We start from the raw sequence: 55,707 nt of genomic DNA, 5'->3' as shown, positions 1-55,707 counted from the left end.
TCGTACTCCGGGAGGTTCTTCCTCATCTTCTTCACGAACTCGCGGATCTGGTCCACCGCGCCGGGCGGCAGGTCCTGGGCGAGTCCGCCGGGCCGGATGTACGCGTGGTTCATGCGCAGGCCCGTGACCAGCTCGTAGATGTCGAGAATCATTTCACGATCACGGAATCCGTAGATCATGATCGTGGTGGCGCCCAGCTCCATGCCGCCGGTGGCGATGCACACCAGGTGGGAGGACAGCCGGTTCAGCTCCATCAGGAGCACCCGGATGATCTTGGCGCGCTCGGTGATCTGGTCCTCGATGCCGAGGAGCTTCTCGACGGCGAGGCAGTAGGCGGTCTCGTTGAAGAAGGACGTCAGGTAGTCCATGCGCGTCACGAACGTGGTGCCCTGCGTCCACGTGCGGTACTCGAGGTTCTTCTCGATGCCGGTGTGGAGGTAGCCGATGCCGCAGCGGGCCTCGGTGACCGTCTCGCCCTCGATCTCCAGGATCAGGCGGAGCACCCCGTGGGTGGACGGGTGCTGGGGACCCATGTTGACGACGATGCGCTCGTCGTCGGCGCGGGCCGCGGACTGGACGACCTCGTCCCAGTCGCCACCGGTGACCGTGTAGACGGTGCCCTCGGTGGTCTCGCGCGCGGACGCGGCCGACGCGGCGGATGCTGACTGCGTGCTCACGAGTACGACCTCCGCTGGTCCGGAGCCGGGATCTGGGCGCCCTTGTACTCGACGGGGATGCCGCCGAGGGGGTAGTCCTTGCGCTGCGGGTGGCCCTGCCAGTCGTCCGGCATCATGATCCGCGTCAGGGCCGGGTGACCGTCGAAGACGATGCCGAAGAAGTCGTAGGTCTCGCGCTCGTGCCAGTCGTTCGTCGGGTAGACGGGGACCAGCGACGGGATGCGCGGATCGCTGTCGGGCGCGCTGACTTCGAGGCGGATCAGCCGGTTGTGGGTGATCGAGCGCAGGTGGTAGACGGCGTGCAGCTCGCGGCCCTTGTCGTGCGGGTAGTGGACGCCGCTGACGCCGGTGCACAGCTCGAAACGCAGGGCCGGGTCGTCGCGCAGGGTGCGGGCGACTCGGACCAGGTGCTCGCGTTCGATGTGGAAGGTCAGCTCGCCGCGGTCGACGACCGTCTTCTCGATGGCGTTCCCCGGCAGGAGTCCCTGCTCCTCCAGGGCGCCCTCCAGCTCGTCGGCGACCTCGTCGAACCAGCCGCCGTAGGGGCGGGTGGCCGGTCCCGGGAGTCGGACCGAGCGGACCAGGCCGCCGTAGCCTGAGGTGTCGCCGCCGTTGTCGGCGCCGAACATGCCGCGCTGCACGCGGATCTCCTCGCCGCCCTGGCCGCGCTGGCCGGGGAGGTTGGAGGCGGAGAGGTCCTTCTCGGGGTTGACCCCGTTCGCGGAGCCGTTCACCCCGTTCGCGGGGCCGTTCGCCCCGTGGTTCCCCTGGGTGCCGTTCGCGTCGCTCACCGCAGCAGCCCCTTCATCTCGATCGTGGGCAGGGCCTTGAGCGCCGCCTCCTCCGCCTCGCGGGCCGCCTCCTCGGCGTTCACGCCGAGCTTGGAGGACTGGATCTTCTGGTGGAGCTTGAGGATCGCGTCCATCAGCATCTCGGGGCGGGGCGGGCAGCCCGGCAGGTAGATGTCGACCGGGACGATGTGGTCGACGCCCTGGACGATCGCGTAGTTGTTGAACATGCCGCCGGAGGAGGCGCAGACGCCCATGGAGATCACCCACTTGGGGCTGGGCATCTGGTCGTAGACCTGCCTCAGGACGGGCGCCATCTTCTGGCTGACCCGGCCGGCGACGATCATCAGGTCCGCCTGGCGCGGTGAGCCGCGGAAGACCTCCATGCCGAAGCGGGCCAGGTCGTAGCGGCCGGCGCCCGTGGTCATCATCTCGATGGCACAGCAGGCGAGGCCGAAGGTGGCCGGGAAGACGGACGCCTTGCGCACCCAGCCCGCGGCCTGCTCGACGGTGGTCAGCAGGAAGCCGCTCGGCAGCTTTTCTTCGAGTCCCATGTCGTTAAAGGCCCCTCAGTCCCATTCCAGGCCGCCGCGCCGCCATACGTACGCGTACGCGACGAAGACGGTGAGCACGAAGAGCAGCATCTCCACGAGCCCGAAGATCCCCAGGGAGTCGAAGGTGACGGCCCAGGGGTAGAGGAAGACGATCTCGATGTCGAAGACGATGAAGAGCATCGCCGTCAGGTAGTACTTGATGGGGAAGCGCCCGCCGCCGGCCGGCGTGGGGGTCGGCTCGATGCCGCACTCGTAGGCTTCGAGTTTCGCGCGGTTGTACCGCTTCGGACCGATCAGCGTGGCCATGACCACGGAGAAGATCGCAAAGCCTGCCCCGAGGGCTCCCAGTACGAGGATGGGCGCATACGCGTTCACCGCTCCTCGCTCCTCTCAGTCGGCACTGACTGCTGGCGGTTGCACTGGGCTCACATCCGCCTCACCGGTCCCACGAACCCCGCTGGCCCCGGCGAAGATCGCGAACATGTGAAGCAGGTCACAAGCCCAACTGCCTCGCATCTTATGCCTGCCGCTCTGTGATCTGCGACACGGGGTATTGCACAAGCTTTGTGATCTCCACCACCTGACGAAGGATCATGAAGTCGGATGATGAGTGATCTTCATACCCGAAGCGTTCAGTTGATCACCAGAAGTGACAATCTCGCACGTCGTCGCAGGCCGGAGGGTGCGTCTCCATATCAAGAGACTTCCGATGCATGCAAATTGGCGATGGACGCGATGGCCTGATAGTGGGACGCGTTCACACCTCGGAGGGAGGCCGGGGCGGGATGTGGACGGCGTTCGGGCGCGTGCACGCGTTCACGAGCCGGGCGGGCGTCGGACGCCGCCGTTCCGGTAATCGTTCCGTGACGTCCGCCACATTCATGAGAGGCGTCTGAGAACCGGGCTTGGCCAACGAACCCAACCAGTGGTAAGCGGGGGGCAATTCGGACTTAATGATCAAAGACCGTGATCAAGGGCTTGATCACGGGCGTCCACAATGTCCGTTACGGCGTCAATAAAGAGCGACACGCCCGGGTTTCCAGGTCTCGATTGAACAACTGTGGCGCAGCACACGTTTCTTGAAGATATGAAGGAGCCCCTGGTACCGGTTGTTCCCATGTCCCACACCGCTCACATACGCAGCCACCGGAAGCCCCGCCGCAGCGCGTCGACCCTCGCGATGCGGGCCGGAGTTGCCGGTGGCGTCCTCGGCACCCTGGCAGTCGCCGGGGCGTCCGGCTCGGCGAACGCTGCCGAGCCGGTGACGCAGACCCTCGAACTGCCCACCCTGACGGCCGACCTGGCCGCCCAGGCGGCCCAGTCCGCGGACGCCACCGAGCAGGCCGCGGCGAACTACCAGCTGCAGGCCGAGCGTGACGCGGCTGCCGCGAAGGCCGCGAAGCAGGCCAAGGCGGACCTCGCCGACGCCAAGAAGAAGGCGGCGGAGGCCAAGAAGAAGGCCCAGGAGGACGCCCGCAAGGAGGCCGCCGCCCGCGCCTCCCGCACCGCGGAGCGGACCACGCTCTCCGCCACGGCGGACGCCGGCTCCACCGCCACGTCCACCACCACTACCACCAGCACCAGCACCAGCACCAGCACGTCCCCGGCCACCGGTTCGGCCGCGGCCGTCATCAGCTTCGTCAAGGCGCAGGTCGGCAAGGCGTACGTCTCCGGCGCCACCGGCCCCTCCGCCTACGACTGCTCCGGCCTGGTGCAGACGGCCTTCAAGCAGGTCGGCATCAGCCTGCCGCGCGTCTCCCAGGACCAGTCGACGGCCGGCACCCAGGTCTCGCTGAGCAACCTCCAGCCGGGCGACATCCTGTACTGGGGCAGCGCGGGTTCCGCGTACCACGTCGCGGTGTACGTCGGCGACGGCATGTTCGTGGGCGCGCAGAACCCCTCCACCGGTGTCGTGGAGCGCCCGCTGTCGTACGACCCGCCCACCGGTGCCGTGCGGGTGCTCTGAGCGCACTCGGCACCTCTCGCACGCGTAGGGCCGCAGCCACTCGGGGGCAGCGGCCCTTGCGGCGTCCCCGCAGCGCCGCGCGCCGTCTCGGGAACGCCGCGCGCCGCGCCTGACGCGCCCCGCCTCGTCCCCGCCCCGCCTCGTCCCTGACGCGCTCCGCTCGGGCCGCCGTCCGGTGGTCCGCCGCCGAGGGCGCCGGACTGGCGGCACATCAGGCCAGGTGGATCTGCGGCTGTTCGCGTACGACTGCCCCGATGAAGGCGGAGTCCGACATGTCGGGCACATCGTCAATCCGGTGCTCCGAACGCCCACGACCGGGTGACGGCTGCCGGACGAGGGCGAGGGGTGCCTGCCGGTGCCGGGTTCCGCGGCAGACGGCGGACCGGCGGGACGCGGTGTGCGCCCGCCGGGCCGCCAACGCCGCGGCTCAGCGCCCGGTCACGCCTTCGGGGCCACCTTGCTCAGGCCGTTGATGATGCGGTCCATCGCGTCCCCGCCCGTGGGGTCGGTGAGGTTCGCCAGCAGCTTCAGGGTGAACTTCATCAGCAGCGGGTGGGTCAGACCGCGCTGGGCGGCGATCTGCATGACCTTCGGGTTGCCGATGAGCTTCACGAAGGCGCGGCCGAGCGTGTAGTAGCCGCCGTAGGTGTCCTTGAGGACGCGCGGGTAGCGCTGGAGGGCGATCTCGCGCTGGGCGGGCGTCGCGCGCGCGTGGGCCTGCACGATGACGTCGGCGGCGATCTGGCCGGACTCCATGGCGTAGGCGATGCCCTCGCCGTTGAAGGGGTTCACCAGGCCGCCGGCGTCGCCGACGAGCAGCAGCCCGCGCGTGTAGTGCGGCTGGCGGTTGAAGGCCATGGGCAGGGCGGCGCCGCGGATCGGGCCGGTCATGTTCTCCGGGGTGTAGCCCCAGTCCTCCGGCATGGAGGCGCACCACGCCTTGAGGATCTCGCGCCAGTCCAGCTCCTTGAAGGAGGCGGAGGTGTTGAGCACGCCGAGGCCCACGTTCGACGTGCCGTCGCCCATGCCGAAGATCCAGCCGTAGCCGGGCAGCAGGCGGTCCTGGGGGCCGCGGCGGTCCCACAGTTCCAGCCAGGACTCCAGGTAGTCGTCGTCGTGGCGGGGCGAGGTGAAGTAGGTGCGCACGGCCACGCCCATCGGGCGGTCCTCGCGGCGGTGCAGGCCCATCGCCAGGGAGAGGCGGGTGGAGTTGCCGTCGGCGGCGACGACGAGCGGCGCGTGGAAGGTGACCTCGCGCTTCTCCTCGCCGAGCTTGGCGGTGACGCCGGTGATGCGGCCGGTGCGGTCGTCGAGGACCGGGCCGCTGACGTTGCAGCGCTCGTACAGCCGGGCGCCGGCCTTCTGGGCGTTGCGGGCGAGCTGCTCGTCGAAGTCGTCGCGCTTGCGGACCAGGCCGTAGTTCGGATAGGCGGCGAGGTCGGGCCAGTCGAGCTGGAGGCGGGAGCCGCCGCCGATGATGCGCAGGCCCTTGTTGCGCAGCCAGCCGGCCTCCTCGGAGATGTCGATGCCCATGGCGACGAGCTGCTTGACCGCGCGCGGGGTGAGGCCGTCGCCGCACACCTTCTCGCGGGGGAACTCGGTCTTCTCCAGGAGCAGGACGTCGAGACCGGCCTTGGCGAGGTGGTACGCGGTCGTGGAGCCGGCTGGCCCCGCGCCCACGACGATCACATCGGCGGTGTGGTCGGAGAGGGGCTCGGTCACGGCGGGATCTCCCCAAGGTTTCGAAATCTGAGTGCCGACCGGCACTGGACATGGGCAGTCTATTCAGCGGACTTGATCGACCGGCTGAAGGGCTGCCCTGTGAAGCGACCTCTCCCCGCGGTACGGCTGCGCGTCCCCACGCACGAGGACGCGGTCGCCTGGCACCGGGTCTTCGCCGACCCGGAGGTGATGGAGTTCCACGGCGGCAGGCCGGCGGGGCTGTCGGTGTACGAGGAACTGACCGCGCGCCAGCGGCGGCACGACGCGGAGCACGGCTTCTGCCTGTGGACCCTGCTGGACGAGTCCGGCGAGGTCATGGGCTTCACCGGCGCGCAGCCGTGGCGCCCGGACTGGGGCCCGGTCGGCGCGATCGAGATCGGCTGGCGGCTCGGGCGGGCGCACTGGGGCAAGGGGTACGCCACCGCGGCGGCGCGGGAGACGCTGCGGCGGGTGCGGGAGGCCGGGGTGCCGGAGGTGGTGGCGATGGTCCGGCAGGGCAACGAGCGGTCGATCGCGGTGACCCGGCGGCTCGGCATGGAGCGGGCGGAGACCTACCCGCACCCGACGCTGGACGAGCCGGCCCTGTGCTTCCGGCTCCGCTTCCGTCACTCAGAGTAGTAATCTGTCACGGAAAGGTACCGGCGCCTTCCGGGCGGACCGGGTGAGCGTTACCCTTCCAGTACCGCTGGGGGTGACATCTGTGCGTATAACACCCAAAACACCCGAAGTGCGCGTCCCTCGTCTGGTCGGTCTCATGGCCGTGGACGCGCGCGAGACGGCCAGGGCGCGGGGTCTGCTCCTCAACGCGCCGGACCGCCCGGAGTTCCACCGCACCGTGGTCGACTACGTCGTACGCCAGTACCCGCAGCCCGGCGCCGAGGTGCCGCCGGACTCGATGGTCTACGTGTGGTTCGACTTCGGTGAGGGAGAGGGCGGCGGAGGCGTGCGGGAACCGCGCGTTCCGCGGCCACCGACGGGCGGACTGCGACGGGAGCTGGAACAGCCGGGCGACCCGTACGCGGTAGCCGGGTTCGGCTCCTCCTGAGACTCCCCGCCTCCCGGAAGCCCGCTACTCCTTGAAGCCCCGGTGCAGCGCGACCACCCCGCCGGTGAGGTCGCGCCACGCCACCTTGGACCAGCCCGCCCCGCGCAGCCGTTCGGCGAGCGCGGGCTGGTCGGGCCAGGCGCGGATGGACTCGGCGAGGTAGACGTACGCGTCCGGGCTGGAGGAGACCGCGCGCGCGACCGACGGCAGCGCCCGCATCAGGTACTCGGTGTAGACGGTGCGGAACGGCGCCCACGTCGGATGGGAGAACTCGCAGATCACCACGCGTCCGCCGGGCCGGGTGACCCGGTGCATCTCGCGCAGCGCCGCGTCCGTGTCCTGGACGTTGCGCAGCCCGAAGGAGATCGTCACCGCGTCGAAGGTGTCGTCCTTGAAGGGCAGCCTCGTCGCGTCGCCCGCCGTGAACGGCAGCCAGGTGTGCTTCTTCTTGCCGACCTGGAGCATGCCGAGGGAGAAGTCGCAGGGGACGACGTACGCGCCGGTCCGCGCGAAGGGCAGCGAGGAGGTGGCCGTGCCGGCGGCGAGGTCCAGGACCTTCTGCGCGGGGCGCGCGTCGACCGCCTTCGCCACCTCCTTGCGCCAGCGCCGGTCCTGGCCGAGCGACAACACGTCGTTCGTCAGGTCGTACCGTTCCGCCACGTCGTCGAACATCGAGGCGACTTCGTGTGGCTGCTTGTTCAGGGAAGCGCGGGTCACCCGCCCATTCTTGCAGCCCGCCCTCCCGGCAGGAGCGTCGGCTTCTTGCGGGCCGCCACGTCCTCCACCCACCCGCACGCCAGCACGAAGAAGGCGATCAGCACCCAGCCGACACCGAACAGGAACCACTGGCTGTCCAGCGGCAGGTAGGTCTCGAAGGCCGGTACGTTCCAGAGCCGGTCGATCAGCGGGACGGCCAGCACCAGCGCGATCTCGTGCCAGAGGTAGATCGTCACCGCGCGGGCGTTGAACACGGTGACCGCGCGGTCCAGGCGCCGGAACCGGGTCAGCCCGGCGAGGTCGATCCGCAGGCGCGCCTTCGCCCACATCAGCAGCGTCACGAAGCCGGCCGACCAGAAGGCCTGCGCGAGGGGGTTCTCGTCCAGGTCGTACGTCCCGAACTCGGCCTGGTGCCCGAAGGCGTACCAGGCGCCGTAGCCGAGGGCCGCGAGCGACAGGACGGCCACCGGGACCGGCTTGGCCCGCTGGAGCACACCGTCGCGGTGGGCGAAGCCCAGCAGCCAGCAGAAGAGGTACGTCGACAGGTCCCACAGGGCGCTGCCCAGCCGGTTGTCCGGGCCCGCCCAGCAGAAGTCCAGCACCAGGACCGGCGCCAGGGACAGCAGCAGGACGGGGACCGGGGCGAGCCGGAAGACCCGCAGCAGCAGCGGGGAGAGCAGCACGAACCAGAGGTAGGTGCGCAGGTACCAGAGGATCTCCCAGGCCTGCTCGCCCCACGCGCTGCCCGGCGGGTCGCCGAGCGGGACGACCCAGAAGACGATCTGCCGGCCCGGCATCCAGCCGTGGACCAGCATCGCGAGCACCACGAAGAAGCCCCAGAACCAGAACGGGGGCAGCAGCCGTCTGAGCCGGCTCCCGAGGACCTTGGGGGCCGGGCGTTCCAGGGACTTCGCCATCAGGGTCCCGGCCAGGGCGAACATGACGCCCATGGAGGGGAACACCAGGCCGCACCAGGCCCACCCGAAGGTGTGGTAGGTCACCACCCGGATCAGCGCCAGGGCCCTGAGCGTGTCGAAGTAGCGGTCGCGCCCGGCGGGGCCGGGTCCGGACGGCCGTACGGCGGGAACGGCCGCGGTCCTGCTGTGCGCTCCCATCTCAGCCCGCCTCCGCCGGTGTGCCGACCTCGCCCGTCCGCTTCAGCTTCTGCCAGCGCAGGCGGCCGCCGGTGAGCGCGGTGACGCAGGAGTGGATGAGGACGAGGTACATCATCTGGCGGTAGGCCAGTTGTTGCAGGGGCATCATCAGCAGGTAGCGGTACTTCTCGCGGTCGAGGCGGAAGGCGTAGGCCGCGCACAGGAGCTGGACGCCGAGGACCGCCAGCCAGGCGAGCAGGGCCGCCCGGAAGTCGACGAAGATCATCGAGTAGACGGTGAAGACGTCGATGAGCGGGGCGAAGAGCGGCGTGACCACCTGGAAGATCACCACCAGGGGCATGCCGACCCGGCCGAAGCGGCCCGAGGGCCCCCGGTCCGTCAGGGACTTGCGGTGCTTCCACAGGGCCTGCATGGTGCCGTACGACCAGCGGTAGCGCTGGGACCAGAGCTGCTTGAGCGAGCCGGGCGCCTCCGTCCAGGCCCGGGCGTGCTCCTGGTAGACGACCCGCCAGCCCGCGCGGTGCATGGCGATGGTGATGTCGGTGTCCTCGGCGAGGGTGTCCTCGCTCATGCCGCCGGCCGCCAGCACGGCGTCCCGGCGGAACGCGCCGATCGCGCCCGGGATGGTGGGCATGCAGCGCAGCAGGTCGTACATGCGCCGGTCGAGGTTGAAGCCCATCACGTACTCGATGTGCTGCCAGGCCCCGATCACGGTGGTGCGGTTGCCGACCTTGGCGTTGCCGGCGACCGCGCCGACGGACGGGTCGGCGAACGGCTGCACCAGTTGCCGCACGGTGTCCGGTTCGAAGACCGTGTCGCCGTCCATCATGACGACGATGTCGTACGACGCGTTGCGCACGCCGTTGTTCAGCGCGGCCGGTTTGCCGGCGTTCTCCTGGCGGATCACCCGGACGTTCGTCATGCCGAGCGACTCGGCCGCGTCGCGCGCGATCCGCGAGGTGCCGTCGGTCGAGCCGTCGTCCACCACGATGATCTCGATCGGGTGGGTGCTGCGCGCCAGCGACCGGAGGGTGTTGGCGATGCACTCCTTCTCGTTGTACGCCGGGACGACCACGCTCACCGGACCGGTGACCGCGGGACCCCAGCCGAACCGGCGTCTGTTGCGCTGCCGGTGGTGGCGGCGGGCGAGGACCAGCATCATCCCGAAGCGGCCCAGCACGGCCACCCCGACGATCGCCAGCCCGACCGACAGCGTGGGCACGGTCCACTCGGCGACGGCCACGGCCGCGATGAGGGCCTTGCCCTCGTAGAGGGTCGGTCCGGTGGCCCGGTGGTGGGCGGCCTGGAGGCGGAGGCCGGCCGGCGTGCCGCCGGCCGCCGTCTGCCGGTCCGCCGCGCGCGGGCGCTCCATGACCCCGCTGATGGTGGTGAAGGTGTAGCCCTTCGCCTTCATCTTCTCGATGTACTCCGGCAGCGCCGCGATCGTCTGCGAGCGTTCGCCGCCCGCGTCGTGGAAGAGCACCGAGGCGCCCCGGGTGCCCTTCGGGGTGGCCCACTTCACGATGTCGGAGACGCCCGGCCGCTTCCAGTCGTCGCTGTCGGTGTCCACGAAGACGCTGGTGTAGCCGTCCTTGCCGAGCCTCTCGTAGACGGGCCAGCTGTAGTCGTCGATGGCGTCCGTCTCGGAGGAGTACGGCGCCCGGAACAGGGTCGTGGTGATGCCGGCCGCACCGGCGAGGGCGAGCTGTGTCTGCTCCATCTCGCGGTCGACGCGGGACGCGGACTGGTACGACAGGTCGACGTGCGTGAAGGTGTGCACGCCGACCTCGTTGCCCTGCTCGACCATCGTCCGCACGATGCCCGGGTAGCGCGACACCATCGAGCCCACCAGGAAGAACGTGCCGGGGACGTCGTACTTGCGCAGGATCTCGAGGACCTGGGGCGTCCAGGTCGGGTTCGGGCCGTCGTCGAAGGTGAGGGCGATGGTCTTGGCGGGGACGGAGACCGTGGTGGCCTGGCCGCCGCGGAAGGTGAGGATCGGGCCGCCGTCGAGGATCGTGTCCGGGACCTCGCTGGAGTCGGCTCCGCTGCGCACGCGCTGGTCGCCGCCGACCTCGGCGCGCAGGTACCCGTCGAGCAGCATCACGCAGGTCAGCGCGAGCAGGAGCAGGAGGGCGAGGATGACGCGGGGGCGTTGCAGCGCCGCGGCCCGGCCTGCCGCGCGCTCGATGCGGGTGGGCGCGCGCCTGCGGCGCCGGGAGGACGTCGGAGTGGTCATGACTGCCGCTGCGCTCCGCTCAGTTGGCGCCCGCGGACGCGGATGCGGAGGCGGACGGGGTCGTGGACGCGGTGGGTGAGGCCGTCGGCCGGACGGTGTCCGGCAGGTCCGCCTGGCGGCCGATGCCGCCCTCGGGCCGTATCCCGCCGGGTGCCCGGCCGTCTTCGGCACGCGCGCCGAAGGGCAGCAGGGACGACGGGTTCAGCGAGGTGCCCCAGCCCATGAACGCGGCGGCGAGCACGCCCGCGTAGGCGAGGCAGACGGCGCCGAGGAACAGGCCGAGGCGGCGCAGCACCTTCGACCGGCGTCCGGTGGTGTCAACGAACACGGGTCCCTCGGTGGACCCGTTGCCATGTGTGCGGCGACGACCGCGCCCGGCGGCGCAAGTTTCGATGGCGGGTTCGGATTGCATTCCCCGGATATTAGAGAGGCTTTATGTGTCCTTTTCTCTGGAATTCTTGTGAGCCACCCGAGATCCTTGTGAGCCGCCCATGAAGGCGCCGTGAACCTGTCGGCGGGCTGAGAGAACGCACGGAATGCACACCCCGGTGTGAGAGATTTCCTTCCATGAGGAGTCCACTGAGGCCGATGGCCGGGGCCGGCTGCGCGGTCGCGCTCGCGGTGACGGGTTGTTCCGCCGGGGCCACGAGCGCACCGCACGCCGCCGCCTCCAGCACCGCCGCCGCCCCCACGACCAGCACCGTCTACGCCCCCTACGTCAGCGCCACCGAGGCCGCGGCCACCGACTCCGCCGGGTCCCCGGCGACGTACAACCTCGCCTTCGTGATCTCCGGTGGCAGTGGCTGTACGCCACAGTGGAACGGCACCGAGGCGATCACCGATTCCGCCGTGACGTCCCGGATATCCGCGCTGAGGAAAACCGGCGCCGATGTCCGTGTTTCGTTCGGCGGCGCCTCCGGAAAGGAGTTGGCCGCCGTCTGCGACAGCGTTTCGGAACTCGCCGCCGCGTATGGAAAGGCGCTGGACGCGGCCGGCTCCAGCGCGGCCGACTTCGACATCGAGGGAGACGAACTGACGAACTCCGCCTCCGTCGGCCTGCGTTCGCGGGCGATAGCGCGGCTGCAGGAGGAACGACCGGACCTGAAGGTCTCCTTCACCCTCCCGGTGATGCCCTCGGGGCTCGACGCGGACGGCCTCGCGCTGCTGGAGTCCGCGAACACGTACGACGTCCAGGTCTCCACGGTCGATCTCATGACCATGAACTACGGCGAGTCGTACGACGGTGACATGGGGGACTACGCCGTGACGTCCGCGACGGCCGCGCACGCCCAGCTGAAGAAGGTGTTCGGGCTGTCGGACGCGGCCGCCTGGCGGGGCATGGCGCTGACCTCCATGATCGGCGTCAACGACGTGGCCGGGGAGACGTTCACGCTGTCCGACGCGGACCAGGTGCGGACGTTCGCGGAGCGGAAGGGGCTCGCCTGGGTGTCGATGTGGTCGGCGTTCCGGGACCGGCCGTGTACCAAGGGGCGGTCCGGGCAGGACGACGCGGCCACGGACTGCAGCGGGGTGAGCCAGACGTCCGGTGCCTTCGCGCGCCGCTTCTCCGGCTGAGCGGACCGCCTCTCCGGCCCGGCGGACCGCCGCGGCTGCTCAGCGGCGGCGGAACACCAGCCGTCCCGCCACCACCGTCGCCACGCACGTCCCCGCGCCCCGCTCGGCCAGCTCTTCCTCGTCGCGCACGTCGAAGACGGCGAAGCGGGCGGCGGAACCCTCGCGGCGTTCGGTCGCCGGCATGGGGGGCCGGGCGGAGCCGAACGGGTCCAGGGAGGGCGGGTCGTCGGGGGTGCCCAGCCGTCCCACGGTCCCGAGCCCGGAGCGCCGCACGGCGTCGCGCACCGCGCGGCTGCCGAAGGGCTCGCAGGCCACGGCGACCGTGCCGTGCGCCAGCAGGCGCTGGATGCCCCGCCGGGCGCTCGCGCCCCAGCGGGCGTCGTCCAGGGTGAGCGAGCCGAGCGCGTCCCCGGTCAGCGGCTCGGTGCCGAGCTCGTCGGCCTCGCGTGGGTCCGGGTGGTACGTCCGCTCCAGCAGCTCGTTGCCGTAGGGGTTGACGAACCCGGGCGTGAGGATGCCGGGCCAGGCGCGCACACGCACGCGTGGCTGCGCGGCGGTCAGCTCCTCCAGGGGACCGACCGCCTCGATCCACTCCCCCTTGACGAGGAAGGCGTGCCCCCTGGAGTCGGCGTGGATCGTCAGCACGGCGGCCCTAGTTCGACGCGAGCAGCTTCAGCTCGGGGTGGGCCGTGCCGCCCTCGATGGCCGTGGAGGAGATGTGGGAGACCACGCGGTCGTCCACGGGGTCGTTCGCCGGGTCGTCGTGCACGACCAGGTGCTCGTACGTCGTCGCGCGCTGCGCCGGGACGCGGCCCGCCTTGCGGATCAGGTCGATGATCTCCAGGCGGTTGGAGCGGTGCTTGGCGCCGGCCGAGGAGACCACGTTCTCCTCCAGCATGATCGAGCCGAGGTCGTCCGCGCCGTAGTGCAGGGACAGCTGGCCGACCTCCTTGCCGGTGGTGAGCCACGAGCCCTGGATGTGCTGGACGTTGTCCAGGAAGAGGCGGGCGATGGCGATCATGCGCAGGTACTCGAAGAGCGTGGCCTGGGTGCGGCCCTTCAGGTGGTTGTTCTCGGGCTGGTAGGTGTACGGGATGAACGCGCGGAAGCCGCCCGTGCGGTCCTGCACGTCCCGGATCATCCGCAGGTGCTCGATCCGCTCGGCGTTGGTCTCGCCGGTGCCCATCAGCATGGTGGAGGTGGACTCGACGCCCAGCCGGTGCGCGGTCTCCATGATCTCCAGCCAGCGCTCGCCGCTCTCCTTGAGGGGCGCGATGGCCTTGCGGGGGCGCTCGGGCAGCAGTTCCGCGCCCGCGCCGGCGAAGGAGTCCAGGCCGGCCTCGTGGATGCGGGTGATGGCCTCTTCCACCGAGACCCCGCTGATCCGGGCCATGTGCTCGACCTCGGACGCGCCCAGGGAGTGGATGACGAGCTGCGGGAAGGCCTCCTTGATGGCCCGGAAGTGCTTCTCGTAGTACTCGACGCCGTAGTCCGGGTGGTGGCCGCCCTGGAACATGATCTGGGTGCCGCCGAGCTCCACGGTCTCGGCGCAGCGGCGCAGGATGTCGTCCAGGTCCCGCGTCCAGCCCTTCTCCTTGTCCTTGGGGGCCGCGTAGAAGGCGCAGAACTTGCACGCCGTGACACACACGTTCGTGTAGTTGATGTTCCGCTCGATGATGTACGTGGCGATGTGCTCGATGCCCGCGTACTTGCGGCGGCGCACCGCGTCGGCGGCGGCTCCCAGGGCGTGCAGGGGGGCGTCGCGGTAGAGGACGAGCGCCTCTTCCGGGGTGATCCGCCCACCGGCAGCGGCACGGTCGAGGACAGACGTGAGGTCGGCCTTCTCGGTCACCAGGGTGTCCCTTTCGTCAAGGGTTGTGGACGGACTGAGCCAGCCTACGCCAGCCCCTTCTTCCGCCCGCGCTCAGGCCGCGTACGCGCCGATCAGCACCCCGGTGAGGGCGCCGGCGAGGAGGAACGGGCCGAACGGCACGGCCGTCTTCCGGCCCGCCCGCCGGGCCAGGACGAGCGCGCCGCCGTAGAGCGCGCCGAGCAGGAAGCCCGCGAAGGTGCCGAGCAGCACGGTGGGCCAGCCGTACCAGCCGAGCGCGGCGCCCGCGCCCACGGCCAGCTTCACGTCACCGAAGCCCATGCCGCCCGGGTTGACGCGGTACAGCAGGTAGTAGCCGGCGCCCAGCGCGAGGGCGCCGTAGAGGGCGGTGCGCCAGTGACCGGCGTGTCCAGGGAGCAGGGCGGCGAGGCCGAGCAGGGCGAGGGCGGTGGCGGCGAGCGGGAGGGTCAGCGGGTCGGGCAGCCGCTGCACCCGGAGGTCGACGGCGGCGAGGAGCACGCCGGCGGGCGCGATCAGCAGCCACACCGCCAGCTCCGGCCGGGTGCCGGTGGCGGCGGCGAGGGCGGCGCAGACGAGGGCGGTGGCGGTGGCGAGGAGCGGCGCGGAGGGGGCGTACGGCTGGTACGAGGTGACGGGCACGCGCCCCTCGGCTCCCCCGCGTTCGCCCACGCGCGCGCACGCAGCGCACCGGACCCGGCCCAGCCACCCCCGGACCGGATGGCGGCCGCCGGGGCAGCGGTCGCGCCACGGCTCGCCGGACGGTACGGCGAAGCGGTAGGCGGCGCGGGGCAGCAGGGCCCCGGCCAGCACGCCCCAGAGCAGGGCGCCGAGCACCGGCACCCCCGTGGTCACCCCGCCCACGCTTCCCCCCTCGGTCGCCCCGTCCCGGGTTCCTACCCCGTTCAGGGCTGGAGCAGATCCACCTTCACGTCGGCCGGGAAGCCGGTCGTCGGGCCGACCCGGCGGGCGAACTCGGCGACGGCCTCCAACTGCGGCGCGCCGAAGCTGAAGTCGAGGGTGGTGAAGTACTGCTCCAGGGTGGCCTCGTCGAAGTCCTCCCAGCGGGCGGCCTGTTCGGCGACCTTGTGCACCTCTTCCAGGGAGAGGTCGCGGGAGGCGAGGAAGGCCTCGTGGACCTTGCGGGTGATGAACGGCTCGCGTTCCAGGTAGTCCCGGCGGGCCGCCCACACCGCGAAGACGAACGGCAGGCCGGTCCACTCCTTCCACAGCGCGCCGAGGTCGTGGACCTGGAGGCCGAAGCGGGGGCCGTCGAGGAGGTTGGCGCGCAGGGCGGCGTCGCCGATGAGGACGGCGGCCTCCGCCTCCTGCATCATCAGGCTGAGGTCGGGCGGGCAGGTGTAGTAGTCGGGCTGGACGCCGTACCGCTCGGCGAGCAGCAGCTGGGCGAGCCGGACCGAGGTGCGCGAGGTCGAGCCGAGGGCGACCCGGGCGCCGTCGAGCCGGTCCAGCGGGACCTGCGAGACGATCACGCAGGACATCACCGGGCCGTCGCAGCCGACGGCGATGTCGGGGAAGGCGACGAGGTCGTCGGCGTTGCGCAGGAACTCCACCAGGGTGACGGGGCCGATGTCGAGGTCACCGTGCACGAGCCGCTCGCTGAGCTTCTCCGGGGTGTCCTTGGTGAGCTCGAAGTCGAGGAGCGTGCCGGTTCTCGCGAGCCCCCAGTACAGGGGCAGGCAGTTCAGGAACTGGATGTGGCCGACGCGCGGCCGGGTGCGAGAATTGTCCACATCGCGAGACTAGACCCCGTGGAGTACGGCGCCCGGACCGGCCCCACCTCCGAACGGCCTAGCGGACGTTCAAACATCCGGGTGACGTGATCTTGACCCCTATTGCTTTCGGCTGCCCGGATGCTAGGCTTGCCGCAAGTTGCAGTTTGGTTTCCCTTGCAGTACAGAGCCTGCGGAGCATGTAACCGCAGGCTCTCGTCGTTTTCAGACGAATGCAGTCGTGCAGCACCGTTTCGCACTTGCAGGTTCTGGAGGCAGGGCAACCCTTTTGGGCCCAAGGAGGGCTTATGGCTACCGGAACCGTGAAGTGGTTCAACGCCGAAAAGGGCTTTGGCTTCATCGCCCAGGAGGGCGGCGGCCCCGACGTCTTCGTTCACTACTCCGCGATCAACGCCTCCGGCTTCCGCTCCCTCGAGGAGAACCAGCAGGTGAGCTTCGACGTGACGCAGGGCCCGAAGGGCCCGCAGGCGGAGAACGTCACTCCCGTCTGATCACTGCCTGATCGCAGAACCTGAGTGCAGTACCCAAGGAGCCCCGCGCCACCGGCGACGGGGCTCCTGCCTTTCCCCGTTCATTTCGTATTCACGCACGTCACATGTGCTGCATGATCAGCACGAACGTGGTCCCGGCCGCGAGCGCCTCGTACGCATGGGGCACGTCTCCCCGGTACGACATGTAGTCCCCGGGGCCGAGTTCCACGGCCCCGCCGCGCGGACCGGCTTTCACGGCCCCGTCGCTGACCACGATGTGCTCGACGGTCCCCGGGGTGTGGGGCTCTGAATCCCGTACGGTCCCGGGCTCCAGCCACACGTGATAAATGTCCCGGCGCGCCCCCGGCGGGCTCGCCGACAGCAGCGCGGCCACATAGCTGGACCGCTCCGAGCCGACCGTGGGCCCCTCGCCGGCCCGGATCACCTGGACGCTGGGCGCCGGTGACTCCACCAGGGCGCTGAACGGCACCCCGAGCGCCACCGCGAGCGCCCAGATGGTCTCCATGCTCGGGTTCCCGCTCGCGGCCTCCAGCTGGGACAGCGTGGACTTGGCGATTCCGGCCCGCTTGGCCAGCTCGGACAGGGACAGGCCGGCACGGCCGCGCTCCCGCTTCAGGGACGCGGCGATCCACTCCAGGGGGAGCCGGGCGGGCACCTCGGACATGTGCGTTCGCTCCATCGGTACGATCGTTCGCCTTGACGGACAGGGCGCTCACTGTCCATCGTAGAGAACATGCGTTCGCCACACCGAACACCGCCCCCGCCCGACGCGGACCGTTCCCTCCTCCGCGACAGCTCACTCGTCTGGCTGGCCAGCGGCATCGTCGGCGTCTCCTTCGGCGCCGTCTCCGTCGCCGGCGGACTGCCCCTGTGGGTGCCGGTGCTGATGTCGCTGGTGGTCTACGCGGGATCGGCCCAGTTCAGCGCGGTGGGCGTGCTGCTCGCCGGGGGCGGGCCCGTCGCCGCCGTGGCCACCGGGCTGCTGCTCAACACCCGGACCGCGGCCTTCAGCCTTGCCGTGGCCGAGATCATCGGCACCAACCGCGCGACCCGTTTCCTGGGCGCCCATCTGGTCACCGACGAGACGGTCGCCTTCGCCCTCGCCCAGTCCGACCCGGTACGGCAGCGGCGGGCGTTCTGGATCTCCGGGCTCGGCCTGTTCGCCGTGTGGAACATCGGCGTCCTGGCCGGCGGGCTCGCGGGCGGCGCCCTCGGCGACACCGCCCGCTACGGCCTGGACGCCGCGTTCCCCGCCGTCCTCGTCGCCCTGGTCCTGCCCGCCCTCCGCGCGGACGCGGCGGTACGGCGGTGTGCCCTGCTCGGCGCCGCCCTGGCCCTGGCGGCCACGCCCGCCGTCCCGGCCGGGGTCCCGGTCCTGCTGGCCCTGGCGGGACTGCTCCTGCACCGCCGCCCGGCCGACCGGGGAGCCGCCGCGTGAACACCACGCTCGTCGTGATCCTCGCCCTGGCCGCCGGCACGTACGCCTTCCGGCTGGTCGGCCCGGCCCTGCACGGCCGGGTCACCGTCCCGCCCCGCGTCCAGGAACTGGCCACGGCGGGCGCGGTGGTCCTCCTGGTCGCCCTGCTGGCCACGGGCGCCCTGACCGAGTCCGGCGGCTTCGCGGGCTGGGCCCGCCCCGCCGGCGTGCTGGCCGGCGCCGCACTGGCCTGGCGCCGGGCACCGTTCGTCGTGGTGGTGCTGGGGGCGGCCGTGACGACGGCGGTGTTGCGGGGGGTGGGGGTGAGCTAGGCGGCGTGCCGCCAGATGGTCAGGTCGCCGGTGAGGAAGGCGATGTCGGGCATCGCGGTGGACTTCGTCTGGATCACGTACAGCCCGATGTCGCCCTCGTCGTCCTTCAGGCAGAACTCGGTACCGGTCGCCGCGCCGGCCAGCGTCCAGCTGTGCTTGGTGGCGTGCCTGAGGAAGAGACGGCACTCGTCGAGGGTGGTGCCGTGTCCGCCGTACATCTGCAGGAACACCACGCTGTCGCTCTTCAGTTCGCAGCCGATCGTCCGGCAGTCGAAGCGGATGTCACCCTTGCGGTCCCTCCGCTGGGGCTGTTGGTCCTTGAGGCTCAGCGAGGTCTTCGCGTCCAGCCACAGCCCGGAGAACCCCTCCGGCCGCGCGACCCGGGGCGAGGCCGAGGACCCGACGTCCCCGGCGCCCGGGGCGGACGCGTCCGAGGGACGGGACGGGGAATCCGGCGCGGAGCCCGGCGCGGACGCCGACGACGAGGACCGTGCGGCCGGCGCCGTCGCCGACGTCCGGGAACCCGCCGTGTCCCGCCCGTCGGACCGGCCGTTCGCGTCCATGACCGACCATGCCAGGAGCGCCGCCAGCAGCGCGCCGCCCGCCACCCCCGCGACCGAGATCAGCGCGGCGCGCCGCCGGCGGCGGGCCTTCCGCTGCTCCGGCGTCGGCTGCGGCCAGCCGGCCGACGCGGTCGGCTGCTGCTGGGCGTACGCCCGGGTCGGCTCCGGTACGGGTGCCGGAACCGCGCCTTCCGGCCCGGTGATCTCCCGCCACACGGCCGGTCCCCCACCCGCGTCGGCGTCCGCGCCCAGCCGCTGCCGGCACCACTCCACGACCTCCGCCGCGGTGGCCCGCTCCGCCGGATCGGCGGCCAGGCACCGCGCGAACAGCGGACGCAGCGGCTCGGGCAGCAGATCGAGGCCGGGTTCCTCGTGCACGATCCGGTACAGCACGTTCACGGCCGGACCGTCCCCGTACAGCGGCCTGCCCAGCGCCGCGAACGCGGCCGTCTGCCCGAGCGCGAAGACGTCGGTCGCCGCCGTCACCTCGCCCCCGGACGCCTGCTCCGGAGCCATGAACGAGGGCGTGCCGATCGTGCCGCCCGTCGCCGTGTACGAGGTCCCGTCGGCCGCCAGCGCGATACCGAAGTCGATCACCCGGGGCCCGTCGGCGGCCAGCAGCACGTTCGACGGCTTCAGGTCCCGGTGCACGATGCCCTCGGCGTGAATGGCCTCCAGCGCCTCGGCCACCCCCGCCATCAGCCACAGCACGGCCGCCACCGGCAACGGCCCGCGCCGGGCCACGGCCTCCGTCAGGGACGGCCCCGGCACGTACAGCGTGGCCAGCCACGGCGGGACGCCGTCGGCATCGGCGTCGATCAGCTCGGCGGTGTACGCCCCCTTCACCCGCCGAGCCGCCTTGACCTCCCTGCCGAACCGCCGCCGGAAATCCGGATCGTCCGCCAGTTCCGGCCGTACGACCTTCAGCGCGACGGGCCGCCCGCCCTGCGTGTGGGACAGGTAGACCCGGCCCATACCGCCCGCGCCCAGCCGCGCGGCGAGACGGTAACCCGCCACCACGGGTGGGTCGTCCGCCTGGAGCGGCTGGAACACATCCGTCGACTGGTTCACCGGCCCGTACCCCCCAGTAAATGCGTTGGCCAACGACAGCAGCCTAAGCGGGGTGTCGGTGCGGGCCGCTACGGTCCCTGCCCATGACCGACACCCGCGCCTTCTACGACACCATCGCCGAGGACTACGCCGGCCACTTCCGCGATCCCCTCGCCGAACGGCCCCTGGAACGCGCGCTCCTCGGCGCGTACGCCGAACAGGTCGGCCCCCACGGCACGGTGGCCGACCTCGGCTGCGGCCCCGGCGACGTCACCGCCCACCTCGACGGTCTGGGCCTGTCCGTCTTCGGCGTCGACCTCTCGGACGCCATGATCGTCATCGCCCGCCGCCGGTATCCCGCCCTGCGGTTCGAGCAGGGCTCGATGCGGGAACTCTCTTCGGCCGACGGTTCGCTGGCCGGGGTCGTGTCCTGGTACTCCAGCATCCACACCCCCGTGGACGAACTCCCCGACCTGTTCACCGAGTTCCACCGCGTGCTGGCGCCTGGCGGACGGCTCCTCCTCGCCTTCCAGGTGGGCGACGTACCGCTCCGCCTCGAACGCCCCTTCGGCCATGACGTGACCCTGGACTACCACCGGCGCCGCCCCGAGCAGATGGCGGACCTGCTCACCGGCGCCGGCTTCACCGTCCGCTCCACCACCGTGCGGGGGCCCGAGGTGACGCGCGGCGAATCACCCGTCCCGCAGGCGTTCCTTCTCGCCCAGAAGGAAGGCTGACCAGGCGGAGGGGGTGACGGTGAGGTGGGCGGCGAGGGGTTGCTTCGAGTCGCGGATGTGGATGGCGGTGGGATGGGCGGCGACTTCCAGGCACTGGCCGCCTTCGCCGTCGCTGTAACTGGACTTACGCCAGCTGTAGGCGAGTTCGACGCATTCGCCGCCCCCGCCGCTGCTGTAGCTGCTCTTGAACCAGCTGAGTTCGTCACTGCTCATAGCCGTCCCCGCAGTTTCTCAATCAGGTCCAGCGACTCGCTGGGACGCAGGGCCTGCGCTCTCAAGAGCCCATAACGTTCGGCCAAGACGCCCACTTCTTCCGCGTCGCTGATGAGCCGTGGATACGTGTGGATCTCCACGTACGCTACCTGCTCTCCTTTGCGGACCGTCAGTAGGTTGAACGGCCCGTCCATGCTGGGCTGTTCGGCGCGGTCCATCGGCATGACCTGAAGCTCGACGGTACGCAAACGGCCGATCCTCAGCAGGTTCTGGAGCTGCTGCGCATGCACCTCCGGGCCACCCAACGGGCGTAGCAGCACGCTCTCGTCGAGTACGAAGCTGAAGGTGGCGGACGGCCAGACGTCGAACTTCTGCTGTCGAGCCATCCGATCCGCCACCCGCTTCGCAATCGCCTGCTCGCTCAGCAAGGGCCGCCACTGCGCGAACACGGCCTCGGCGTACGCCTCCGTCTGGAGTAGACCCGGTACCAGCAGGTTGCTGTAGACGTGCAGGGCGGAAGCCTGCTCTTCCAGCGCCGCATAACCCCGGTACCACTCGGGATGCCGTGTCCGCGCCCTGGTCATCGCCTCCTCCACCTCCGGGATGACCGCGATGAACACGCCGTTGGCGCCCAGGATCTCGTCGGCCCGCCGCAGGAACTCCGGCCTCGGCGTACGCACCCCTCGCTCCATCGCGGAGATCTGGTCCGGGCCGTACCCCACCAACTGGCCGAACTCCCGCTGGTTCAGCCCCGCCCGCTCCCGCATCAGCTTCAGCTGCTTGCCCAGGACGGCGAACACCCCGGCCGACCCGTTCTCCTCCGCCGGCGTCTCCGGCCTGCGCCCGCTCTCCTCCGTCACGTGCCCCTCCGACTGACCCGTACTCCCACGAACCGCACCCGTACGACTACGGACAGTCGCCGGGTCTCCCCTGGTCAGCGTAGGGAGAAGTGACCACGCTCGGTGATGTGAACGTAGAAATCTCCACCCCCACAACCGAACTCGTCCAACGGCTCAGCGCAACGCCGCGAGGCGCCCGGCTGGCGCGGCGGCTCACCGGTACCGCGCTCGCCACCTGGGGGTATCCCCATGACGGCGACCTCAGCCACACCGCCCAGCTCGTCGTGGCCGAACTCGCCGCCAACGCCGTCACCCACGGTCTCGTACCGGGCCGGGACTTCGAACTGCGGCTCGCGCTGCGCCCCGCCGAGGACACCTTGCGTATCGAGGTGAGCGACGCCCGGGGCGACCGCGCCCTCCGCTTCCTCGACGGGGGGCTGGAGGACGAGAACGGCCGGGGTCTCGTGATCGTGCAGGTGCTGGCCACACTCTGGGGCGTGTCCGAGCGGGACGTCGGCAAGACGGTCTGGGTGGAGCTGGCGCTCAGCGCAGAGCGGCGACCGTGTCCGCGAAGGCCCGGGCCGGCGGACTGAGCGCGTCCCAGCGGCGGACCGCCCAGCCGACGGGGAGGGGGCGCAGGCCGGGCAGCGGGACCAGGCGCAGCGGGCCGTCGCCGGGGACCGGCAGCCCCGGCACGGCCGGTACGACCGCCCTTCCGATCCCCAGCTCGGCGAGCAGCAGGGCCGTGTCCCAGTCGGCCACGCTCGGCTCGTAGGCGAACCGGACGCCCCGCTCGGCGCACGCCGCTTCCAGGTGGGCGGCGGACGTGGAGTTCGGCGGGAGCCGGATGACCCGGGCGCCGGACAGCTCGGCCGGGTCCAGGTGCGGGCGGCCGGCCAGCGGGTCGTCCGCCCGGACCGCGAGGAGCCACGGCAGCTCCACGAACGTCCGCTGCTCGATGCCCCGGACCGGCGGGCCGATGGTGATCCAGGCGAGGTCCAGCGTGCCGTCGGCGAGGGCGTCGAAGCTGCCCCGGCCCGAACTGACCGTGCGGAACTCCAGGTTGACCGTGGGGTGCCGGCGGCGGAACGTGACGACCGCGTCGGACATGAAGTGCCGGACGGTCGTCGCGCCGGTGGCCACGCGGACGTACCCGCTGTGGCCGTCGACCAGGTCGCGCAGCTGTCGTACGGCGACGTCCAGGGCGTTGATGCCCTCGCCCGCGGCGGCCTCCAGTATCCGGCCGGCCCGCGTCGGCACGACCCCGCGCGGCTGGCGTTCCAGCAGGGCCACGCCGGTCTCCCGCTCCAGCCGCTTGACGTGCTGGCTGACGGCGGACTGGGTGCGGCCGAGGTCACGGGCGACCGAGCTGAGGCTGCCCGCACGGCACACGGCGACGAACACGCGGAGGTCTTCGAGGGTCACAAGGCCCAAGCTAACACTGGGGTTTGATGAGGAAACCCAAGGATTGACTGGGCTCGGCACGGCGCGCGAGGATCGTGCGCGGGCCGCGACCGACCCAGGCGGCAACCCGCTCCCCGCCCCGCCGAGTCCGGAGGAGGCGGGACCAGCGAGGAGCGGGTGCCGACCGTCGCCGGTGCGGTGACGTGACCGTCCCGGCGCCGGTCCCCTCAGCGCTCGTACAGCCCCTCCACCTCCGCCGCGAAGTCCCGCAGGATCTGGTCCCGGCGCAGCTTCATGGACGGGGTCAGGTGGCCGGCCGACTCGGTGAAGTCCACCGGGAGCACGGCGAAGCGGCGGATGGACTCGGGGCGGGACACCATCCGGTTGGCCTCGTCCAGCGCTCGTTGCAGGACCGCGCGCAGTTCCTCGTCGTCCACCAGGAGTTCCGGCGGCACCGGGTGCTTGCCGATCATCTGGCGCCAGTGCGTGATGCCGTCGCGGTCCAGGGTGATGAGCGCGGCGACGTAGGGGCGGCCGTCGCCCACCAGCATCACCTGGGAGATCAGCGGGTGCTGGCGCAGCCAGTTCTCCAGCGGGGCCGGGGCCACCGACTTGCCGCCCGCCGTGATCAGGAGTTCCTTCTTGCGGCCGGTGATGGTCAGGTAGCCCTCGTCGTCCAGTTCGCCGAGGTCGCCCGTGGGCAGCCAGCCGTCGCGGGTCGCCGGGACCACTCCGCCCGCCTGGGGGTCCCAGTAGCCGCGCAGCACGTGGTCGCCGCCGACCAGGATTTCGCCGTCCGCCGCGATCCTCACCCGTGTGCCCGGCAGCGGCCAGCCGACCGTGCCGAGGCGGGGCTTGAGGGGCGGGGTGACCGTGGAGGCGCCGGTGGTCTCCGTGAGGCCGTAGCCCTCGAAGATCTCGATGCCGGCGCCGGCGTAGAACGCGGCGAGGCGGCGGCCGAGCGGGGAGCCGCCGCAGATGGCGTACCGGACGCGGCCCCCCATGGCGGCGCGGATGCGGCGGTAGACGAGGGGGTCGTAGAAGGCGCGCTGTGTCTTCAGGGCGCGGCCCGGACCGTTGCCCGCGCCGGTCTGGCGGGCCTCCAGCGCTTCGCCGTACCGCTCGGCCACGGCCGCCGCCCGGTCGAAGACCGACGCCCGGCCGCCGGCCTCCGCCTTGGCGCGCGCCGCGTTGTACACCTTCTCCAGCATGTAGGGGATGGTCAGCAGGCAGGTCGGCTTGAAGGCGTCCAGGTCCGGGAGGAGGTCCCGCGGGGCCAGGCTGGGGGCGTGGCCGAGGCGGACCCGGGCGCGGACGCAGGCGATGGCCACCATGCGGCCGAAGACGTGGGACATGGGGAGGAAGAGCAGGACCGAGGGGTCTTCGCCCTGCGCCTTGAAGACGGGGTGGAGGAGTTCGATCGCGTTGTCGACCTCGGCGAAGAAGTTGCCGTGCGAGAGGGCGCAGCCCTTGGGGCGGCCGGTGGTACCGGAGGTGTAGATGAGCGTGGCGAGCGTGTCGGGGCCGAGCATGCCCCGGCGTACGCCGGTCTCGCCCTCGGGCACGAGTGCGCCCGCTTCGGCGAGCCGTGCCACGTGGTCCTTCTCCATCACCCACAGGTGGCGCAGGTCGGGCAGGTGGGGGAGCTCGGGTCCGATGGCGGCGGCCTGGGCGGCGGTCTCGGTGACGAGGGCGACCGCGCCGGAGTCGTGCAGGATCCAGCGGGTCTGGAAGACGGAGGAGGTCGGGTAGACCGGGACCGTGACCAGGCCGGCCGCCCAGGCGGCGAAGTCGAGCAGGGTCCAGTCGTACGTGGTGCGGGACATGACGGCGATGCGGTCGCCGGGCATCAGCCCCTCGGCGACCAGGCCCTTGGCCACGGCCTGCACCTCGGCGGCGAAGCGCGCGGCCGTCACGTCCGTCCAACTGCCGTCTGACCGCTTGCGGCTGAGGACGACCCGGTCGGGGTCGGTCTCGGCGTTCTCGTACGGGAGGTCGGCGAGGGAGCCGTGGGTGACCGGGGGCGCGAACGGGGGGACCGTCACTTCCCGTACGGCCCCGTCGAGCCGGACCGTCACGGGTTCGACGAGGACCGGGCGGCCGTCGTAGTCGGTGGCGGAGACCGGGGTGCCGGAGGAGGCGGGCGGGGTCGGGTACGGCGTGGACACGGGCGGCTCCTCTGGCGTGCGTGCACCTGCGGTGGGCCTTCGGGGACAGGGCGTTACCGCTGGTTAGGCAGGTGATCGTACGACTCCGCTGTGAGGGGGTTGTGCGGGTCCGGAAATGATCCGGGGCCGGGGATGTGCAGCCTCGGGGGTTATGTGACGGGTGTTCACCTCTGCCCGCCACCCGGTGTCAGGGGCGCTCCAGGATCGCCGTCACCCCCTGGCCGCCCGCCGCGCAGACCGAGATCAGCCCCTTGCCCGGGCCCTCCCGCTCCGCCAGTTGCTTGGCCAGGGTCGCCACGATGCGGGCGCCCGTCGCCGCGAAGGGGTGGCCCGTGGCCAGCGAGGAGCCCGTGGCGTTCAGGCGCGCGCGGTCCACGGGCGGCAGGCCCCGCTTCTCCCAGGCCGCCAGCGTGGCCAGCACCTGGGAGGCGAAGGCCTCGTGGATCTCGACCAGGTCGAAGTCGGCCAGGTCCAGGCCGGTGCGCTCCAGCAGGCGCGGGACCGCGTACGCCGGTGCCATCAGCAGTCCGTCCCCGCCCTCCGTGCCGCCCGTCACGTCCCCGTGGACGAAGTCGACGGCCGCCGTCTCGTACGCGGTCAGGTACGCGAGCGGTTCCAGGCCGCGCGCCTCGGCCCACTCCTCGCTCGCCAGCAGGACGAGGGCGGCGCCGTCCGTGAGGGGCGTGGAGTTGCCGGCCGTCATGGTGGGGTCGGGGTGGTCCGTGCCGAACACCGGCTTCAGGGCGGCCAGTTTCTCCGGGGTGGAGTCCGGGCGGAGGTTCTGGTCCCGTTCCAGGCCCCGGAAGGGGATCACCAGGTCCGCGAAGAAGCCACGCTCGTAGGCGGCGGCGAGGCGCCGGTGGCTGGTGGCCGCCAGTTCGTCCTGGGCCCGGCGGGAGATGCCCCAGGCGCGGGCGGTGACCGCCGCGTGCTCGCCCATCGACAGGCCGGTGCGCGGCTCGGCGTTGCGCGGGACGTCCGGGACGAGGTGCGCGGGGCGGATGCGGGCCAGCGCCTTCAGGCGGGCGGACGCGGACTTCGCCCGGCGGGCCTCCAGGAGGATGCGGCGCAGGCCGTCGTTGACGCCCAGGGGCGCGTCGCTCGCCGTGTCGGCGCCGCCCGCCACCGCCGACTCGGTCTGGCCGAGGGCGATCTTGTTGGCGGCGGCGATGACGGCCTGGAGTCCGGTGCCGCAGGCCTGCTGGACGTCGTAGGCGGGGGTGCGCGGGTCCAGCCGGGAGCCGAGCACGGTTTCGCGGGCCAGGTTGAAGTCCCGGCTGTGCTTGAGGACCGTGCCGGCGACGAACTCGCCGACCGCGCCGGGGCCGTGCAGGCCGTAGCGGTCGGTGAGGCCGTTCAGGGCGGCGGTCAGCATCTCCTGGTTGCTCGCGGTGGCGTAGGGACCGTCGGAGCGGGCGAACGGGACGCGGGTGCCGCCGAGCACCGCGACCCGGCGTGCGCGGGGTGGCTCCAGGGGGCTCATGTCGATCTGCTCCTCACCCGTGACGGTGGTTCACCCGACAGTGGTTCACCTCGACTTACCTTCGGTAACCTTACTTCAAAGTAAGCAATGCCAGCCCTTCGGAACCGAGTCGCGCGGGAGTCGCAGATGGCCGACCGCTACCTCAGCCTCACCGGCACGGCCCCCGGCCGTTTCCTCACCCGGCGCCTGGGCCTGCCCCAGCCGGCCGAGCTGATCCGGTGGTCACCGCAGCGGCCCGCGCTGCCGGGCCCCCTGCTGCACCTGACCGCCGGGAAGTCCGCCCTCGACCTCGCGCCCGTCCTCGGCCGGACCGGCCTCGCCGCCGGCGACCGGGACCCCGCCGCCGTCGTCCTGGACGCCACCGGGGTGCGGGACGTCGGCACGCTCGCCGAGGTGCACGCGGCCCTCCACCCCGTCGTACGGTCCGTCGCCCCCAGCGGCCGGGTGCTGGGGCTGGGCGCCCCCCTCGACCCCGCCGACCACCACCAGTCGGCCGCCCAGCAGGCCCTGGAGGGCTTCACCCTCCCCTACCCTCGGCTGCGCTCGCGCGGGGGCACCCCCACCCTCGGCAAGGAGATCGGGCGCGGCAGGACCGTCAACCTGGTCCGGCTGACGGACGCCGGGGCCGCCGAGTCCACCCTGCGGTTCCTGCTCTCCCCCCGGTCCGCCTACGTCAGCGGCCAGGTGATCGAGGTCGGCGGCACGGAGGTCACCGCCCCGGCCGGCTGGGAGCGGCCGTTCGACGGGCGCACCGCCCTGGTCACGGGAGCCGCGCGCGGGATCGGCGAGGCCGTCGCCGGGACGCTGGCGCGGGACGGCGCCCGGGTCGTCGTCCTGGACGTGCCCGCCGCCGAGGCCGACGCCCGCCGGGTGGCCGAACGGCTCGGCGGCACCGCCCTCGCCCTCGACATCACCGCCGCCGACGCGGGCGAGCGCATCGCCGACGCCCTCCCCGGCGGACTGGACGTCCTCGTCCACAACGCGGGCATCACCCGGGACCGGCGGCTGGCCAACATGCCGGCGGACCGGTGGCGGTCGGTGCTGGAGGTCAACCTGGGCGGCGTGCTGCGCACCACCGACGCGCTGCTCGCCGGCGGCGCCCTCCGCGCCGGCGGGCGGATCGTGGCCACCGCCTCCATCGCCGGGCTCGCGGGCAACGCGGGCCAGACCAACTACGGCGCGAGCAAGGCGGGGATCGCCGGTCTCGTACGGTCCCTGGCGCCGCGCGCGCTCGCCGGGCACGGGGTGACCGTCAACGCGGTGGCGCCCGGGTTCATCGAGACGAGGATGACCGCCGCGATCCCGCTGCTCCTCCGTGAGGCGGGCCGCCGCATGAACTCCCTCGCGCAGGGCGGGCTGCCCGTCGACGTCGCCGAGACCACCGCCTGGCTCGCCCACCCGGCCTCCGGCGCGGTCAACGGCCAGGTCGTCCGCGTCTGCGGCCAGAGCCTGCTGGGGGCGTGATGACCGCCGTCACCCTGACCGCGCCCCCCGCGCTGGCCCCGCTGCTGGCCCGGGGCGCCCTGCGCTCGCCCTTCAAGCGCCCCGCCCCGGACGCGGCCTTCCCGCGCACCCGCCTGGTGCTGCCCGGCGTTCGCGTCGACCTGGCCAGGCTGACCGCGTACGAGCGGGTCTGCGGCTTCCCGACCGGCGAGCCCGACCTCCCGGTCACCTACCCCCACGTCCTCGGCTTCCCGCTGGCCATGCGGCTGATGAGCGGGCGGGACTTCCCGCTGCCGCTGCTGGGGCTGGTGCACACGTCGATCGAGATCACCCAGGCCGCCGCGCCGGCGGCGGACCGCGCGTACGAACTCGGCGTGTGGATCGCCGGACTGGCCGCGCACCGGCGGGGGACGGAGGCGACGGTGGTGACGGAACTGCGGTCGGGCGGGAGCGTGCTGTGGGAGTCCCGGAGCACGTACCTGGCCCGGCACCGCACCGGCGCCGGAACGCCGTCCGAGACGCGCGAGGGCCCCGGTACGCCACGCGGGCCACGGCCGGACGCCGGCACCGCGCTGCCCGCCGCCGCCGAGTGGAGCCTCGCCGGGGACGTGGGACGGCGGTACGGCGCCGCCTCCGGCGACCGCAACCCCATCCACCTGCACCCCCTCACCGCCCGCCTCTTCGGCTTCCCCCGTGCCGTCGCCCACGGCATGTGGACCCTGGCCCGCTGCCTGGCCGCCCACGGCACCCCCGGCGCCACCGAGGTCAGGGCGCGGTTCCGGGCGCCGGTGCTGCTGCCGGGGACGGTGGTGTACGGGGCCGACGGCAGCGGGCGGTTCGAGTTGCGGGCGGCGGCGGACGGGCGGGTGCATGTGGAGGGGGACGTGCGCGGGACGTGAGGGCCGTTGCCGGGTGCGACCGGATGCGGGGGTCGCTCGCGCGGTGCGCCCGGCGCCCCTAGGCCGGCTCGGCCGGCTCGGCCGGCGGTGTCCAGACCTGGCCCCGCATCAGGTTGCCCAGGCCCGCCCAGGCGAAGTTCATCAGGGTGGCCGCCGCCTGGCGGGCCGTCGTCCCCGGGGTGGCGTTGGCCCAGGCGGCGAGAGACTCGGCGGCGCCGACCAGGGCCTCGGCCAGGCCCGCCACCTCGTGTTCGGGCAGGTCGGGATCGCGGTGGGCCTCGCGGGCCGCGACCGCGACCAGCCGGGTCACGAACGCGACGATCTCCGCGCGCATCGCGGCGACCTCGGCCGCGAAGGGCTCGCCGTGCGTACGGGCCTGGAGGTGCAGCACCGACCAGCCGTCGGGGTGCTCGGCGGTGTACGCGAAGAACGCCCGCAGGCCGTCCCAGAGTTGCCGGTCGGCGGGCAGCCCCGGCCGGACGCCCGCGCGCACGGCCTCGGTGAGCGCGGCGGCCTCGCGGCGGATGCACGCGGTGAAGAGGTCTTCCTTCGAGTTCAGGTACAGGTAGACCAACGGCTTGGACACGCCCGCGAGTTCGGCGATCTCGTCCATCGAGGCGGCCATGTACCCGCGCTGCCCGAAGATCCGTACGGCAGCGTCGAGCATCTGCTGCTCCCGCACCGCCCTCGGCATCCGTTTGGTCTTGACGGCACCCATGAGGGCAAGCCTAGGGCCTCTTACGGAAGACCCTGGGGGGACCGGCGGCGTCGTCAGCTGGACGCGGTGGCCCCGTCCTGTGCCCGCGACGCGTCGTCGGCGACGTCCTCCTGGCTGCGGTTGGCGTCCAGGTTGGCCTTCATCCGGTCGACCTTGTGCACGATCTGCACGGAGGCCCGGTCCCGTTCCCTGCGCAGCGCCACCCAGCTGATCGGCGCGGACAGGACCAGGGCGAGCAGCAGGACCCACAGCCCGTTGGACTCGCCGAAGCCGCGCGGGAAGATGCCCGAGTAGACGGCTCCCCAGACGATCAAGAGGCAGCCCGCGAAGATACCGAGGCGCATCAGCGTGTAGCGGAGCATCTCAATCCACTCGTCCGATTCCAAAAGGGGTCATCGTCCAGTGAAGCACGGACGCCGGACGGTCGTGCAGGGGGGTCGGCGTCAGCGGAGCGGCAGCAGCATGACGATGTCGTCGCGGTCGTCGCCGGGCGCCACCCGGATGGCGTCCGGGACGCGGCCGACCTCCTTGTAGCCGCAGGAGCCGTAGAAGCGCTCCAGGCCCAGCCCGCCCCGGCAGGTCAGCCGGACGGCCTCGATGCCCTCCATCCCGCGGGCCGCGTCCGCGGCGGCGGCCAGCAGGTCGCGGCCGTACCCCCGGCCCTGGTGGCGGGGGTGCACCATCACCGTGTACAGCCACAGCCAGTGGGTCATCAGCCGGTGGGTGTTGCGGGTGAGGAAGGCGGTCGCGGCGACCTCGCCGGCCTCGTCGTGGCCGACGAGCAGCCGGGTGCGGCCCTCGGCCATCTGCGCGAAGTGCCGTACCAGCTCCGGGCGTATCTCCTCGCGGTCCGCCGGCGCCACGAAGCCGACGGCGCCGCCCGCGTCGGTGACGTCCGTCCACAGGTCGAGGATGCCGTCGCGCAGGGCGGGGGTGATGGCGGGGTCCAGGGTGAAAGTAAGAGGCACGTCGGCAGTTTACTTATTACTCAAGGGTGCGTGATCACCCGAGGGCGCGTGCGGCCACCTCCAGGTCGGCCACCAGGCCCCGGTACGCCTGCTCGCGGTCGTCCGCGCGCAGCACGGCCGACGGATGCACGGTCGGCACCAGCCGCTCCGGCCGGCCGTGGATCTCCTCCTCCAGCACGGTCCCGCGCACCTGGCTCACCCGGAACGACGGCCCCAGCAGCGCCTTCCCGGCCGTCGCGCCCAGGACCACGATCAGCTCCGGCTCCACCAGCGCCAGCTCCGCCGCCAGCCAGGGACCGCAGGCCGTCATCTCGCGCAGGCTCGGCGCCTTGTGGATACGGCGCTTGCCGGGCTCGGCCCGGGTGAACTTGAAGTGCTTGACCGCGTTGGTGACGTAGGCGTCGCAGGGGTCGATGCCGGCCTCCGCCAGGGCCCGGTCGAGCAGTTTGCCGGCGGGTCCGACGAAGGGCCTGCCCTGCCGGTCCTCCTGATCGCCGGGCTGCTCCCCCACGAGCATCACGCGGGCGCCGGCGTCCCCGGCGCCGAAGACGGTCTGGGTGGCGTCGCGGTGCAGGGGGCAGCCGCGACAGCCCGCGGCGGCTCGGCGCAGAACGTCCAGGCCGGCTCCCCCGGGAACGAAGGGGGCCGCGTCGTACCGGTCTTCGGGTGCCTTCGTGGGCATGCGTCCCGAGTACCCGCCCAGGGGCGCGGGGAACTGTGCGACCAGTCCCCACGCTCCCGCACCCGCACACCTACCCGCCGCGCCTCACACGCGCATAGGCTGCGGCGACTCCCGGCGCGCCGGGTCGGGACCCTCGTACTCGCGGATGATCTCGTACCGCGTGTTCCGCTCCACCGGGCGGAAGCCCGCGTCGCGGATCAGTTCCAGCAGGTCCTCGCGGGTCAGCTTGTTCGGCGTGCCGAAGTTGTCCGCGTCGTGGGTGATCTTGTACTCCACCACCGAGCCGTCCATGTCGTCGGCGCCGTGCTGGAGGGCGAGCTGGGCGGTCTGCACGCCGTGCATGACCCAGAAGACCTTGACGTGCGGGACGTTGTCGAACAGCAGCCGCGACACCGCGAAGGTCTTCAGCGCCTCCGCGCCGGTCGCCATCTGGGTGCGCGCCTGGAGGGTGTTGCGCACCTTGCCGTCCTTCATGTCCACGAAGTCGTGCTGGTAGCGCAGCGGGATGAAGACCTGGAAACCGCCGGTCTCGTCCTGGAGCTCACGCAGGCGCAGGACGTGGTCGACGCGGTGGCGGGGCTCCTCGATGTGGCCGTACAGCATGGTGCACGGGGTCTTCAGGCCCTTCTCGTGCGCCAGGCGGTGGATGCGGGACCAGTCCTCCCAGTGGGTGCGGTGGTCCACGATGTGCTGCCGGACCTCCCAGTCGAAGATCTCGGCCCCACCGCCCGTCAGCGACTCCAGGCCCGCGTCGATCAGCTCGTCCAGGATCTCGGAGGCCGACAGACCGCTGATGGTCTCGAAGTGGTGGATCTCCGTCGCCGTGAAGGCCTTCAGCGAGACGTTCGGCAGCGCCTTCTTCAGCTCGCGCAGCGAACGCGGGTAGTACCGCCACGGCAGGTTCGGGTGCAGGCCGTTGACGATGTGCAGCTCGGTGAGGTTCTCCGACTCCATCGCCTGGGCGAGCTTGACGGCCTCCTCGATGCGCATCGTGTACGCGTCCTTCTCGCCCGGCTTGCGCTGGAACGAGCAGTAGGCGCAGGAGGCCGTGCACACGTTGGTCATGTTGAGGTGCCGGTTGACGTTGAAGTGGACGACGTCACCGTTCTTGCGGGTCCGCACCTCGTGCGCGAGTCCGCCGAGCCAGGCGAGGTCGTCCGACTCGTACAGCGCGATGCCGTCCTCGCGGGTCAGCCGCTCACCGGAACGGACCTTCTCCTCCAGCTCGCGCTTGAGCCCGACGTCCATACCCACACCTTTCCACGACGACTCGACCACGGTATCCCTAGACCTCTTCCGGCAGTTCCCCGACCCGGTTCTCCCACTTGGTGGACAGCACGATCGTGGTACGGGTGCGGGAGACGCCCTTCGTCCCGCTGAGCCGGCGGATGGTCTTCTCCAGGCCGTCCACGTCCGTCGAGCGGACCTTGAGCATGAAGGAGTCGTCACCGGCGATGAACCAGCAGTCCTCGATCTCCGTCAGGTCCCGCAGCCGCTGGGCGACGTCCTCGTGGTCGGCGGCGTCGGAGAGCGAGATGCCGATCAGGGCGGTGACGCCGAGGCCGAGGGAGGCCGCGTCCACCGTGGCGCGGTAGCCGGTGATGACACCGGCCGCCTCCAGCCGGTTGATGCGGTCGGTGACACTGGGGCCCGACAGGCCGACCAGGCGCCCCAGCTCCGCGTACGAGGCCCGGCCGTTCTCCCTCAGGGCCTGGATGAGCTGCCTGTCCACCGCGTCCATGCGATCGAAGCCTTCCGGTGAATGTTCCTGGAGTGATGAGGGGGGGTACTGCTGCTTGCCTTACATGCCGGGTGTGCCGCCGCCCAGCTCGCCCTTCCAGCGCCGGTACAGGCCGTGTGCGACACCGGCCGCGTCCAGCACACGGCCGGCGACGAAGTCCACCAGGTCCTGGATGTGGGTGGCGCCCGCGTAGAAGGCGGGCGAGGCCGGGACGACCGTGGCGCCGGCGTCGTCCAGCGCGACGAGGTGGCGCAGCGTCTGCCCGTTCAGGGGGGTCTCCCGTACGGCGACGACCAGCGTCCGGCGCTCCTTCAGTGTGACGCTCGCCGCGCGCTGGAGCAGATCCTTGGACAGGCCGAGCGCCACACCGGCCACCGAGGCGGTGGAGGCGGGCACGATGAGCATGCCCTTGGCCGGGTAGGACCCCGAGGACGGGCCGGCGGCGAGGTCGCCCGCGGTCCAGTACCGCACCCCGCTGACGTCCACGTCGAAGGTGCCGGGCTTGCCGTCGGCGCCACGGGCCAGCCACTGCCGCAGGTCGTCCTGCCAGTGGGCGTCCCGGAACGCGATGCCGGTCTCGTCCAGCAGCGTCAGCCGCGAGGCCCGGCTGACCACGAGGTCGACCGCTTCCCCGGCCTCCAGCAGCGCCCGCAGCACGGCAGCCGCGTACGGCGTCCCGGAAGCTCCGGACACCCCCACGATCCAAGGCACACGCTGCGTTTCTCCTGCGTTCACACCTTGAGCGTACCGGCGCGCCCGACCGCCCTCAGGCCGGGTGGTGCCGGGGCGCTCACACGGTCAGACCGCGTACGAGGAGATCGAGCAGCGCGCACACGAACAGGGCGATGCCGATGAAGCCGTTGACGGAGAAGAACGCCCTGTTGAGGCGGGACAGGTCGTGGGGCCGGACGATGGAGTGCTCGTAGAGGAACGCGCCGGCGACGATCAGCAGGCCCAGCCAGAAGAACGCCCCGGCGTCGGTGGCCAGGCCGTACCAGACGAACAGGGCCGTCGTGACGGCGTGGCAGACCCGCGCGCCCCGGATCGCGCCCGGGATGCCGAAGCGGGCCGGGACCGACAGGACGCCGATCTCGCGGTCGGTCTCGACGTCCTGGCAGGCGTAGATGAGGTCGAAGCCGCCGATCCAGATGCCGACGGCGAGGCCGAGGATCACCGCCGTCCAGGACCACTCGCCGCTGATCGCCAGCCAGCCGCCGATGGGGCCCATGGACTGGGCGAGACCCAGGATGGCCTGCGGGAAGTTCGTGAACCGCTTCCCGTAGGGGTAGACCACCATCGGGACCACCGCCACCGGCGCGAGCGCCAGGCAGAGGGGGTTGAGCAGGGCAGCCGCGCCCAGGAAGACCACCAGGGCGATCAGGGCGCCCGTCCAGGCGTGCCGGACCGACATCGCGCCGGTGACCAGTTCGCGGTGGGCCGTGCGCGGGTTCCGGGCGTCGATCTCGCGGTCGATGATCCGGTTGACGGCCATCGCGAAGGTGCGCAGGCCGACCATGCAGACCGTGACCAGGAGCAGACGGCCCCAGTGGATGTTCCGGTCCCACTCGTACATCGCCGTGAGGGAGGCGATGTAGGCGAAGGGGAGCGCGAAGACCGAGTGCTCGATCATCACCAGGCGCAGGAACGCCTTGGTGCGGCCGGGCTGGGGGATGGCGGCAGAGGCCGAGGTCACAGTCCGTACTCCTTCCAGCGGCGGTCCACCACGGCCGCCGTATCCGGGTCCGAGAGGACCATGTCGGGCCAGCCGCCGTCGCGGGTGTAGCCCTCCTCGGGCCACTTCCGCGTCGCGTCGATGCCGGCTTTGCCGCCCCAGAACTGCTGGTAGGAGGCGTGGTCCAGATGGTCGACGGGGCCCTCCACGACCGTGAGGTCACGGGCGTAGTCGGTGTTGCCGAGGGCCCGCCAGGCGACCTCGTGCAGGTCGTGCACGTCGCAGTCGGCGTCCACGACCACGATCAGCTTGGTCAGGGACATCATGTGCGCCCCCCAGATCGCGTGCATCACCTTCTGCGCGTGCTTCGGGTACTTCTTGTCGATGGAGACGATCGCGCAGTTGTGGAAGCCGCCGGCCTCGGGCAGGTGGTAGTCCACGATGTCCGGGACGATGATCTTCAGCAGGGGCAGGAAGAAGCGTTCCGTGGCGCGGCCGAGCGGGCCGTCCTCCGTCGGGGGGCGGCCGACGACGATCGACTGGAGCAGGGGGCGCCTGCGCATCGTCACGCAGTCGATCCTCAGGGCCGGGAAGGGTTCCTGCGGGGTGTAGAAGCCGGTGTGGTCGCCGAAGGGGCCCTCGGGCAGCATCTCGCCGGGCTCCAGCCAGCCCTCCAGGACCACCTCGGCGTTGGCCGGGACCTGGAGCGGGACCGTCTTGCAGTCGACCATCTCGATCCGCTTGCCCGCGAGGAACCCGGCGAAGAGGTATTCGTCGATGTCGCCGGGGAGCGGGGCGGTGGAGGCGTACGTCACGGCGGGCGGGCAGCCGAAGGCGATGGCCACCGGGAGCCGCTCGCCCCGGCGCGCGGCCACCTGGTAGTGGTTCCGGCTGTCCTTGTGGATCTGCCAGTGCATGCCGATGGTGCGCTTGTCGTGGCGCTGGAGGCGGTACAGGCCCAGGTTCCGGATGCCGGTCTCGGGGTCCTTGGTGTGGGTCAGGCCCAGGTTGAAGAAGGAGCCGCCGTCCTTCGGCCAGGTGAACAGCGCCGGGAGCCGTTCGAGGTCGACGTCGTCGCCCTGGAGGACGACCTCCTGCACCGGCGCGTTGTCGGGCTTGACCTTCTTCGGCGGGACGTGGGCCATCGCCCCCAGCTTGCCGAAGGCCTCGCGGACGCCGACGAAGCCGTGCGGCAGCTCGGGCCGCAGCAGGCCGCCGATCTTCTCGGAGATCTCGCCGTACGACTTCAGGCCCAGCGCCTTCAGCAGGCGGCGGTCGGTGCCGTACACGTTCATCGCGAGGGGCATGTCCGAGCCGCGCACGTTCTCGAAGAGCAGCGCCGGACCACCGGACTTCTGCACCCGGTCGACGATCTCCCCGACTTCCAGGTACGGGTCGACCTCGGCCTTGATGCGCTTGAGGTCGCCCTCGCGCTCCAGCGCCCGGAGCAGGGAGCGAAGATCGTCGTAAGCCATGTGCCCAAGTATCGCCGACGTACCGCTTTGTCCTCGCGGCCACCCCCGCGAGCAGGGTCCGCGCGGCGCCGGGGAGTGGAAACATGGCCGGTGTGATTCCCACCATCGATCTGCGGATCTGGACCGAGGGGGACGCGATGCGGCGGGCCGTGCTCGCCCGCACCGTCGACCAGGCCCTCCAGTCCGCCGGCTTCCTGCTGGTCACCGGGCACGGCGTGGACCCCGCGCTGCGGGCCGGGATCCGGTCGGCCGCCCGGGAGTTCTTCCTGCTGCCCGCCGGGGTCAAGCAGCGCTACGCGGCGAGGGTCGGCGGGCGCGGCTGGCTCGGGCCGGGCACCGAGGCCAACGGGTACGCGGAGGGCACCGAGACCCCGCCCGATCTGAAGGAGTCGCTGACCTTCGCGACCGCCGAGCCGTTCGCGGACCCCGTCGTCGACGCCGAGTGGTCCGCGCCCAACGTGTGGCCGGCGGAGGTGCCCGCGCTGCGCGGGCTGTGCGAGGAGTACCTCGGCCGGATGGTGGCGCTGGAGAAGGAGCTGCTGGCCCTGCTGGCGTGCGCGCTCGGGCTCGGCGCCGACTTCTTCACCCGGCACATGGACCACCCGACGTACGGCTTCAACATCAACTGGTACCCGGGCACGGAGGTCGTCGGCACGCCCGGCCCGGGGCAGTTCCGGATCGGGCCGCACACCGACTTCGGGACCGTCACCGTCCTCGACCGGCAGGCCGGCAAGGGCGGGCTCCAGGTGTACACCGACACGGACGGCTGGCAGGACGCGCCCTACGACCCGGCCGCGTTCACGGTCAACATCGGCGATCTGCTGGCCCGTTGGACCGGGGACCGGTGGCGGTCCGGGCGGCACCGGGTGCTGCCGCCGCCCGTGGACGCGCCCGCCGAGGAGCTGATCTCGCTCGTCTACTTCGGCGAGTGCACCCCGGGCACGCTGGTGGAGTCCCTCCCGCCGCCGGTGGGCCGGGTGGCGTACCCGCCCGTCGACTCGCACGTGTACCTCCGCGGGAAACTGGACTCGATCACCGTCGAGTGAACCCCTGACCGGTCACCGACGGTTATTCACTTCCGCGTTCGGCCCACCACCCGTTCCGTTGAAATGAACCGGCCGGGCATGTCCCGCCCGCGTCCCACGGCATTGGCTTCCAGGGGGCCCGCATCCAGGGGCCCCTTCTGCGATGGGAGACGCGTGCGAATCACTGACATCCAGCGCTGCGAGGTCCGGCCGGGACGGCTCGTCGAGTGGACGTTGAGCCCTGCGACCGTCGCGGCGGCGACGGCGCTCCCGGACGACTCCCGGCCGCCCGCCTACATCCAGGAGTCGCACATCAGGACCGCCAAGTGCGTACGGGAGGACGGGCTGTTCGTGCCGACCTGGCTCGGCACCGCCTTCGACCTGCCGGGACCGGTCGACCTCGACGTGCTGGAGCGGGCGCTGCGCGCCTGGACCGTACGGCACGAGACGCTGCGCAGCGGCTTCCGCTGGGCCGGTGACGAACTGCGCCGGTTCACGCTCGACGCGGCCGACGTCTCCCTGCGCCGGACGGAGGTGGGCGACTTCCCCGACGCCGGCGACCTCGTCCGCCACCTCCAGGACCGCTTCGACACGGTCGCGGACGCGCTGCGCTGGCCCAACCTGATCTACACGGCCGTCGTCCGGGACGACGGCGCGAGCGTCTACCTGGCCTTCGACCACAGCAACGTCGACGCCTACTCCCTGCACCGGCTCGTCGCCGAGATCCACGAGCTGTACGCGGCGGGCCTGGCCGGCGTGCGGCCGGACTCCGCCGTGCCCGCCGCGAGTTACGTCGACTTCTGCGAGATCGAGCGCGCGGACGCGGACGGCATCGACGGCCGGCACGCGTTCGTGGACCGCTGGCGGGAGTTCATCCGGCGCTGCGACGGCACGCTGCCGGGCTTCCCGGTGGACCTGGGCCTGACCCCGGGCGGCCCGCTGCCCACGCAGCGGATGCTGTGCGAGCCGCTGGCGGACGCGGACGCGGCGGCGGCGTTCGAGGCGTACTGCCGGCCGTACGGCGGCAGCCTGGTCGGGCTGCTGGCCGCGACCGGGCTGATCGTGCACGAACTCGGCGGGCAGCCGGTGTACCGGACGGTGGTGCCCTTCCACACCCGGGTGAAGTCGCGGTGGACGGACTCGGTGGGCTGGTACGTGGGCGGCGCCCCGATCGAGGTGCCCGTGGGCCGCACCCGCGGCTTCCCGGAGGCCCTGCGGGCGGTCCGCGCCGAACTCCAGGCGAACCGGTCGCTGGCCCGGATGCCGCTGGCCCGGGTGCTGCGCCTGCTCGGCGCGGACTTCCGGCCGTCCTCCCCGGACCTGTACTCGATCGTGTCGTACGTCGACGCCCGCGCCATCCCGGGCGCCGAGCGGTGGGCGGAGCTGAAGGCGTACGGGCTGATGCGGGTGTCGTACGGCGACCAGGTGTGCGTGTGGGTGAACCGGCTGCCCGACGGGCTGTGGCTGGCGAGCCGGTACCCGGACACGGACGTCGCGGCGAAGAACATGCGGCTCTACGTCGAGCGGCTGCGGGACCGGATCGCCTCGGTGGCCCACGACAGCCTGTCCGCGGTCTCCTAGGCGCTCAGCCCCGCCCCGGCTCCAACGCCTCGATCAACCTCTGGAAGCGGCCCCGCCAGCGCTGTTCCGACTCCTCCTCGCCCTGGAACTCATGGGTGAAGCGGAGCACGCTGCCGCCCTCCCCGTCCCGCTCCAGGTGGAACCGGAGCCGGCCGCCGGCCCCGACCGTGTACTCCGCGACCCGGTCCACGTCCCACGCGGTGACCTGCCCGTCGCCCAGGTCGCGCAGGGCGACCGCGCCGCCGAGCCGGGGTTCGAGCACGTCGGCCGCGGTGAACCAGGACGCCAGTCCCTCCGGCGTGGCCAGCGCGGCCCAGACCTCCTCCATCCGCCGGGGGAGCCGCACCACGAAGTGCAGGATGTGCGTGTTCCCGTGCGTCTGGCTGGTGCCCTGTGCGATGGAACCGCTCATGACACCAGCCTGCCCCCGGGCCCGGGGATGCGCACGTGGTCACGGCCGCCGTGGCCGGTCGCGCCGTTGCCTAGCGGTCACACGCCCGCGTAGGAGTGCTTGCCGCTGACGAAGATGTTGACGCCGTAGTAGTTGAACAGCCAGCAGCCGAAGGCGATCAGCGCCAGGTAGGCGGCCTTGCGGCCCTTCCAGCCGGCCGTGGCCCGGGCGTGCAGGTAACAGGCGTAGGCGATCCAGGTGATGAAGGACCAGGTCTCCTTCGGGTCCCAGTTCCAGTACCGGCCCCAGGCGTCGCCCGCCCAGATCGCGCCCGCGATGATCGTGAACGTCCACAGCGGGAAGACGGCCGCGTTGACCCGGTAGGCGAACTTGTCCAGGGACGCGGAGGCGGGCAGCCGCTCCAGCACCGAGGAGGCGAACTTCCCGGGCTTGCCGCCGAGCTGGAGCTTGTTCTCGTACGAGTCCTTGAACAGGTACAGGATCGTGGCGACCGCGCCGACGTAGAACACGGCACCGCAGAAGATGGCGGTGGAGACGTGGATGTACAGCCAGTACGAGTGCAGGGCGGGCACCAGCTGGTCGCTGGCCGTGTACAGCACGGTGACCGCGAGGCCCAGGTCCAGCAGGACCGTCGTGACGAGGAACAGGCCGAGCCAGCGCACGTTCTTCTTCAGGGCCAGCAGCGTCAGGTACACGCCGACGGCGACCGTGGAGAAGGTGATGTTGAACTCGTACATGTTGCCCCACGGCGCCCGCTCCACGGAGGCCGCGCGGGCGACGACGCCGCCCAGCTCCACCAGGAACGCGAGCACGGTGAGGGAGATGGCGATCCGGCCGTAGAGGTCGCCCTGCTCGTCGCCGCCGTGCGCGCCGGGACCGTCCGGCACGTCCCGCGCGCCGGACGCCGAGCGGACGACGACCTTCGGACGCTCCAGCACGGCGGTGCCGCCGGCCCGTTTCACGGTGACGGCGGGCCCGCCCGCCGTCCGCTCGCTGTCGGCGGTGAGCGCGGCGGCCGTACGGGCGACCTTGCTGCGGCTGCCGAACAGCCACTCGGCGATGTAGGCGAAGAAGGCCAGGGTGTAGACCGCCATCGACGAGTAGATCAGCGTGTTGCTGATGCTCGCGAGGTGTTCGTTGGTCGCGGCGGCGAGATCGGTTGCGGCGGCGAGAGTCACTTCTCAGCCCCTTCGGCAGGTACGGCTTGGGGGTCGGGGGTTGCTGTGGAGTCGTCGGGGCCGGGTGCCCCCGGCGCCTGGTCGTAGAGGATTCCGGCGAGGTCGCCCAGCTCCTCGGGCACCTTCGCGGACTCGCTGCGGCCGAGCCCGGCCATCTCGACCACCGTGACGCCGTCGGCACCGCGCACCGCGCGCACCCAGACCCGGCGGCGCTGGATGAACAGGGACGCGGCCAGACCGAAGATCGCGGCGAGGGCACCGGCGAGCGCCCAGCCGCCGCCCGGCTCCTGGACGATCTCGAAGCCGGCCCACTCCTTGACGTCCTTCTCGAAGGTGATCGAGCCGGCGCCGTTGGGCAGCTTCATGGTCTCACCGGGCTTGAGGTTGTCCCTCAGCTGCGCGCCCTTGGCGTCCTTGTAGTCCTTCATGTGGGACTTGTCGAGCTGGTACACGCTCTGCGGCAGGCCCGAGTCGACGCCCAGGTCGCCGTGGTACGGCTCCAGGTTCAGCACCGGGTTCAGCAGCGCGGGGAAGGCCGAGGCGATCTCCATGCCGGCCCCGCCGTAGGTCGGCAGGAAGAAGGCCTTGATGCCGAGCTGCTCCTTCTTGCCGTCGGCGTCGCGGTAGCCGTCCATGACCTTGACGACACCCTGGGAGGTGACGTTGCCGTCGAGCGGCAGCAGCGGCACGGCGTCGCGGTAGACCACCTTGCCCTTGCCGTCCCGGACGGTGATCACGGGCGCGTAGCCGTGGCTGACCAGGTAGACCTTGGAGTCGTCGATCTTCAGCGGCTCGTTGACCTTGATGGTGGTCGTGGTCTGCTTGCCGTAGGCGCCCTTGTTGTAGGCGATCTTCGCCTGGAAGGTGCGCGCGGTGCCCCGGTTCGGGCCGGTCAGCTCGTAGGTCCCCTTGAAGTCCTTCAGGGTGAAGCTGAACGGGACCAGGTCGTCGGGCTGGAAGAGGCTGCCGGACTTGAAGTCGTCGTACATCGGCAGCGCGTTGGAGAAGCCGTCGCCCTCCACCATCAGCTTGGTGCCGTCGGACTTGTACAGCTGGCCCGAGGCGAAGGCGACCAGCAGCACGATCAGGGCGATGTGGAAGATCAGGTTGCCCAGCTCGCGCAGGTAGCCCTTCTCGGCGGCCACGGCGTCACCGACGACGTGGGCGCGGAAGCGGCGCTTCCGCAGCAGCGCGAGCGCGGCCTCGCGGACCCGCTCCGGGTCCTCGGTGGTGCGCCAGGTGGTGTGGGCGGGCAGCCGGTTCAGCCGCCTGGGCGCGCCCGGCGGGCGGCCGCGCAGCTGGCCGGCGAACTGCCAGGTGCGCGGGACGATGCAGCCGATGAGGGAGACGAACAGCAGGATGTAGATCGCGGAGAACCACACCGAGCTGTAGACGTGGAACAGGCCGAGCTTGTCGTAGACCGGCGCCAGCGTCCTGTGGGCGGCGCGGAAGTCGTCGACCTTGTTCGCGTCGGCGCCGGTCTGCGGGATCAGCGAGCCGGGGATCGCGCCGAGCGAGAGCAGCAGGAGCAGCAGCAGCGCGACCCGCATGGAGGTCAGCTGCCGCCAGAACCAGCGCGCCCAGCCGAGGACACCGAGGCCGGGCAGGATCGTCTGCTCCTCCTGCGGCGCGGTGGACAGCTGGGAGCCGGCCGCTCCCAGCTCCTCCCGGTCCCGGCTGGTGTCGGTGTCGGTCTTGCTCATCGGTCAGATCCCCACATTGAAGCCGCCGGACCAGGTCTGCATCTGCTGCACCAGGCTGTTCCAGGCACCGGTCAGCAGCAGCACACCGGTCACGATCATCATCGAGCCGCCGATGCGCGTCACCCACACATAGTGGCGCTTGACCCAGGCGAAGGCGCCGAGGGCCTTGCGGAAGCCGATCGCGGTGAGCACGAACGGCACGCCGAGGCCGAGGCAGTAGACGACCATCAGCAGCGAGCCGCGCGCCGCGCTCGACTCCTGGAAGGAGAGGAAGTTCACCGAGGAGAGCGTCGGGCCCATGCAGGGCGTCCAGCCGACGCCGAAGAGGGCGCCGAGCAGGGGCGCCCCGAGCAGGCCGCCCGTCGGCCGCTTGTGGAAGCGGAACTCGCGCATGGTGAACCAGGGCAGGAGCCCCATGAAGAAGACGCCCATGGCGATCATGAGCACGCCGAGCACCTTGGACAGGGTGCCCTGGTAGTCGATCAGGCTGGCGCCGAAGTAGCCGAAGAGCGCACCGCCGGAGACGAACACGGCGCTGAAGCCGAGGACGAACAGGGAGGCGCCGGCCACCATCCGCCCCCGTCTGGCCTCGGCCAGGTCGGTGCCCGCGACGCCGGTCACGTAGGAGAGGTAGCCGGGGACCAGCGGCAGCACACAGGGCGAGAAGAAGGAGACGAGCCCGGCGAGCAGCGCGACCGGCAGGGCGACCAGCAGGGCGCCGTGCAGGACCGTCTCGTTCCGGCCCGTCTCCGCGGCCAGCGTCAGCAGCGCGCTCACGTCACTTCTCCGCGAGGACCGGCTTGAGCATCTTCAGCAGGCCCGTGTCGTCGAGCGCCTCCAGGGCCCGCGCGGCGACCTTGCCGTGCCGGTCGATGACGAGCGTGGAGGGGATGATCTGCGGGTTGAGGGTGCCCTTCTTGAAGCGGAGCATCAGCTTGCCCGTGGGGTCGTACAGGCTCGGGTACTCGACGCCGTGCTCCTTCTCGAAGTTCACGGCCGGGGTGGTGCTGGTGTCCCGGGTGTTGACGCCGACGAACTGGACGCCCTTGTCCTGGTACTCCTTGGAGACCTTGGCGAAGTACTTCGCCTCCTCGCGGCACGGCCCGCACCACGAGCCCCAGACGTTGACGACGACGACCTTGCCCTTGTAGTCGGCGACGTTCAGAGTCTTGCCGTCGATGGTCCTGCCCGACAGGTCCGGGGCCGTGGCGCGCTTGCCGGCGGGGACGGTGTCGATGCCGTTGTTGCCGGTGACGAAGTGGGTGTCGCCCCCGCCTCCGGAGGTGCCGCCCTTACCGCACGCGGACAGGGACAGGGCCGCGACGGCGGCCACGGCGCTGAGCAGGACGGCGCGGCTACGGGTACTCATGTGAAAAGTTTCGCATGCCTGTTCCGGGGATCTCGCGCGCCCCCCTGCCGGGCGGAAAACCGCATTTCAGGGCGTATTTACACGGGACGTTCCCGACATACCGCCCGGCCGGTGGCGACGTCAGGCGGCGTCGGAGGAGGCGGACCCGCCGGCCCGCAGGAACTCCTTCCAGCCGCCCGCCGGCCGCTGCCCGACCCCGAGCGTGCGCAGCCTGGCCAGCACCTCGGGCTTCTGCACGTCCATCCAGTCCACGAACTGCCGGAAGGAGACCAGCCGCACGTCGGCGCCCTTCTCCTTCTCGCGCGCGATGTGCTTGAAGGCCTCCTCGACGGAGTCCATGTAGATGCCGCCGTTCCACTGCTCGAAGTGGTTGCCGACGAAGAACGGTGCCCGGTTCGTCTCGTACGCCCGCTGGAATCCCTGGATGTACGCCTGCGCCGACTGCTTGCGCCAGCCGGGGTAGTTGTAGGCGGGCGCCTTGGTGGAGTTCAGGGACTGGTTGGCGAGCATGTTGTAGTCCATGGACAGCACCTCGAAGGGACGTCCGGGGAAGGGTATCTGCTGCAACGGCAGGTCCCAGATCCCCAGCTTCTTCTCCGGCCACACCTGACGGCCGCCCGGCGAGGAGGCGTCGTAGCGCCAGCCCAGCTTCCGGGCGGTGGGCAGCAGGTTGTTCTGGCCGAGCAGGCAGGGCGTACGGCCGCCGACCAGCTCCTTGTCGTAGTCGAACGGCAGCGCGGGCAGGTCGGTCCAGCCGGTGTTGGTCCGCCACTCCTTCACGAACGCCTTGGCCTGCCGGATCTCGCTCTCCCACTGCTGCGGGGTCCAGTTGCCGACCGTGCCCGTACCGGCGCAGAAGTGCCCGTTGAAGTGGGTGCCGATCTCGTGCCCCTCCAGCCAGGCCCGCCGCACGTTCGTCAGCGTGGCCTTGATGTGCTCGTCGGTGAGGTAGCCGATGTCGGAGGCGCCGCGCGGGTTGTTCGGCGGCTCGTACAGCCGCTTCTTCGACTCGGGCAGCAGGTACAGCCCCGAGAGGAAGAAGGTCATGGACGCGCCGTGCTCCTTGGCCAGGTCCAGGAAGCGCGGGAAGAGCCCGTTGCCGACCTCGCCGGCGCCGTCCCAGGAGAAGATCACGAACTGGGGCGGGGTCTGTCCCGGCTCCAGCGGCTCGGGCTTGGCCGGCTGGTGCGGCTGCCTGCCGGTGAAGGAGGTGGAGCCGTCACCGATGGGCCGCGCCGGATGCGCGGTGCTCCCCTTCCCGTCACCGTCGCCCCGCCCGGGCTGGCCCTGGCCGGAACCGTTCCGGTGACCGCCGCCGTCCGAGGACGTGAGGCTCCCGCAGCCGGCGAGCGAGGCGGCGGCCGCCGCGCCCGCGCCGAGGCCGAGCATTCCCCGCCGGGAGAAGGTCCGGGAGAAGGTGGGCATGGAAATCCCCGATTCGTCGCTGCCTGCTGGTCACCCAGTCAGAGGGCAGGACGATCGGGGAGGTTCCGCAGATTCTTGTGTTTTTCGTAACGGAAACCGCAAAAGTGCGCTAAGCGATACCAAACGGACCGTCAGTGACGAGTGAACCCGGTCAGGCGCCGAACGCCTTCCCCTGGGCGGTGCCCTTCCCCTTCTGGGGCTTGGCGCCGGCGCGCAGGTGCACGGGGACCAGGTCGATGGCGGGCTCGCTGTAGCCCACGGACACGATCTTGTCACCCAGATATGTGAAAGTCGTCAGGGAGGCGAGCGTGCACTGCCGCTTGCGCGGGTCGTGCCACAGCCGGCGCCGCTCCACGTACGAGCGCACGATCCAGATCGGCAGCTGATGGCTGACCAGCACCGCCTCGTGCCCGCGGGCCCGGTCCTTGGCCGTGTTCAGCGCGCCCATCATCCGCACCACCTGGTCCACGTACGGCTCGCCCCAGGACGGCCGGAACGGGTTGACGAGGTGCTTCCAGTTGTCCGGATTGCGCAGTGCGCCGTCGCCGACGCCGAACGTCTTGCCCTGGAAGGCGTTCTCGGCCTCGATCAGCCGCTCGTCGGTGTCGAGATCCAGCCCGTGCGCCTTGGCGATCGGCGTGGCGGTCTCCTGCGCCCGCTCCAGCGGGGAGGCGCAGACGTAGGTGACGTCCCGCGGGGCGAGGTGCTCGGCGACCCGCTCGGCCATCTGCCGGCCCAGCTCGGACAGGTGGTAGCCGGGCAGCCGCCCGTACAGGACCCCGTCCGGGTTCGCGACCTCGCCGTGCCGCATGAGGTGGACGACGGTGACGTCCTTGCTGCTGTCGCTCATTCTGCCGTGGCCTCCGCAGCCGCCCGGGCCGCCGCCGGAAGGGCGTCGGCGATCTTCTGAAGGGCCCGCTCGTCGTGGGCCGTGGACACGAACCAGGACTCGAAGGACGACGGCGGCAGGTAGACGCCGTTCGCCAGCATCGAGTGGAAGAACGCGGTGAAACGGTACGACTGCTGCCGCTTGGCGTCCTCGTAGTCGCGCACCTGCCGGTCCGTGAAGAACACGGAGAACATGTTGGAGGCGCTCTGCACCCGGTGCGCGACGCCCTCCTTCGACAGCGCCTCGCTGACGAGCGTCCGGATCTGCTCGGCGACGGCGTCGACCTTGTCGTAGGCGGCGTCGTCGAGCAGCCGCAGCTGGGCGAGACCGGCGGCGGTGGCGACGGGGTTACCGGAGAGGGTGCCGGCCTGGTACACCGGCCCGGCGGGGGCGAGGTGGGCCATCACATCGGCGCGCCCGCCGAACGCGGCGGCCGGGAAGCCACCGCCCATGACCTTGCCGAAGGTCATCAGGTCGGGCGCGACGCCCTCGACGCCGTACCACCCGGCGCGGCTGGTGCGGAAGCCGGTCATCACCTCGTCGGAGATGAACAGGGCGCCGTTGCGCCGGCAGGAGTCCTTGAGGGCCTGGTTGAAGCCGGGGTCAGGCGGCACGACGCCCATGTTGCCCGGCGACGCCTCGGTGATCACGCAGGCGATCTCCCCGGGGTGCCGGTGGAAGGCCTCCTGCACGGCCTCCAGGTCGTTGTACGGCAGCACGATCGTGTCGCCGGCCTGGGCGCCGGTGACACCGGGCGTGTCCGGCAGCGCGAAGGTGGCGACCCCGCTGCCGGCCGCGGCGAGCAGCGAGTCGACGTGCCCGTGGTAGCACCCGGCGAACTTGATCACCTTGGACCGCCGGGTGAACCCGCGGGCGAGCCGGATGGCGGACATGGTCGCCTCGGTGCCGCTGCTGACCAGCCGCACCTGCTCCACGGGCGCCACCCGGGCGACGATCTCCTCGGCGAGCGCGACCTCGCCCTCGCCGGGCGTGCCGAAGGACGTACCGCGGGCCACGGCCTCCTGGACGGCGGCGATGACCTCGGGGTGCGCGTGCCCGAGGATCATGGGCCCCCAGGAGCACACCAGGTCGACGTACTCGCGTCCGTCGGCGTCGGTGAGGTAGGCCCCCTTGCCCGACACCATGAACCGGGGCGTACCGCCGACGGCGCGGAAGGCGCGCACCGGGGAGTTGACGCCGCCCGGGGTGACGACGGAGGCACGGTCGAAGAGCGCCTGTGACACGGGCGCGTCGTAGGGATAGGGCGTTTCGCTCATGGCACTCATGACGTGCGGCTACTCCGGCTTCTCGGACTCCGGTTGCGGGGTGACCTCCTCAGGGTAGGCCGAACCCCGCGCGGAGCCCCGGCCGGACCGCGGTGGAGGTGCCGATCACGGGCGGTGGCGGTCGCGAGACGGAGGCGGTGGCGGGCGCGAGACGGAGGCGGCAACGGTCGTTCTCGGACGCGGCGGGTCCCAAGATCACAGCGAGGCCATCCCTCATCTGCGAGACTGACACCTGATACACAGAGCCCATACGCACGTACTCATCAGGGGCCGGATGATCAGGGCCGGGAATCCCCCCGCGTGGACTGTTGTTCCACCGCACGTTTCGGCGGGCGGCCGTGGGGGAGGTCACTGACACGATGATCGGGTTGCGCGGCGGGGGCCACGCGTCCTAGAAAAGCAGTCGGGTGGAGATATGCATCGCGGTGGCGGACTGGGCGAGGGGACTGATGACCTGGGTCCTCGACGTGCCCGGCGGGGAAGGCACCGGCGCGACGCGGAGGAAACGACCGAGACACGTCAGACCGACGCACGGCAGACACAGGGTGTACCGGGCGAGCCCGAGCGGTACGACCGGCAGATCGACCGGGATCTCGACCGCCGGCTCGACCAGCGGGCCGACCGCCTCCGGGCGGGGAGCAGGAATGGTGGTCGGGTGGGGGTGACGTACAAATACTTCGGCGCGCCGGACGGCGCGACCGCGGCCCGCGTCCCCATCTCGATGCGTCCCGAAGAACTCGGCGGCGACGAGCTGGGCATGAACGGCATGTTCACCAAGATCAAGCCGGAGACGATGGCCGCGATGGTGCTGACCGGCATCGAGGGCGTCCCCCTGCACAAGGTGCCACCCCTGGAACTGGTCGTCCTGCACCCCGACTACGCGGTCGTCAAACTCCCCATGACGGTCGTCGACCCCCTCCGCGGCATCGGCGAGGAAGCGGTCGGCGCGGCGGCCTTCATCTGGTCGACGGTCCCCGACCGGGGCGGCCCGCGGGACGCGTTCAACGTGTACCAGTTGCTGCACGAGTGGCAGGACTTCTCGCACCGGCTGCACGAGGCGGGGCACCAGCCTTATTGCCTTGTGTGGCCCTGAGCAGGGGTTATTGGGTGACGGCGGGGTTTTCCGGACCCCGCCCTCGAGCGTGAGGCCCGGGTCCGAGTGGCCGAGGTACTCGGAGAGCGCCTTGTTGCTCGCCCCCGCGTCCAGGAGCACGGACGTAGGCCCGTCGGGCGATCCGCCGCGCCGCCGGCCCTCGGCCGGTGCGGTTCGCAGGAACCGATCAGGACACCCATCCCCCATATCGGGTCCAGGCTCTGCCGGTAGGCGGGGTGGGCGGCCTGGGCGGAGTTCAGGCAGGGCAGGACCACGGTCGGGACGCCCATGCCGTACGCCTCGCACAGAATGCCCAGGGGCGAGGGTGTCGGAGATGCCGGCGGCCCACTTGTTGATCGTGTTGAAGGTGGCCGGGGCGACGGCGATCGCGTCCGGGGGCGGCAGCGGGCGCGGGTCTCCCGGTGAGCGCCAGGCGGAGCGGATCGGGTAGCCGGTCCGGGCCTCGACCGCCTCCGCGTCGATGAAGCCGAGGCCCTGCGGTGTGGCGACGACGCCGACGTCCCAATGCGCCTCCTGATCGGAGGTGATCAGCTTGCCGACGTCACGGGCCACGCCTGCCGCGCACACGACGACGTACAGGAAGGGCTTCTTGTCCGGGGCGGTCGGCTCGGTCACGCGGGCACTCCCAGTCGGCGGCTGCAGTAGCGCGGTTCCGGCAGGCTACGTCGGCTGTCGCCCGGTTACAGGAGTGGGCGGGCAGGGCTCCGGCCCCTGCCCGCCCCGAAGAGGCAGCCCTCCCAAGGCCCCGGCGACTCAGCCGACAGCGCGCAAGGTCGGCAGGTTCTTGGGATGGTTTCGTTCGATCCAGCCCTTTCCGTCCGCCGCGATTCCTTCCAGGAGGCGGAAGGTGTGGATGAAACCGGCCGCGCTGAGGTTGATTTCGGAGATCTCCTGGGCGTTCTCGTCCGGCGCGAGTTGATGGGTGTCGGCGTCCGCGACACGAATGTTCCTGGACGGCCCGTTGGTGAGGATGAGCTCCAGGTCGTAGCCGACCTCGCTGCGCTCTGTGACCTGTACGGAGGACAACGCGTCGAACCGGTAGTTGCTTCGCTGCCTGGTCCCGCGTTTCGCGTCGGTGAAATCGAAGTCCGCGCTGATCTCACGAACGCCGTCCTGTGTGACCAGGAAGAGACGGAAGTTGTAGCGCGAGTACCGCCAGGGGCCGCCCTTCACCCGCCCCCGCCTGTAGGGGCGTGCGGGTGTCACCAGGATGGTGTGGGTGATCAGGTCGCTCCAGGTGAGCTGGTAGTGGCGGAGTGCTTCGTCGACGAACAGCGTCTTGTCGCAGGTGAGCCAGGTCTCCATTTCCAGCTCGCTGGGCCGCGTGGCGTCCAGGAACGACTTCCAGTTCTGGTACGCCGCTTGCCGCGCGGCCAGCCGCTCCTGGTACTCCTGGGTCTCCTCGGCCACTCGGCGCTCCTCGCCCCGGGCCTCCAGCCACGAGGACGCAGCCGCGCGTCCGGACCAGACCACGCCGACCACGGCCAGGACGGCCAGCACCATGTGCGACGCACCGGCACCTGAGGCCACCGTGCCGAGCAGGGCCAGAGTCGTGAAGCCGAGGATGACGAGGGCCACCACACACAGCGCCTTCGCCGACGCCGACGTCTGGTTCTGGTGGCGGCGGTCGAACAGAGTGCCTGTGCTGTACCGGTCCCGGGCGTCCTCGGCGAGATGGCGGATCAGCCAGTTGACCCGGTCCACGCTGATTCGGCTCTCGCGGTAGAGCACCGCGATCTCGGCGACGAGGCTGTCGCGGATGTGGCTGGTAAGACCGAGCCATTCGTGCGGGGCCAGTCCATGAGGCACACGCACACTGAAGTAGTGGTCGAACGAATGGCGGACACGGTTGGTGAACCCGTCCCCGGGCGAGGCGGGATCGCGCGGGTGCGGCACCTGGAACATACGGTTCCTGGCCCTCAGTTGGTGCTCCTGGTACCACCATCGGCTGCCGAAGTGCGTCGCGGTCGCGCCCGCGCCGAGCGCCACCAGTAACTCGACGGCTGCCGCGGCCGGATCCGCGATCAGGGACACGACACAGAGGAACGCGGTCACGACGACGAACAGACCGACTCGGACCGGGATGGCCGCCTGGGCGGCGGCAGCGGTGCTCGGGCGGGGCGGCAGGGCCCGTGGCCCGATGGGGTCGGGTTCGAAATAGGCCCAGACCCGTTGGATCCGGCCGTTGCCGAAGCGAGCCGCCTCGGCCCGTTCGCGGTTCTCGGCCCACAGGCTGTCCTTCAGCCCCCCGGTGAGCACGAGGTCGAAGTGGTGGAGGATCTCGTCCCGCCGGTGAGGTGACAGGGCTCGCAACCGCTCCCCTACCCGTCCTGCTTCGCCGTCCGCCGTGCTGAGCGTCGCCAGCAGTTCGAAAGCGACGCGCAGAGCGTCCTTCCACTCTCCCTCGGCGTAGGCTCCTACGAGCCCGGAGGCTTGGTGCAGCCACCGGATTTCTTCGGTGCCGAGGTCGTGGTAGGCGCGTCCACTGAGCATGGCGAGCACCCCGTGGAAACGGACTTCCGCGTTGTCGTATCCGTGGGCGATCGCGTCACTGATCATGTCGCGAGCACGGCTGGGAATGCCGTCCTGAAGGAACCGCACACCGACCTTGTACTTCTCCTGAGGCGACGCATCAGGATGGACGAAGTAGACGTTGGAGTTGTGCACGGTCTCGGCCTGGATTCCGACGGTGGAGTCGTATGCGGCCGAATTCTGCGTGACATGGCTGCCGTCGATCATGACAAGTCACCCGCCGCGACGACCAGCGGCGCCAGCGTGGACACGAGTTCGGGAAACTCGGCGACCAGACCGCGTAACCTCTTGAGCGCCATGGTCGCCCTCTTGGACGGCTCGGGGGCCTTCTCCGTTGCCGCCCGGCGGGCGAAGCCCAGCTCGGCCAGTGCCTCCCGGTAGGTGTCGTCGTCGAGAGCGCCCCCGGCGTGGTGACGCTTCAGGTGCTCACGGAAAGCGTCCAGTTCCGCGACCAGGTCCGCCGGACCGGCCACCTTCGGGTCCGCGTTCACGTAGACGCTACTGCCCTTGACGGAGCCGGCCATGATGCCGACGGTGCTGTTGTGGGCGGTGTTGCTGACGCGCTCTTCGAGTCTGTCGGCTGTGGGGGGCCTGTCTGCCTGGGACACTGCGGTCTGCTCCTGTTCCCTCACGAGTTCCACGGCCAGCCGTGTGGCGAACGCCGCCGCGTTCGCCGCGGCCCGTGGTTGCCGGTCACGGTCCTTCGCACTGTTCTTCGTACCGTCCGCCCGGTCGCTGATTCCCCGGATGATGGCGACCGGTGCCCCGTTGAGATGACCGGCCTGCGCCACGCCGGCCGCCTCCATCTCGATCGCGAGCGCGTCGTTGTAGTGCTGCCGGATCCACCGTGCCTCGGCGGAAATCTTCGAGTTCTGTACGACCTCCCCGGCGGCGATCGCGCCGAAGCGCACCTGCGGGGCGCGCCCTTGACCGGGCGTGTCGTCGGCCCAGTCGTTCACGCGAGCCAGATGCGAGCCGAGCTGACTGATGCCGTGCGCCGTCTCCCACACCCGGGGACGGGACTTGAGCCCGTCGTCCTCGCTGGTCCCGCCGTGGTAGGCGTACACGTGTGTCGCCATCACCACGTCGCCCAGCCTGGCGGTGTCCCACAGCGCACCGGCGACGCCGACGAACAACACGGCCACCGGCGAGAACTCCTGTATCGCGCGCTCCGCGATCACCGCGGCGGAGTGATTCCCCTTGTTCGTCAGGCCGAGCGCGACACGACACGAAGTGCCCCGCACGGTTCCCACCTCGAACAGCGTCCCGCGCTCATGACGGTGTACCTGTACGTCGGTCAGTTTCCGGTGCACGGCCTGGTATTCAAGATTGAGGGCGGTGAGGATCACCACCAGGTCTTTCGACATCTATTCCCCTTCCTCTCTCGTGCCCTCTTCCGTTGTAGACGGCACAGGTCTGATCAGCGGCGGGAACAACACCTTCTTGGGACCGGCCCGGTACAGCCGGGCGGGCCGTCCTCCCGTGCTCCTGCGTCCGGAGTCGGCGGGAATGATGAATCCCTCCACGGCCTGGACTTTCCGGTAGAAATTACGGGTATCGAGTTCGGTGCCCCACACCGCCTCGTACACCTGCTGCAACTCAGCTATGGTGAAGAGTTCTCCGCAGAACGCCGTGGCGAGCGCCGAGGATTCGAGCTTGGTACGCGCGCGTTCGATTCCGTCCGTCACGATCGAGCGGTGATCGAAGGCCAGTTCCACTTCACCGGACAGGACGGCTTCCGCGGGAACCCACGCGGCATCCGTGGCATCCGTTCCCGCGACCGGTTCGGGGAGCCCCGGCGCGATCGCCAAGTGGGCCACGGAAACGACTCGTCCCCTTGGATCACGGCCTACGTCCCCGTAGATGGCCAGTTGTTCGAGATGCACCCATCCGGCAGTCAGAGCGGTCTCCTCACTCAACTCACGGTGGGCGGCGTCCAGGATCTCCTCGCCGGCGTGATTGAGGAATCCGCCGGGCAGAGCCGGCATGCCCTGGAAAGGATCTTCGCCCCGCTCCACGAGCAGGACACACAGCTGCCCCTCGCGCAGCGTCAGGATCACGAGATCGACCGTCAGGAGCACAGGCGGGGGTGACCACGCGTCAGCTTGCATGCCGCCTACGGTACTTGGGTTTCTGTCAGTTTAACAAGAAGGGGGATGCGGAGGCCGCTCGTGCGGTAAGGCGGAGGCGCTCGGAGCGGTCACGTCGTCGAGGAATCAGCGCGCACCCGGTGCGCACCTCCCCTGCGGGCCGATCAGGAGAAGGGCGACGTCGTCGCTGCGGGGCATGGTGTGGCGGGCGTGGGTGATGAGGGTGTCGGCCAGGGCGTCCATGGACTGGTTCCGCTCGTGGGCGAGCCGGCCGGCGAGGGCCGTGATCGCGTCCTCGATGTCGGTGCCGGGGGTCTCGACGAGCCCGTCGGTGTACAGGGCGAGCACGGCACCGGGAAGCAGCGGGACGTTCACCGTCGGGTAGTCGGCGGCGGGATCGATGCCGAGCAGCAGCCCGGGAGGCAGCCGGAGGATCTCGGTACGGCCGTCCGGATGGCGCAGGATCGGCGGTGGATGCCCGGCGGTGGCCAGGCAGGCGCTGTGGCGGACGAGGTCGAGGTCGGCGTAGAGGCAGCTGGTGAACAGGCCGGCGTCGAGATCGGTGAGCAGGCGGTTGGTGCGGGCGAGGACCTCGCCGGGGGGTGCGCCGGCGGAGGCGTGGACGGCGGTGCGGACCTGCCCCATGAGGGTGGCGGCCTGGACGTTGTGCCCCTGGACGTCTCCGATGGCCGCGGCGACGGTTGTCTCGCCTAGGCGGATGAGGTCGTAGAAGTCGCCGCCGACGTCCATGCCGTAGCCGGCGGGGAGGTAGCGGGCGGCCACGTCCAGGCCGGGGACGCGGGGCAGGGTGCGGGGCAGCAGACCGGCCTGGAGGTCGTGGGAGAGCTGCTGCGTGGCGTCGTAGAGGCGCGCGCGGTCCAGCGCCTGCGCGATCAGCCCGGCGGTCGAGGTGAGGACGGAGCGCTCCTCGGTGGGGAAGGCGCGCGGCCGGTCGTAGGCGAGGACGAGTGAGCCGACGGGGCGTCCGGAGGTGATCAGCGGCAGGAACGCCCAGGCGGCCATGTCGTCCTGGAGGACGGCGGGAGGATAGGCCGTCCTGAGGTCGCCGAAGGTGCCGAAGAAGCTCGGGATCCCTGTCGTCAGGACGTGCACCGCAGGGGTGTCGGACGACAGGGGAACCGCGTCGAAGCGGTCCATCAGCGCGGCGGAGTAGCCGCGGAAGCCGATGATCCGCAGTCTGCCCTCCTCCGCGGCCATCAGGGCGAGGGCCTGGGCGCCGAAGGCGGGCAGGATCTGGTCGGCGACGCGGTCGACGACGTCCTGGACGCCGACCGCTTCGGTGAGCGTGGCGGCCAGGTGCATCAGGTGGTAGAGCGCCGTGGCCCGGCCGGGTTCCGCCGCGGGCGCCGGGTGCAGCAGATGCGGAGGAGGTACGGCGTCGGCCGAGGACGCGGGGACGACGCGCACGCTGATGCCGGACGCGTCCGGGTACAGGTGGAACGACAGCCACTGGTCAGGGGGCCGCCGGGCGGTGAAGGACGTCGCCCGGCGGCTCAGCACGGCGGCCCGGTAGCGGTCTTCGGCGACCGGATTGTCCAGCCAGGCGAGCGCCTCCCAGGGCCGGGCGCCCAGCAGGTCGGGAATGCCGGCGCCGAGCAGCTCCGCCGCCGCGGTGGTGAGGAAGGTGATCCGGCCGTCCGGATCGAGCGCGCAGCAGCCGCTGGGGAGGCGCTCGGCGAAATCGGCCGCGGCCTGGGCCTCGGCCGGTCCGGCGGCACGCTTGCGCGACGGGGACAGGATCCGCGGCTCGGGCCCGGCGAGGACACGTCCGCTGTCGGCGGCCCGCCGCAGGATCGGGCCCAGGCGGCGGCAGGCGTCGGTGATCAGCGCCCGCTCCTGTGCGCTCAGGGTGGCGGGGTGCGCGCTGGACCAGTGCAGCACCAGGCCGCCCCACGTCCGTGCGCCGCTGCTGACCGGCGCGGCGACCATGGTGAACGGGTGGGGCAGGACGAGCGCCAGCTGCGGGTAGCGGCGCGCCAGCTCCTCCTGGCTGCCGATCCACACCAGGGCTCCTTGTCGTACGGCGTCGCTCACCGGGCTCGCGGCCTGCAGCGGGACGCGGGCCCAGGGCGAGGCGATCCGCCGGGAGATCCCGCCCAGCACCGCGAGCTGGAGCACCTGCTCGTCCGGGGAGAGGACGTAGAGCCCGCCGGCGTAGGCACCGGTCTCGCGTGTGCAGCGGTCCAGGACGCAGTCCACAGCCTCCGGTCCGGAGCCGGGGGAGCGGGCGTCGGTGGCCGTGCCGGACACGCTTCACGCTCCTGTGCGGGGGCACCGGCGGCGGCGAGAGGGCGGCTCCGGCGGCGCGGCACCGCGCCGGCCGGACCAGACGGCACTCATATACGGACCATACGTCCAGCGGGCGGTGGCGGCAGCGCGCTGTCCCCACGGGCCGGCCGGCCGGGGCGGCCGGCACGGGGGCCGTCGCCACCCCGCCGTGCCGACGGCGCCGGCGTCACCTGGCCGTGCTGACGACGGGGGCCAGCAGTTCCAGGGCCTCCTCCCAGCGGAAGCGGTCCGCCGCGCCGTCGGACTTCGGCGGGTGGTGTCCGGAGGAGCCGATCAGGACGCCCATCGAGCGCAGGCGATCCAGGCTCTGCCGGTAGGCGGGGTGGGCGGCCTGGGCGGAGTTCAGGTAGGGCAGTGCCACGGTCGGGACGCCCATGCCGTACGCCTCGCACAGAATGCCGAGGGCGAGGGTGTCGGAGATGCCGGCGGCCCACTTGTTGATCGTGTTGAAGGTGGCCGGGGCGACGGCGATCGCGTCCGGGGGCGGCAGCGGGCGC

General features: G+C 71.3%; 56 protein-coding genes and 2 pseudogenes (1 of these 58 only partly in view). 15 read left to right on the top strand and 43 right to left on the bottom strand.

Annotated features, from left to right (window positions below; translation table 11 throughout):
* The 4 genes in view from AB0947_RS02850 to AB0947_RS02835 are tightly spaced (at most 53 nt apart) and all read right to left on the bottom strand, a layout consistent with a single transcriptional unit that may run on beyond the window.
* Positions 1–677, bottom strand: partial view of an NADH-quinone oxidoreductase subunit D gene (locus AB0947_RS02850; protein ID WP_366748494.1) — the 5' portion only. It extends 664 nt beyond the left edge of the window; the window shows 677 of its 1,341 coding nt (coding positions 1–677); its start codon is at positions 675–677; its stop codon lies off the left edge, out of view.
* Positions 674–1,411 carry an NADH-quinone oxidoreductase subunit C gene (locus tag AB0947_RS02845; protein WP_366748791.1) on the bottom strand — a complete coding sequence of 246 codons (738 nt, stop codon included), beginning with the start codon at positions 1,409–1,411 and terminating at the stop codon, positions 674–676. The genes AB0947_RS02850 and AB0947_RS02845 overlap by 4 nt, the downstream gene beginning before the upstream one ends.
* Positions 1,412–1,464: 53 nt before the next feature.
* Positions 1,465–2,019 (bottom strand): NADH-quinone oxidoreductase subunit B family protein, encoded by a 555-nt coding sequence (locus tag AB0947_RS02840; RefSeq protein WP_030742960.1) that lies wholly within the window; start codon positions 2,017–2,019, stop codon positions 1,465–1,467.
* A 15-nt stretch (positions 2,020–2,034) separates the two neighbouring features.
* A complete protein-coding gene (locus tag AB0947_RS02835; protein WP_030379754.1) occupies positions 2,035–2,394 on the bottom strand; it encodes an NADH-quinone oxidoreductase subunit A in 360 nt (119 codons plus the stop codon).
* A 742-nt stretch (positions 2,395–3,136) separates the two neighbouring features.
* On the opposite strand from AB0947_RS02835, the gene AB0947_RS02830 reads away from it, so the two are divergent.
* Positions 3,137–3,985, top strand: coding sequence for a C40 family peptidase (locus tag AB0947_RS02830; RefSeq protein WP_366748493.1), 849 nt, complete (start codon positions 3,137–3,139; stop codon positions 3,983–3,985).
* A 185-nt stretch (positions 3,986–4,170) separates the two neighbouring features.
* A pseudogene (locus tag AB0947_RS02825) lies at positions 4,171–4,304 on the top strand (peptide deformylase); the annotation flags it as partial.
* Between the two features lie 119 nt (positions 4,305–4,423).
* Here AB0947_RS02825 and AB0947_RS02820 read toward each other — a convergent pair.
* Positions 4,424–5,707 (bottom strand): geranylgeranyl reductase family protein, encoded by a 1,284-nt coding sequence (locus tag AB0947_RS02820; RefSeq protein ID WP_171153812.1) that lies wholly within the window; start codon positions 5,705–5,707, stop codon positions 4,424–4,426.
* 99 nt (positions 5,708–5,806) lie between these two features.
* On the opposite strand from AB0947_RS02820, the gene AB0947_RS02815 reads away from it, so the two are divergent.
* Complete coding sequence (locus tag AB0947_RS02815; RefSeq protein WP_366748492.1) at positions 5,807–6,325, top strand: GNAT family N-acetyltransferase; 519 nt, start codon at positions 5,807–5,809, stop codon at positions 6,323–6,325.
* A gap of 109 nt (positions 6,326–6,434) precedes the next feature.
* Entirely contained in the window at positions 6,435–6,752 is a 318-nt protein-coding gene (locus tag AB0947_RS02810) for a PASTA domain-containing protein (protein WP_366748491.1), read from the top strand.
* A 24-nt stretch (positions 6,753–6,776) separates the two neighbouring features.
* Here AB0947_RS02810 and AB0947_RS02805 read toward each other — a convergent pair whose 3' ends face one another.
* The 4 genes from AB0947_RS02805 to AB0947_RS02790 are packed head-to-tail and all read right to left on the bottom strand — an operon-like array spanning position 6,777 to position 11,151.
* On the bottom strand, positions 6,777–7,469 hold the full coding sequence (locus AB0947_RS02805) for a demethylmenaquinone methyltransferase (protein WP_366748490.1): 693 nt from the start codon (positions 7,467–7,469) through the stop codon (positions 6,777–6,779).
* The gene (locus tag AB0947_RS02800; protein ID WP_366748489.1) at positions 7,466–8,584 is read right to left on the bottom strand and encodes an acyltransferase; all 1,119 of its coding nucleotides are present in this window, start codon (positions 8,582–8,584) and stop codon (positions 7,466–7,468) included. Before AB0947_RS02800 ends, AB0947_RS02805 begins: the two co-directional genes overlap by 4 nt.
* 1 nt (position 8,585) lies before the next feature.
* Positions 8,586–10,823, bottom strand: coding sequence for a glycosyltransferase (locus tag AB0947_RS02795; RefSeq protein ID WP_366748488.1), 2,238 nt, complete (start codon positions 10,821–10,823; stop codon positions 8,586–8,588).
* Between the two features lie 19 nt (positions 10,824–10,842).
* The gene (locus tag AB0947_RS02790; RefSeq protein ID WP_366748487.1) at positions 10,843–11,151 is read right to left on the bottom strand and encodes a hypothetical protein; all 309 of its coding nucleotides are present in this window, start codon (positions 11,149–11,151) and stop codon (positions 10,843–10,845) included.
* Between the two features lie 239 nt (positions 11,152–11,390).
* On the opposite strand from AB0947_RS02790, the gene AB0947_RS02785 reads away from it, so the two are divergent.
* A complete protein-coding gene (locus AB0947_RS02785) occupies positions 11,391–12,398 on the top strand; it encodes a chitinase (RefSeq protein WP_366748486.1) in 1,008 nt (335 codons plus the stop codon).
* Positions 12,399–12,437: 39 nt separating this feature from the next.
* Here the strand turns inward: AB0947_RS02785 and AB0947_RS02780 are convergent, their stop codons facing one another.
* The 4 genes from AB0947_RS02780 to AB0947_RS02765 all read right to left on the bottom strand — a co-directional run bounded on the left by AB0947_RS02780 (position 12,438) and on the right by AB0947_RS02765 (position 16,001).
* The gene (locus AB0947_RS02780; protein WP_366748485.1) at positions 12,438–13,043 is read right to left on the bottom strand and encodes a hypothetical protein; all 606 of its coding nucleotides are present in this window, start codon (positions 13,041–13,043) and stop codon (positions 12,438–12,440) included.
* A gap of 7 nt (positions 13,044–13,050) precedes the next feature.
* Complete coding sequence (mqnC, locus tag AB0947_RS02775) at positions 13,051–14,250, bottom strand: cyclic dehypoxanthinyl futalosine synthase (RefSeq protein ID WP_014674270.1); 1,200 nt, start codon at positions 14,248–14,250, stop codon at positions 13,051–13,053.
* Between the two features lie 72 nt (positions 14,251–14,322).
* Positions 14,323–15,102, bottom strand: a complete 780-nt coding sequence (locus AB0947_RS02770) for an A24 family peptidase (protein WP_366748790.1) — start codon at positions 15,100–15,102, stop codon at positions 14,323–14,325.
* A 50-nt stretch (positions 15,103–15,152) separates the two neighbouring features.
* Entirely contained in the window at positions 15,153–16,001 is an 849-nt protein-coding gene (locus tag AB0947_RS02765; protein WP_366748484.1) for a menaquinone biosynthesis protein, read from the bottom strand.
* A gap of 287 nt (positions 16,002–16,288) precedes the next feature.
* Between AB0947_RS02765 and AB0947_RS02760 the strand changes: the two genes are divergently transcribed.
* Entirely contained in the window at positions 16,289–16,492 is a 204-nt protein-coding gene (locus tag AB0947_RS02760) for a cold-shock protein (RefSeq protein WP_003992177.1), read from the top strand.
* A 100-nt stretch (positions 16,493–16,592) separates the two neighbouring features.
* On the opposite strand, the gene AB0947_RS02755 is transcribed toward AB0947_RS02760, so the two are convergent.
* Positions 16,593–17,156 (bottom strand): XRE family transcriptional regulator, encoded by a 564-nt coding sequence (locus AB0947_RS02755; RefSeq protein WP_366748789.1) that lies wholly within the window; start codon positions 17,154–17,156, stop codon positions 16,593–16,595.
* Between the two features lie 69 nt (positions 17,157–17,225).
* Here AB0947_RS02755 and AB0947_RS02750 point away from each other — a divergent pair, with 69 nt between their 5' ends.
* Together AB0947_RS02750 and AB0947_RS02745 are read left to right on the top strand one after the other, a co-directional pair.
* Positions 17,226–17,930, top strand: coding sequence for an AzlC family ABC transporter permease (locus AB0947_RS02750; RefSeq protein ID WP_366748483.1), 705 nt, complete (start codon positions 17,226–17,228; stop codon positions 17,928–17,930).
* A complete protein-coding gene (locus AB0947_RS02745) occupies positions 17,927–18,241 on the top strand; it encodes an AzlD domain-containing protein (protein ID WP_366748482.1) in 315 nt (104 codons plus the stop codon). Before AB0947_RS02750 ends, AB0947_RS02745 begins: the two co-directional genes overlap by 4 nt.
* Here the strand turns inward: AB0947_RS02745 and AB0947_RS02740 are convergent.
* Positions 18,238–19,875: a serine/threonine-protein kinase gene (locus AB0947_RS02740; protein WP_366748481.1), complete on the bottom strand. Its 1,638-nt coding sequence runs from the start codon at positions 19,873–19,875 to the stop codon at positions 18,238–18,240. The two genes, AB0947_RS02745 and AB0947_RS02740, sit on opposite strands and share 4 nt — an antisense overlap.
* 83 nt (positions 19,876–19,958) lie before the next feature.
* On the opposite strand from AB0947_RS02740, the gene AB0947_RS02735 reads away from it, so the two are divergent.
* Complete coding sequence (locus AB0947_RS02735) at positions 19,959–20,591, top strand: methyltransferase domain-containing protein (RefSeq protein ID WP_366748480.1); 633 nt, start codon at positions 19,959–19,961, stop codon at positions 20,589–20,591.
* Here AB0947_RS02735 and AB0947_RS02730 read toward each other — a convergent pair.
* Complete coding sequence (locus tag AB0947_RS02730) at positions 20,547–20,804, bottom strand: DUF397 domain-containing protein (RefSeq protein WP_366748479.1); 258 nt, start codon at positions 20,802–20,804, stop codon at positions 20,547–20,549. The two genes, AB0947_RS02735 and AB0947_RS02730, sit on opposite strands and share 45 nt — an antisense overlap.
* Positions 20,801–21,664 carry a helix-turn-helix transcriptional regulator gene (locus AB0947_RS02725; RefSeq protein WP_366748478.1) on the bottom strand — a complete coding sequence of 288 codons (864 nt, stop codon included), beginning with the start codon at positions 21,662–21,664 and terminating at the stop codon, positions 20,801–20,803. Before AB0947_RS02725 ends, AB0947_RS02730 begins: the two co-directional genes overlap by 4 nt.
* Before the next feature lie 107 nt (positions 21,665–21,771).
* On the opposite strand from AB0947_RS02725, the gene AB0947_RS02720 reads away from it, so the two are divergent.
* The gene (locus tag AB0947_RS02720; RefSeq protein ID WP_366748477.1) at positions 21,772–22,236 is read left to right on the top strand and encodes an ATP-binding protein; all 465 of its coding nucleotides are present in this window, start codon (positions 21,772–21,774) and stop codon (positions 22,234–22,236) included.
* On the opposite strand, the gene AB0947_RS02715 is transcribed toward AB0947_RS02720, so the two are convergent.
* The 3 genes from AB0947_RS02715 to AB0947_RS02705 form a co-directional block, all read right to left on the bottom strand.
* Complete coding sequence (locus AB0947_RS02715; protein WP_366748476.1) at positions 22,187–23,068, bottom strand: LysR family transcriptional regulator; 882 nt, start codon at positions 23,066–23,068, stop codon at positions 22,187–22,189. The genes AB0947_RS02720 and AB0947_RS02715 overlap by 50 nt on opposite strands.
* Before the next feature lie 206 nt (positions 23,069–23,274).
* Positions 23,275–25,215 (bottom strand): AMP-dependent synthetase/ligase, encoded by a 1,941-nt coding sequence (locus AB0947_RS02710; protein WP_366748475.1) that lies wholly within the window; start codon positions 25,213–25,215, stop codon positions 23,275–23,277.
* Positions 25,216–25,402: 187 nt separating this feature from the next.
* On the bottom strand, positions 25,403–26,698 hold the full coding sequence (locus tag AB0947_RS02705) for an acetyl-CoA C-acetyltransferase (protein WP_366748474.1): 1,296 nt from the start codon (positions 26,696–26,698) through the stop codon (positions 25,403–25,405).
* A 126-nt stretch (positions 26,699–26,824) separates the two neighbouring features.
* Here AB0947_RS02705 and AB0947_RS02700 point away from each other — a divergent pair, with 126 nt between their 5' ends.
* The gene (locus AB0947_RS02700; protein WP_366748473.1) at positions 26,825–28,162 is read left to right on the top strand and encodes a 3-oxoacyl-ACP reductase; all 1,338 of its coding nucleotides are present in this window, start codon (positions 26,825–26,827) and stop codon (positions 28,160–28,162) included.
* Positions 28,162–29,040 (top strand): MaoC/PaaZ C-terminal domain-containing protein, encoded by an 879-nt coding sequence (locus tag AB0947_RS02695; protein WP_366748472.1) that lies wholly within the window; start codon positions 28,162–28,164, stop codon positions 29,038–29,040. The genes AB0947_RS02700 and AB0947_RS02695 overlap by 1 nt, the downstream gene beginning before the upstream one ends.
* Before the next feature lie 58 nt (positions 29,041–29,098).
* On the opposite strand, the gene AB0947_RS02690 is transcribed toward AB0947_RS02695, so the two are convergent.
* From AB0947_RS02690 to AB0947_RS02650, 9 genes are all read right to left on the bottom strand, one after another.
* Positions 29,099–29,758, bottom strand: coding sequence for a TetR/AcrR family transcriptional regulator (locus AB0947_RS02690; RefSeq protein ID WP_366748471.1), 660 nt, complete (start codon positions 29,756–29,758; stop codon positions 29,099–29,101).
* 53 nt (positions 29,759–29,811) lie between these two features.
* Entirely contained in the window at positions 29,812–30,120 is a 309-nt protein-coding gene (locus AB0947_RS02685; RefSeq protein WP_366748470.1) for a DUF4229 domain-containing protein, read from the bottom strand.
* An 81-nt stretch (positions 30,121–30,201) separates the two neighbouring features.
* A complete protein-coding gene (locus AB0947_RS02680; protein ID WP_366748469.1) occupies positions 30,202–30,726 on the bottom strand; it encodes a GNAT family N-acetyltransferase in 525 nt (174 codons plus the stop codon).
* 34 nt (positions 30,727–30,760) lie between these two features.
* Positions 30,761–31,408, bottom strand: a complete 648-nt coding sequence (locus AB0947_RS02675) for a UdgX family uracil-DNA binding protein (RefSeq protein ID WP_366748468.1) — start codon at positions 31,406–31,408, stop codon at positions 30,761–30,763.
* Positions 31,409–31,492: 84 nt separating this feature from the next.
* A complete protein-coding gene (gene mqnE, locus AB0947_RS02670; RefSeq protein WP_366748467.1) occupies positions 31,493–32,656 on the bottom strand; it encodes an aminofutalosine synthase MqnE in 1,164 nt (387 codons plus the stop codon).
* A 37-nt stretch (positions 32,657–32,693) separates the two neighbouring features.
* Entirely contained in the window at positions 32,694–33,149 is a 456-nt protein-coding gene (locus AB0947_RS02665; protein ID WP_366748466.1) for an Lrp/AsnC family transcriptional regulator, read from the bottom strand.
* 60 nt (positions 33,150–33,209) lie between these two features.
* Entirely contained in the window at positions 33,210–33,860 is a 651-nt protein-coding gene (locus AB0947_RS02660) for a UbiX family flavin prenyltransferase (protein ID WP_366748465.1), read from the bottom strand.
* Between the two features lie 79 nt (positions 33,861–33,939).
* Positions 33,940–34,842, bottom strand: coding sequence for a menaquinone biosynthesis prenyltransferase MqnP (gene mqnP / locus AB0947_RS02655; protein ID WP_366748464.1), 903 nt, complete (start codon positions 34,840–34,842; stop codon positions 33,940–33,942).
* The gene (locus AB0947_RS02650; RefSeq protein WP_366748463.1) at positions 34,839–36,296 is read right to left on the bottom strand and encodes a menaquinone biosynthesis decarboxylase; all 1,458 of its coding nucleotides are present in this window, start codon (positions 36,294–36,296) and stop codon (positions 34,839–34,841) included. The genes mqnP and AB0947_RS02650 overlap by 4 nt, the downstream gene beginning before the upstream one ends.
* 83 nt (positions 36,297–36,379) lie before the next feature.
* Here AB0947_RS02650 and AB0947_RS02645 point away from each other — a divergent pair, with 83 nt between their 5' ends.
* Together AB0947_RS02645 and AB0947_RS02640 are read left to right on the top strand one after the other, a co-directional pair.
* The gene (locus tag AB0947_RS02645) at positions 36,380–37,342 is read left to right on the top strand and encodes a 2-oxoglutarate and iron-dependent oxygenase domain-containing protein (RefSeq protein WP_366748462.1); all 963 of its coding nucleotides are present in this window, start codon (positions 36,380–36,382) and stop codon (positions 37,340–37,342) included.
* A gap of 153 nt (positions 37,343–37,495) precedes the next feature.
* The gene (locus AB0947_RS02640; RefSeq protein ID WP_366748461.1) at positions 37,496–38,902 is read left to right on the top strand and encodes a condensation domain-containing protein; all 1,407 of its coding nucleotides are present in this window, start codon (positions 37,496–37,498) and stop codon (positions 38,900–38,902) included.
* Positions 38,903–38,906: 4 nt separating this feature from the next.
* Here AB0947_RS02640 and AB0947_RS02635 read toward each other — a convergent pair whose 3' ends face one another.
* The 8 genes from AB0947_RS02635 to hemL all read right to left on the bottom strand — a co-directional run bounded on the left by AB0947_RS02635 (position 38,907) and on the right by hemL (position 47,155).
* On the bottom strand, positions 38,907–39,314 hold the full coding sequence (locus AB0947_RS02635) for an SRPBCC domain-containing protein (protein ID WP_366748460.1): 408 nt from the start codon (positions 39,312–39,314) through the stop codon (positions 38,907–38,909).
* A 77-nt stretch (positions 39,315–39,391) separates the two neighbouring features.
* Positions 39,392–40,492 carry a c-type cytochrome biogenesis protein CcsB gene (gene ccsB, locus AB0947_RS02630; protein ID WP_366748459.1) on the bottom strand — a complete coding sequence of 367 codons (1,101 nt, stop codon included), beginning with the start codon at positions 40,490–40,492 and terminating at the stop codon, positions 39,392–39,394.
* On the bottom strand, positions 40,489–42,195 hold the full coding sequence (locus AB0947_RS02625; protein WP_366748458.1) for a cytochrome c biogenesis protein ResB: 1,707 nt from the start codon (positions 42,193–42,195) through the stop codon (positions 40,489–40,491). Before AB0947_RS02625 ends, ccsB begins: the two co-directional genes overlap by 4 nt.
* A gap of 3 nt (positions 42,196–42,198) precedes the next feature.
* Complete coding sequence (locus AB0947_RS02620; protein ID WP_366748457.1) at positions 42,199–42,972, bottom strand: cytochrome c biogenesis protein CcdA; 774 nt, start codon at positions 42,970–42,972, stop codon at positions 42,199–42,201.
* Position 42,973: 1 nt separating this feature from the next.
* Positions 42,974–43,564, bottom strand: a complete 591-nt coding sequence (locus AB0947_RS02615; protein WP_366748456.1) for a TlpA disulfide reductase family protein — start codon at positions 43,562–43,564, stop codon at positions 42,974–42,976.
* Between the two features lie 120 nt (positions 43,565–43,684).
* Complete coding sequence (locus AB0947_RS02610; protein ID WP_366748455.1) at positions 43,685–44,989, bottom strand: hypothetical protein; 1,305 nt, start codon at positions 44,987–44,989, stop codon at positions 43,685–43,687.
* 151 nt (positions 44,990–45,140) lie between these two features.
* Complete coding sequence (locus AB0947_RS02605) at positions 45,141–45,839, bottom strand: histidine phosphatase family protein (protein ID WP_366748454.1); 699 nt, start codon at positions 45,837–45,839, stop codon at positions 45,141–45,143.
* On the bottom strand, positions 45,836–47,155 hold the full coding sequence (gene hemL, locus AB0947_RS02600; RefSeq protein WP_366748453.1) for a glutamate-1-semialdehyde 2,1-aminomutase: 1,320 nt from the start codon (positions 47,153–47,155) through the stop codon (positions 45,836–45,838). Before hemL ends, AB0947_RS02605 begins: the two co-directional genes overlap by 4 nt.
* A gap of 664 nt (positions 47,156–47,819) precedes the next feature.
* Between hemL and AB0947_RS02595 the strand changes: the two genes are divergently transcribed.
* Positions 47,820–48,257: a hypothetical protein gene (locus AB0947_RS02595; RefSeq protein WP_003974483.1), complete on the top strand. Its 438-nt coding sequence runs from the start codon at positions 47,820–47,822 to the stop codon at positions 48,255–48,257.
* Between the two features lie 137 nt (positions 48,258–48,394).
* On the opposite strand, the pseudogene AB0947_RS02590 reads toward AB0947_RS02595, so the two are convergent.
* The 6 genes and pseudogenes from AB0947_RS02590 to AB0947_RS02565 form a co-directional block, all read right to left on the bottom strand.
* Positions 48,395–48,893, bottom strand: a pseudogene (locus AB0947_RS02590) (flavoprotein); the annotation flags it as partial.
* Positions 48,894–49,031: 138 nt separating this feature from the next.
* Entirely contained in the window at positions 49,032–51,017 is a 1,986-nt protein-coding gene (locus AB0947_RS02585) for a hypothetical protein (RefSeq protein ID WP_366748452.1), read from the bottom strand.
* Positions 51,014–52,177: a 5'-methylthioadenosine/S-adenosylhomocysteine nucleosidase gene (locus tag AB0947_RS02580; protein ID WP_366748451.1), complete on the bottom strand. Its 1,164-nt coding sequence runs from the start codon at positions 52,175–52,177 to the stop codon at positions 51,014–51,016. Before AB0947_RS02580 ends, AB0947_RS02585 begins: the two co-directional genes overlap by 4 nt.
* A complete protein-coding gene (locus AB0947_RS02575) occupies positions 52,178–52,921 on the bottom strand; it encodes an NUDIX domain-containing protein (RefSeq protein ID WP_366748450.1) in 744 nt (247 codons plus the stop codon).
* 105 nt (positions 52,922–53,026) lie between these two features.
* A complete protein-coding gene (locus AB0947_RS02570; protein WP_366748449.1) occupies positions 53,027–55,171 on the bottom strand; it encodes a SpoIIE family protein phosphatase in 2,145 nt (714 codons plus the stop codon).
* A 205-nt stretch (positions 55,172–55,376) separates the two neighbouring features.
* Positions 55,377–55,707: flavoprotein (locus AB0947_RS02565; RefSeq protein WP_366748448.1), on the bottom strand; the 331-nt coding region annotated here is incomplete at its 5' end.

This window comes from Streptomyces sp. NPDC047841 (assembly GCF_040704085.1).
Classification (GTDB): Bacteria; Actinomycetota; Actinomycetes; order Streptomycetales; family Streptomycetaceae; genus Streptomyces; species Streptomyces argyrophylli.
This window is presented reverse-complemented; position numbering and strand designations above follow the sequence as displayed.

What these genes read in the sequence shown, in the direction of transcription:
- AB0947_RS02585 (WP_366748452.1), bottom strand. Translation starts at nt 51,017, where the DNA reads ATGATCGACGGCAGCCATGTCACGCAGAATTCGGCCGCATACGACTCC.
- AB0947_RS02760 (WP_003992177.1), top strand. Translation starts at nt 16,289, where the DNA reads ATGGCTACCGGAACCGTGAAGTGGTTCAACGCCGAAAAGGGCTTTGGC.
- AB0947_RS02755 (WP_366748789.1), bottom strand. Translation starts at nt 17,156, where the DNA reads ATGTCCGAGGTGCCCGCCCGGCTCCCCCTGGAGTGGATCGCCGCGTCC.
- AB0947_RS02635 (WP_366748460.1), bottom strand. Translation starts at nt 39,314, where the DNA reads ATGAGCGGTTCCATCGCACAGGGCACCAGCCAGACGCACGGGAACACG.
- AB0947_RS02730 (WP_366748479.1), bottom strand. Translation starts at nt 20,804, where the DNA reads ATGAGCAGTGACGAACTCAGCTGGTTCAAGAGCAGCTACAGCAGCGGC.
- AB0947_RS02840 (WP_030742960.1), bottom strand. Translation starts at nt 2,019, where the DNA reads ATGGGACTCGAAGAAAAGCTGCCGAGCGGCTTCCTGCTGACCACCGTC.
- AB0947_RS02645 (WP_366748462.1), top strand. Translation starts at nt 36,380, where the DNA reads ATGGCCGGTGTGATTCCCACCATCGATCTGCGGATCTGGACCGAGGGG.
- AB0947_RS02610 (WP_366748455.1), bottom strand. Translation starts at nt 44,989, where the DNA reads ATGCCCACCTTCTCCCGGACCTTCTCCCGGCGGGGAATGCTCGGCCTC.
- AB0947_RS02800 (WP_366748489.1), bottom strand. Translation starts at nt 8,584, where the DNA reads ATGGGAGCGCACAGCAGGACCGCGGCCGTTCCCGCCGTACGGCCGTCC.
- AB0947_RS02685 (WP_366748470.1), bottom strand. Translation starts at nt 30,120, where the DNA reads ATGCTCCGCTACACGCTGATGCGCCTCGGTATCTTCGCGGGCTGCCTC.
- AB0947_RS02575 (WP_366748450.1), bottom strand. Translation starts at nt 52,921, where the DNA reads ATGCAAGCTGACGCGTGGTCACCCCCGCCTGTGCTCCTGACGGTCGAT.
- AB0947_RS02695 (WP_366748472.1), top strand. Translation starts at nt 28,162, where the DNA reads ATGACCGCCGTCACCCTGACCGCGCCCCCCGCGCTGGCCCCGCTGCTG.
- mqnE (WP_366748467.1), bottom strand. Translation starts at nt 32,656, where the DNA reads ATGGACGTCGGGCTCAAGCGCGAGCTGGAGGAGAAGGTCCGTTCCGGT.
- AB0947_RS02750 (WP_366748483.1), top strand. Translation starts at nt 17,226, where the DNA reads ATGCGTTCGCCACACCGAACACCGCCCCCGCCCGACGCGGACCGTTCC.
- hemL (WP_366748453.1), bottom strand. Translation starts at nt 47,155, where the DNA reads ATGAGCGAAACGCCCTATCCCTACGACGCGCCCGTGTCACAGGCGCTC.
- AB0947_RS02830 (WP_366748493.1), top strand. Translation starts at nt 3,137, where the DNA reads ATGTCCCACACCGCTCACATACGCAGCCACCGGAAGCCCCGCCGCAGC.
- AB0947_RS02625 (WP_366748458.1), bottom strand. Translation starts at nt 42,195, where the DNA reads ATGAGCAAGACCGACACCGACACCAGCCGGGACCGGGAGGAGCTGGGA.
- AB0947_RS02690 (WP_366748471.1), bottom strand. Translation starts at nt 29,758, where the DNA reads ATGGGTGCCGTCAAGACCAAACGGATGCCGAGGGCGGTGCGGGAGCAG.
- AB0947_RS02675 (WP_366748468.1), bottom strand. Translation starts at nt 31,408, where the DNA reads ATGCCCACGAAGGCACCCGAAGACCGGTACGACGCGGCCCCCTTCGTT.
- AB0947_RS02650 (WP_366748463.1), bottom strand. Translation starts at nt 36,296, where the DNA reads ATGGCTTACGACGATCTTCGCTCCCTGCTCCGGGCGCTGGAGCGCGAG.
- AB0947_RS02665 (WP_366748466.1), bottom strand. Translation starts at nt 33,149, where the DNA reads ATGGACGCGGTGGACAGGCAGCTCATCCAGGCCCTGAGGGAGAACGGC.
- AB0947_RS02785 (WP_366748486.1), top strand. Translation starts at nt 11,391, where the DNA reads ATGAGGAGTCCACTGAGGCCGATGGCCGGGGCCGGCTGCGCGGTCGCG.
- AB0947_RS02735 (WP_366748480.1), top strand. Translation starts at nt 19,959, where the DNA reads ATGACCGACACCCGCGCCTTCTACGACACCATCGCCGAGGACTACGCC.
- AB0947_RS02580 (WP_366748451.1), bottom strand. Translation starts at nt 52,177, where the DNA reads ATGTCGAAAGACCTGGTGGTGATCCTCACCGCCCTCAATCTTGAATAC.
- AB0947_RS02605 (WP_366748454.1), bottom strand. Translation starts at nt 45,839, where the DNA reads ATGAGCGACAGCAGCAAGGACGTCACCGTCGTCCACCTCATGCGGCAC.
- AB0947_RS02615 (WP_366748456.1), bottom strand. Translation starts at nt 43,564, where the DNA reads ATGAGTACCCGTAGCCGCGCCGTCCTGCTCAGCGCCGTGGCCGCCGTC.
- AB0947_RS02700 (WP_366748473.1), top strand. Translation starts at nt 26,825, where the DNA reads ATGGCCGACCGCTACCTCAGCCTCACCGGCACGGCCCCCGGCCGTTTC.
- AB0947_RS02795 (WP_366748488.1), bottom strand. Translation starts at nt 10,823, where the DNA reads ATGACCACTCCGACGTCCTCCCGGCGCCGCAGGCGCGCGCCCACCCGC.
- AB0947_RS02705 (WP_366748474.1), bottom strand. Translation starts at nt 26,698, where the DNA reads ATGAGCCCCCTGGAGCCACCCCGCGCACGCCGGGTCGCGGTGCTCGGC.